A 57,671-nucleotide genomic window follows, 5' to 3' on the forward strand; every position below is an offset into this window, starting at 1 on the left:
TGGCTGAACCATCATCCGGGCTTGCCCCGGATGATCAATATGTATGGCATCACCGAGACGACGGTGCACGCGTCGTTCAGGGAGATCGTCGATGGAGACGTCGACAGCAACGTGAGCCCCATCGGGGTGCCGCTGGCGCATCTGGGGTTTTTTGTGCTGGACGGCTGGCTGCGGCAGGTGCCCGTCGGCGTGGTGGGTGAGCTGTACGTCGCCGGCGGTGGGTTGGCGACCGGTTATGTGGGTCGTCCGGGTCTGTCGGCTACGCGGTTCGTGGCCTGCCCGTACGGGGCTCCGGGTGCGCGGATGTACCGGACCGGCGACCTGGTCCGCTGGGGCGCCGACGGGCAGCTGCAATACCTCGGGCGTTCCGACGAGCAGGTCAAGGTGCGTGGGTATCGCATCGAGTTGGGCGAAATCCGCGCGGCGCTAAGCGATGTGGACGGCGTGGAGCACGCGGCGGTGATCGCCCGCGAAGATCGGGCCGGCGAGAAGCGTCTCGTCGGCTATGTGACTGGAGCCGCTGATCCGACCGACATTCGGGCCCGGTTGGGTCAGCGGCTCCCCACATATATGGTGCCCTCGGCGGTGGTGGTGCTTGACGCGCTGCCGCTGACGGTCAACGGCAAGCTGGACACTCGGGCGCTGCCCGCGCCGGAATACCAGGACGCCGACCGCTACCGGGCTCCGGTGAGCGCCATCGAGGAGATCCTGGCCGGCATCTACGCCCAGGTGCTGGGGGTGGAGCGCGTCGGTGTCGACGACTCCTTCTTCGACCTCGGCGGTGATTCGCTGTCGGCGATGCGCCTGATCGCGGCGGTGAACACCGCGCTGGATGCCGGGGTTTCGGTGCGGGCGCTGTTCGAGGCGCCCACGGTCGCCCAACTGGCGCCACGACTCGGCGATGGCGGTGTGCGCAGTCCCCGCGTGCTGGCGGGACCACGACCGGCGTTGGTGCCCTTGTCATTCGCGCAGTCCCGGTTGTGGTTCATCGACCAGTTGCAGGGACCCTCGCCGATGTACAACATGCCGGCGGCGCTGCGCATGCGCGGTCGATTGAACGTGGAGGCCCTGCATGCCGCGCTTGTCGATGTGGTGGCGCGCCATGAGAGCTTGCGCACGGTGTTTGCCGTCTCCGACGGGACACCGCGGCAGGTGGTGATACCCGCTGAGCGGGTGGACGTCGGGTGGGAAGTAGTTGATGCCGCCGGTTGGTCACCGGCACGAATGAAGGAGGCCGTTGATGTCGCAGCAACTTTCGCATTTGACCTCACAAGCGAAATACCCATACAAGCAAAGCTATTCCGTCGCGGCAATGACGAGCATGTGTTGGTGGCGGTGGTCCATCATATTGCTGCGGATGGTTGGTCGCTGAACCCACTCGTGCGCGATCTGGGGGTCGCGTACGCGGCTCGGTGCGAGGGCCGTGCGCCGGATTGGGCGCCGCTGCCGGTGCAGTATGTGGACTACACGCTGTGGCAGCGGGCCCAGTTCGGTGACCTGGACGACCCGGACAGCCCGATCGCCGGGCAGCTCGAATATTGGCATCGGGAGTTGGCCGGCTTGCCCGAACGCGGCGAGTTGCCGACCGATCGGCCGTATCCGGTGGTGGCCGATTACCGCGGGGCCAGCGTGGACATCGACTGGCCCGCGCAGCTACAGCAGCAGGTGCGTGCGGTGGCGCGGGCGCACAACGCCACCGAGTTCATGGTGATGCAGGCGGCTCTGGCGGTGCTCCTGGCCAAGCTCACCGCGAGTTCCGACGTGGCGGTGGGCTTTCCGATCGCCGGCCGGCGCGATACCGCTCTGGACGATCTGGTGGGCTTTTTCGTCAGCACCCTGGTGCTGCGCGTGGATGTGGGCGGCGATCCCAGCGTCGCCGACCTGTTGGCCCGGGTACGCCAGCGCAGCCTGGCCGCCTATGAAAACCAGGACGTGCCCTTCGAGTTACTCGTCGACCGTCTCAACCCCACCCGCTCCCTGGCGCATCACCCGCTGGTGCAGGTGATGCTGGCCTGGCAGAGCAACCACCCCACGGAGCTGAACTTGGGTGACCTGCAGGTCGTTGCCGAGCCAGTGCAGACCCGCACCGCCCGTATGGATTTGACGTTCTCGATGTTCGCCCGCTGGAGCGGCGACGGCCGGCCGGGCGGGATCGGCGGGACGGTCGAGTTTCGCACCGACGTGTTCGACGCGGACAGCATCCGCACCCTGACCGACCGGTTGCGGCGGGTGTTGGTCGCCATGACCGAGGACCCGCGCCGCCGACTCTCGTCAATCGATGTGCTCGAGAACAGCGAGTGCGAGCGACTGAGCGCGTGGGGTAATCAGTGCGCGTTGGGTCGGTCGGTGGCGCCGGTGTCGGTGGTGGGGTTGTTCGCCGCGCAGGTGTCCCGCACCCCGGACGCGGTGGCGCTGACGTTCGAGGACCGGTCGTGGACGTATCGCGAGCTTGACGAGGCGGCTAACCGGTTGGCGTGGGTGTTGGTTGAGCGTGGTGCCGGTCAGGGTGGGGTTGTGGCGCTGCTGTTTTCGCGTTCGGCGGAGGCGATCGTGTCGATCCTGGCGGTGTTGAAGTCCGGGGCGGCGTACCTGCCGATCGACCCCGCGCTGCCGGCCGCGCGCGTGGAGTTCATGCTCACCGATGCCGCGCCGGGAGTCGTGGTCACCACCGCGGATCTGGCCGGCAGGTTGGCCGGGTTCGACGGGGTGGTGATTGAGGTCGGCGATGCGGTGGTGGGGGGTCAGCCGAGCAGCGCGCCGCCGGGGCCTGCGCCGTCTGATGTGGCGCACATCATTTATACGTCGGGTACCACGGGTGCGCCCAAAGGTGTTGCGGTTAGCCATCATAACGTTGCGCAGTTGTTCGACGCGCTGGATCTCGGTATCGAGTTGTCGGCCGGGCAGGTGTGGACGCAGTTTCACTCTTATGCCTTTGACTTCTCGGTGTGGGAGATCTGGGGGGCGCTGTTGCACGGTGGGCGGTTGGTGGTGGTGCCCGATGCGGTGGCGCGTTCACCCGAGGAGTTGCATGCGTTGCTGGTGCGTGAGGGCGTCACGGTGTTGACCCAGACCCCGTCGGCGGCCTCGATGTTGTCCGCGGAGGGGCTGGACGGCATGGCGTTGGTGGTGGGTGCGGAGCCCTGCTCGCCCGAGCTGGTCGACCGCTGGGCGCCGGGGCGGGTGATGGTCAACGTCTACGGCCCCACCGAGACCACCATGTGGGTCTCCCACAGCGCGCCGCTGACCGCCGGGAGGGGCACACCGCCGATCGGTTCCCCGATATCGGGCGCCGCGCTGTGCGTCCTCGATGCATGGCTGCGCCCAGTGCCGGTCGGTGTGGTCGGGGAGCTCTACGTGGCCGGCGCCGGCGTGGGTGTCGGTTATCCGGGCCGGGCGGGGCTGTCGGCGTCGCGGTTCGTGGCCTGCCCCTTCGGGGTACCGGGCCAACGCATGTACCGGACCGGGGACCTGGTGCGGTGGGGGAAGGACGGTCAGCTGCGTTACCTTGGCCGGGCCGACGAGCAGGTCAAGATTCGTGGCTATCGCATCGAGCTGGGGGAAATCCGCACCGCACTAACCGAATTGGACGGCGTCGAGCAAGTCGCGGTCGTCGTCCGTGAAGACCGACCCGGCGACAGGCGCCTCGTCGGGTATGTGACTGGAGCCGCTGACCCCGCCGACATTCGGGCCCGGTTGGGTCAGCGGCTCCCCACCTACATGCTCCCGTCGACGGTGGTCGTGCTCGACGCGCTGCCGCGGACGGTCAACGGCAAGCTCGACACCCGCGCCCTGCCCGCCCCCGACTACCAGGGCGGCGACGGCTACCGCGCCCCGGAAACCGCCACCGAGGAGATCCTGGCCGCCATCTACGCCCGAGTGCTCGGCGTCGAACGCGTCGGGATCGACGACTCCTTCTTCCACCTCGGCGGCGACTCACTATCCGCGATGCGACTCATCACAGCAATCAACGCCGAACTGGATGCTGGCCTCACCGTCCGATCGCTGTTCGAGACGCCGACCGTCGCCCAGCTGGCGCCCCGAGTGGAGGCCGGCGTCGGTCGCCCGGACCGGTTGGTGCCCACCGACCGTCCGGCGTCGCTGCCGTTGTCGTTCGCCCAAACTCGGCTGTGGTTCATCGACCAATTCCAGGGGCCGTCGCCGGTGTACAACATGGCGGTCGCCCTGAAGCTCAACGGGCCGGTGGATACCGACGCGATGAGCGCCGCCCTGGGCGACGTGGTGACCCGCCACGAGAGCCTGCGTACGCTGTTCGTCGCGCCCGAAGGCACGCCCCAACAGGTGATCGTCCCGCCCGGGCGCAGCGACGTCGCCTGGCAGGTCATCGACGCCACACGCTGGCCGTCGTCGTGGCTGGCGGAGGCGACCCAGGACGCGGCGCGCTACACATTCGACCTCGCGAACGAAATCCCATTGCGGGCTTGGCTTTTCCAAACAGGCGACGACGAGCACGTCTTGGTCGCGGTGGTGCACCACATCGCCGCGGACGGATGGTCACTCACACCGCTGGTGCGCGATCTCGGGGTCGCTTATGCCAGCCGGTGCCAGGGTCGTGCGCCGGATTGGGCGCCGCTGGCGGTGCAATACGCGGACTACACGCTGTGGCAGCGGGCCCAATTCGGTGACCTGGATGACCCGGCCAGCCCCATCGCCGGGCAGCTCGCCCACTGGGAACATGCCCTCGCCGGCTTGCCTGAACGCGGCGAGTTGCCGACCGATCGGCCGTATCCGGTGGTGGCCGATTACCGCGGGGCCAGCGTGGACATCGACTGGCCGGCGCAGCTACAGCAACAAGTGCGTGCGGTGGCACGGGCGCACAACGCCACCGAGTTCATGGTCGTCCAGGCCGCCCTGGCTGTGCTGCTGGGCAAGCTCAGCGCGAGTTCCGATGTGGCGGTGGGCTTTCCGATCGCCGGCCGGAGTGATTCTGCGCTGGACGACGTGGTCGGGTTCTTCGTCAACACCCTGGTGCTGCGTGTGGACCTCGGCGGCGACCCCAGCATCGCTGAACTGTTGACCCGGGTACGGCAGCGCAGCCTGGCCGCCTACGAACACCAGGACGTGCCGTTCGAGGTACTGGTCGAACGACTCAACCCCACCCGCAACCTGGCGCACCACCCACTGGTCCAGGTGATGTTGGCCTGGCAGAACAACGATCCCGTCAACCTGACCCTCGGCGACGTGCAGGTCACGCCCCTGCCCCTGGAGACACAGGTTGCCCGGATGGATCTGGTCTGGTCGCTGGGCGAACGCTGGGACGACGACGGCCGGCCCGCCGGCATCGCGGGAACCGTGGAATTTCGCACCGACGTCTTCGATGCGGACGGCATCGAGACACTCGTCGCGCGATTGCGGCAGGTGCTGTCGGTCATGGCAGCCGACGCCGCCCGGCCGCTGTCGTCGATCGACATCCTCGACGAGGCGGAACACACCCGTCTCCATGAGATCGGCAACCGCGCGGTCTTGACCCGACCGTCGACCGGCTCGGTGTCGATCCCCGCGCTGTTCGCCGAACAGGTCGCTCGGACGCCGGGCGCCGTGGCGATCACCTACGGGCGGCAGTCGTGGAGCTACCGCGAGGTCGATGAATCGGCGAACCGGTTGGCGCACTTGCTGGTTGGTCGGCGCGCGGGCCCAGGCCAACGGGTGGCGGTGGTGATCCCGCGGTCGGCCGAAGCGATCGTGGCGATCCTGGCGACGCTCAAGACCGGCGCGGCGTACGTGCCGATCGACCCGGCCCTGCCGCCGGCCCGCATCGAACTCATGCTCACCGATGCCGCCCCGATCGCGACGATCAGCACCGCCGATTTCCACTCGGGCGCCGACATTTCGGGTCCGGTCATCAACATCGACGACCCCGAGGTGCGCACCCAGCCCGCCACCGGGCTGCCGGCGCCGACGGCGGACAATATCGCGTACATCATCTACACCTCGGGGACAACGGGCACTCCCAAGGGGGTCGCCGTCACCCACCACAACGTCACGCAACTGCTGCGGTCGGTGGATGCTCAGCTGGGCCTCGGGCAGGTCTGGAGCCAGTGCCATTCCCTGGCGTTCGACTTCTCTGTCTGGGAAGTCTTCGGTGCACTGCTGCGCGGCGGACGTCTCGTCGTCGTTCCCGACCAGGTCGTCCGATCGCCAGAAGATCTGCGCGCCTTACTGATTGCCGAACAAGTCAATGTCTTGAGCCAGACCCCGTCGGCGGTGGCGGCGCTGCCATCCGACGGCCTGGAATCCGTGGCACTGATCGTCGGCGGTGAGCCGTGCCCGCTGGAGGTGACGGATCGGTGGGCACCCGGACGCGTGATGGTCAACCAATACGGCCCGACCGAGACCACGATGTACGCGGCGATGACCGTGCCGCTGACCGCCGGTCTCGATTCGGTGCCGATCGGCTCGCCGGTGCCCGGCGCCGCGCTGTTCGTGCTGGATCACTGGCTGCGTCCGGTGCCGCCCGGCGTGGTGGGGGAGCTGTACATCGCGGGTCGCGGCGTCGCCGCCGGTTATCTGGGCCGGGCCGGCCTGACGGCGTCGCGGTTCGTCGCCTGCCCGTTCGGCGGGTCCGGTGCGCGCATGTACCGCACCGGGGACCTGGTGCGCTGGGGTGCGGACGCGCAGCTGGACTATCTCGGGCGCACCGACGAACAGGTCAAGATCCGCGGCTACCGCATCGAACTGGGCGAAATACACTCCGTGCTAACCGAATTGGAGGGCATCGAGCAGGCCGCGGTGATCGCCCGCGAAGATCACCCGGGCGCCGTGCGACTGGTGGGCTATGTCACCGGAACGGCCGACCCGTCCGAAGTGCGGTCGAAGGTCGCCGAACGGTTGCCGCCCTACATGGTGCCGGCCGCGGTCGTGACGCTCGATGCGCTGCCGCTGACGGTCAACGGCAAGCTCGACACCCGCGCCCTGCCGGCCCCGGACTACGGCATGAACGAGTACCGGGCGCCGGACGACGCGATCGAGGAGATCCTGGCCGGCATCTACGCCCAGGTGTTGGGGCTCGAACGGGTCGGCACCGACGATTCGTTCTTCGATCTGGGCGGGGACAGCATCTTGTCGATGCAGGTGGTGGCCCGCGCCCGCGCCGCCGGCGTAATGTGCCGACCGCGTGACGTTTTCGTCGAGCAGACGGTGGCCCGGCTGGCCCGCGCCGTCACGCTGGCCACCACCGAAGACGACGTGGCCGATGACGGGATCGGGCCGGTGGTGGCCACCCCCATCATGCGCTGGCTGCACGAGATGGACGGGCCGATCGAGCAGTTCAACCAGACCATGGTGCTGGCGACTCCGGCGGGGGTGGGCCAGGCCGACGCCCAGGTCGTGTTGCAGACGTTGCTGGATCGCCATCCCATGCTGCGCCTCCGCGTCGACGACGACGGTTCCGGCGGCTGGTCGCTGGAGGTTCCCGAGGCGGGCGCGGTGGACGCCCGCGCCTGCCTGCGGACCGTCGACGTGCTCTCCGATGCGGCGTTGAGGCAGGCTCGGTCGCGGCTGAACCCGGGTGCCGGGGTGATGGTGAGCGCGGTATGGGCCAGTGCGACAAATGAACTGGCTCTGGTCATTCACCACCTGGCCGTCGATGCCGTGTCGTGGCGGACCCTGATCGAGGACATCAACATCGTCTGGGCGCAGCACCACACCGGCCAGCCCATCGAGCTGCCCGCCGGTGGGACGTCGTTCGCACGCTGGTCGTCGCTGCTGGCGGACCATGCGCACAGCCCGGCGGTGCTCGACCAGGAAGACGCGTGGCGGCGGATCGCGCAGACGCCGGCGCTGCTGCCTACGGTCGAGCCCGAGGACACCTATGAGACGGCCGGACAGCTGTCGGCGTCGCTGGACGTCGAGACGACGCGGCAGCTGCTGGGGGAGGTGCCCGCGGCGTTTCACGCCGGGGTGCAAGACATCCTGCTGATCGCCTTCGGGATGGCATTCACCGAATTCCTGGGGACGGCGGCGCCCATCGGCATCGATATCGAGGGCCACGGGCGCGGCGAGGAGCTGGGCCCGCACGTCGATCTGTCGCGCACGGTCGGCTGGTTCACCGCCAAGCATCCGGTGGCCCTGAAGGTCGGGACGCTGGACTGGGGACGCGTGGTGGCCGGTGAGGCCGCACTGGGTGCGTTGATCAAGGACGCCAAGGAGCAACTGCGCGCCCTGCCGGACGGCGTGAGCTATGGCTTGCTGCGCTACCTGAATCCCCAACCCGGGCTCGATGTTTCGGATCCCGTCATCGGGTTCAACTATCTGGGCCGGCTCGGTGGCGGCGTCGCCGAGTTGTCCGACGACTTGTGGCGGCTGAGCCCGAACAGTCCGTCGTTGAGTTCCGCGGCCGCCGCGCTGGGACTGCCGTTGCCGCACACGGTGGAGCTCAACGCCGGCACCATGGACACCGAGGACGGCCCGCACCTGCAGGCGAATTGGACGTGGGCGGCCTCGGCCCTGACCCACGACCAGGTAATGCGGTTGAGCCAGTTGTGGTTTGAGGCGCTGGCCGGAATCTGCGCCCATGTCCGCCGCGGCGGCGGCGGCCTGACCCCGTCCGACATCACCCCCGCCCGCCTGACCCAGCAGCAGATCGACCAACTCGAGCGGCGATACGACGTCGCCGACATCTTGCCGCTCACCCCGCTGCAGCAGGGACTGCTGTTCCATGCGACGGCCACCCAGGGCAGCGCCGACGTGTACGCGGTCCAGCTGACCATCACACTGCGCGGCGCCCTCGATTCGCACCGACTGCATCGAGCGCTGCACACCGTCGTCACCCGCCACCCCAACCTGGCGGCCCGGTTTGAATCCGAATTCGGCGACCCCGTGCAGATATTCCCCGCCGCACCGGACCTCGCCTTCCAGTACGTCGAGATCCACGACGGCGACAGCGAGGAGGGGGTACAGCGGCTGTGCGCCGCCGAGCGCGTCGCGGCGCGAAACCTCGGTGACGAACCGCCGTTGCGGGCCGCGATGATCCGCACCGCGGGCGACGAATACCGGTTCGTCCTCACCGTCCACCACATCGTGATGGACGGCTGGTCGCTCCCGGTCCTGCTACAGGAAATCTTCGCCTGCTATTACGGGTCGCGGTTGCCCGCGGTGATGCCCTATCGAGGCTTCGTCACCTGGCTGGCCGACCGAGACGTGCCCGCCGCCCGCCTGGCGTGGCGCGACGCGCTCGACGGCTTCGACACCCCTACCCTGGTGGCACCCGCGGGACGCATAGAGCTCGGGCCGCGCGGCGTGGCCGCGCTGCAGCTGTCCGCGGAAACCACCCGGGCGCTAAGCGAACTCGCGCGTTCCCGCCGCACCACCGTGAACACGGTGCTGCAGGGCGCATGGGCGCAGCTGCTGATGTTGCTGACCGGACAGCGCGACGTCGCCTTCGGCACCGCCGTCTCGGGCCGGCCGGCCGATCTGCCCGGAGCCGAATCCATGGTGGGTCTGTTGATCAACACGGTCCCGGTGCGCGCACGCGTCACCGCGACCACCACCGTCGCCGAGTTGCTGGATCAGCTGCAACGCGCCCACAACGACACCATCGAGCACCAGCACTTGGCGCTCAACGAGATTCACCGCATGACCGGGCACGACCAGCTGTTCGACACCCTGCTGGTGTACGAGAACTATCCCGTCGACGCCGCCACGCTCTCGGCGGCCAGTGACCTGACCGCCACCGCATTCACCAGCCACGAATACAACCATTACCCGCTGTCGCTGCAGGCCGTGCCGGGCGACGAACTAAGCCTGCGTGTCGAATTCGAAACCGACGTGTTCGACCCGGCCGACATCGACAAGCTGACCGCACGGCTGCGACGGCTCCTGGTGGCCATGGCGGCCGACCCTTCCCGGCCCCTGGCGGCGCTGGACGTGCTCGACGCCCCGGAGCAGGCCGAGCTGGCGCGGTGGGGGAATCGGCCGGCGTTGGCCGAGCGGGCAAGCGCGGCGTCACTCCCGGAGCTGTTCGCCGCGCAGGTGACCCGCGTCCCCGGCACGGTCGCGGTGACCTGCGGGGAACGCTCGATGACGTATCGCGAACTCGATGAGGCGTCGAACCGCCTGGCGCACCTGCTGATCGAGTGCGGCGTCAGCGCGGGAGACGTTGTGGCGCTGCTGTTTTCCCGGTCAGTCGAGGCGATCGTAGCCATGCTGGCGGTCTTGAAGGCCGGGGCGGCGTATCTGCCGATCGACCCGGCGCTGCCGGCGTCGCGGATCGGGTTCATGATCGATGACGCCGTACCCTCCGCCGCGCTCAGCACGACAGATCTGCGGCCCCGGCTGGCCGGCTTCGGCCTGCCGGTCATCGAGGTCGACGGCACCGCCGCGCAGGACCACCCCGGCACCGCGTTGCCGGCGCCGGCACCCGAGAACGTCGCCTATGTCATCTACACCTCGGGCACCACCGGCGTCCCGAAAGGCGTTGCCGTCACCCACCGCAACGTCACCCCACTACTGGAATCACTGCGCGCGCCGCTGCCCGGGGCGGGCGTGTGGTCGCAGTGCCATTCGTACGGCTTCGACGTGTCGATCCAGGAGATCTGGGGCGCCCTGGCCGGCGGTGGCCGGCTGGTCATCGTGCCCGAGTCGGTGACCCGCTCACCGGATGAGCTGCACGCCTTGCTGATCGACGAGCACGTCAGCGTGCTCAGCCACACCCCGTCGGCGCTGGCGGCACTGTCACCGCACGACCTGGACACCGCGCTGATCATCGGTGGTGAGCCCTGTCCGCCTGTCCTCGCCGACCAGTGGGCCCCACGGCGGGTGATGATCAACGCCTACGGCCCCACCGAAACCACCGTGGACGCGGTCCTCAGCGCGCCGCTGGCCGCGGGCGCGGGAGCTCCGCCGCTCGGCTCGCCGGTATCCGGGGCGGCCTTGTTCGTGCTGGACGGGTGGCTGCGGCCGGTGCCCGCCGGCGTGGTCGGCGAGCTGTACGTGGCCGGTGCGGGCGTGGCCGTCGGTTACGCCCGCCGGGCCGGCCTGACCGCGTCGCGGTTCGTGGCCTGCCCGTTCGGCGACGGTGCGCGCATGTACCGGACCGGAGACCTGGTGCGTTGGGCCCGGGACGGGCAGCTGCACTACGTCGGGCGCGCCGACGATCAGATCAAGATCCGCGGCCATCGCATCGAGCTCGGTGAAATACGCGGTGCCCTAGCCAAATTGGATGGCGTCGGCCAGGCGGTGGTGATCGCCCGCGAGGACCGGCCCGGCCACAAACGGCTCGTCGCCTACGTCACCGGGACCGCCGACGCGGCCGAAGTCCGCAGCCGGCTCGCCGAGCGGCTGCCGGCGTACATGGTGCCGGCCGCGGTGGTGGCCATCGAGGCATTACCGTTGACGCCCAACGGCAAACTGGACGCCCGCGCGCTCCCGGCACCCGAATACACCGCCGGTGAGTATCGGACCCCGTCCACCCCAACCGAGGAAATCCTGGCCGGCATCTACGCCCAGGTGTTGGGACTCGAGCGGGTCGGCGCCGACGATTCGTTCTTCGATCTGGGCGGCGACTCGCTGTCGGCGATGCGGTTGATCGCCACGATCAACACCACGCTCGATGCCCATGTCGGCGTCCGGATGTTGTTCGAGGCACCCACGGTTGGCCAGTTGGCGTCGCGCGTCGGCGCGGCCGGCGACACGCTCGACGGTGTGGTGGCGCACGAGCGGCCCGCGGTGGTGCCGCTGTCGTTCGCCCAATCGCGGTTGTGGTTCATCGACCAGTTGCATGGCCCGTCCCCGGTGTACAACATGGCGGCGGCGTTGCGGCTGAGCGGACGCCTGGACGCCACCGCCCTCGGGGCGGCACTGCGAGACGTCGTCGCGCGCCACGAAAGTCTGCGCACGGTGTTCGCCGCCGTCGAGGGCGTACCCCAGCAGGTGGTGCTGGCCCCCGAGCGAGCCGACGTCACGTGGCGGCCCATCGAGGCCACCGGCTGGTCGCCGGCCCGGCTGGAGGACGCCATCCGCGACGCGGCGCGGCACACGTTCGACCTGGCAACCGAAACTCCCCTGCGCGCACAGCTTTTCCGCATCGACGACGAGGAGCACGTCCTGGTGGCCGTGGTCCATCACATCGCCGCAGACGGGGGATCGCTGGCGCCGCTGGTGCGCGATTTGACGGTGGCATATGCCAGTCGCGCGGTCGGCGACGCCCCGGACTGGGCGCCGTTGCCGGTGCAGTATGTCGACTACACGCTGTGGCAGCGCGCCCAATTCGGTGACCTGGAAGATCCGGAGAGCCCGATCGCCGCGCAGCTGGCGTACTGGGAACAGGAGCTGGCCGGGCTGCCCGAGCGCCTCGAGTTGCCCACCGATCGGCCGTATCCGTTGGTGGCGGACTACCGCGGGGCGAGTGTGGCGGTGGATTGGCCGGCCGAGTTGCAGCAGCGGGTGCGCGCGGTGGCCAATGCCCACAACGCGACGAGCTTCATGGTGGTGCAGGCCGCGCTGGCGGTACTGCTGGCCAAGATCGGCGCGAGTTCGGATGTGGCGGTTGGGTTCCCGATCGCCGGACGGCGTGATCCGGTGCTGGACGACGTGGTCGGCTTCTTCGTCAACACCCTGGTGTTGCGTGTCGAGGTGGGTGGAGATCCGACCATCGCCGAAATCCTGGCGCAGGTTCGCCGACGCAGCCTGGCCGCCTACGAACATCAGGATGTGCCCTTCGAGGCCCTGGTGGAGCGACTGAACCCCACCCGCAGCCTGGCGCATCATCCGCTGGTGCAGGTCATGTTGGCCTGGCAGAACAACGAGCCGACCGACCTGAGCCTCGGTGACGTGCGGGTGACCCCGGTGCCGGTCGATATCCGCACCGCCCGTACCGACTTGGCGTGGTCGCTGGCCGAGCGCTGGACCTTCGACGGGCAGCCCGGCGGGATCGGCGGAGCGGTGGAGTTCCGCACCGACGTCTTCGACACAGCCACCATCGAGGCGTTGATCGACCGTTTGCAGTGGGTGCTGGACGCGATGACCGCCGACCCCACCCGGCGACTGTCGTCGATCGTTGTGCTCGGCGCCGACGAGCGCGCCCGCCTCGACGCGATCGGCAACCGCGCGACCCTGTCCCGGCCCCGCGTGGAACCTCCGTCGATTCCGGCGTTGTTCGCCGACCAGGTGGCGCGCAGCCCGCACGCGGTGGCGCTGACGTGGCACGGCCGCTCAACGACCTATCAGGAGCTCGACGAGTCGGCAAACCGGCTGGCGCACCGGATCATTGACGAGGGCGCAGGGCCCGGGCAATGCGTGGCGGTGCTGATGGAGCGCTGCGCGCAGGCCGTCGCCGCGCTCCTTGCGGTGCTCAAGACGGGGGCGGCCTACCTGCCGATCGACCCCGCGACCCCACAGAACCGGGTCGGGTTCATGCTCACCGACGCCGGGCCGATCGCCGCGATCACCACCAGCGACCTGCGGTCGCGCCTGGACGGGTACGACGTGGCGGTCATCGACATCGACGACCCCGCCGTGCAGACCCGGGCCGGCAGCGCAGTGCCTGCGCCGGCGGCCGCGAACGTCGCCTACGTCATCTACACCTCCGGCACGACCGGGACCCCCAAGGGTGTCGCGGTCACCCACCGCAACGTCACCGAGCTGCTGGCGTCCCTGCACGGCCGGCTCGGATCGACGACCGGGGTGTGGAGCCAATGCCATTCGCTGGCGTTCGACTTCTCGGTGTGGGAGATCTTCGGCGCGCTGCTCGGGGGCGGAAGGCTGCTGGTCGTGCCCGACGATGTGGTGCGCTCGCCGGAAGACCTGCGCGCCGTGCTGATTGACGAAGACGTCAGCGTCCTCAGCCAGACCCCGTCGGCGTTCTTCGCGCTGCAGGGCGCCGACGCCCCGCGGTCGGGTCGCCGGCTCAACCCGCACACCGTGGTGTTCGGCGGCGAGGCGCTGGTTCCCCCGCGCCTGGGTAAATGGATGCACAACCACCCGCGACGCCCGCGACTGATCAACATGTACGGCATCACCGAGACGACGGTGCACGCCTCGTTCCGCGAGATCGTCGACGCCGACCTCGACGGCCATGTCAGCCCCATCGGAAAACCGTTGGCGCATCTCGGTTTCTTCGTGCTGGACGCGTGGTTGCGGCCGGTGCCCGCCGGCGTGGCGGGCGAGTTGTACGTGGCCGGCGCCGGCGTGGCCGCCGGCTATCTGGGCCGGGCCGGCTTGACGGCGTCGCGGTTTGTGGCCTGCCCGTTCGGCGGCGACGGGGTGCGCATGTATCGGACCGGCGATGTGGTGCGTTGGGGCCCCGATGGGCAGCTGCAATATGTCGGGCGCGCCGACGAGCAGGTCAAGGTCCGTGGCTATCGCATCGAGCTTGGTGAAATCCAGAGCGCGATAACCGGATTGGAAGGCGTGGCCCAGGCGGTGGTGATCGTCCGCGAGGACCGGCCGGGCGACAAGCGGCTGGTCGGGTATGTCACCGGGGCCGCCGATCCGGCCGAGGTACGTGCCCAGCTGGCCGAACGGTTACCGGCCTACCTGGTGCCGGCCGCGGTGGTGGCCATCGAGGCATTGCCGTTGACGCCCAACGGCAAACTCGACACCCGCGCCTTGCCCGCGCCGGACTACCACGGCATCGATGAGTACAGCGCCCCGGCCACCGCCGTCGAGCGGACCATGGCCGACATCTACGCCCACGTGCTGGGTGTCGACCGCGTCGGGATCGATGACTCCTTCTTCGACCTCGGTGGCGACTCGCTGTCGGCGATGCGGCTGGTCGCCGAGGTCAACACCAATCTCGATGCCCGCCTTGGTGTTCGGGCCCTGTTCGAAGCGCCCACCATCCGGCGGCTGGCGGCGCGCCTCGGCGCCGACGGGGGAGATCGCCTGCCGCTGGTGGCCGGTGCGCGGCCGGAGGTGGTGCCCCTGTCGTTCGCGCAGTCGCGGTTGTGGTTCATCGGCCAATTGCATGGACCGTCACCGGTGCACAACATGGCGATCGCCCTGCGGTTGCACGGGCGTCTGGATGGCGAGGCATTCGGCGCCGCGCTGGCCGACGTGGTGGCCCGGCACGAAAGTCTGCGCACCCTCTTCCCGGCGCACGAGGGCATACCTCGGCAGCTGGTGGTCGAGGTGGACGACGCCGACTTTGGTTGGCAGATCAGCGATGCGCGCGGGTGGTCCTCCGCCCGGCTGGGCAAGGCCATCGACACCGCGGTCGGGCACCGCTTCGACCTGGCCACCGAGCTTCCGTTGCGGGCACTGCTGTTCCGGCTCAGTGACCACGAGTACCTGTTGGTGGCTGTGCTGCACCACATCGCCGCCGACGGCTGGTCGCTGACGCCGCTGGTGCGGGATCTGGGCGAGGCCTATGCCAGCCGGGTGGTCGGGGACGCCCCGGACTGGGTGCCGCTGCCGGTGCAGTATGTCGACTACACGCTGTGGCAGCGCGCGCAATTCGGCGAATTGCAGGATCCACACAGCCTGATCGCCGGGCAGTTGCGGTACTGGGAGCACACCCTGGCCGGGATGCCCGAACGGCTGGAATTGCCGACCGATCGGCCGTATCCGTTGGTGGCCGATTTCGGCGGGGCGAGTGTGGCCGTGGATTGGCCGGCCGAGTTGCAGCAGCGGGTGCGCGCGGTGGCCAATGCCCACAATGCGACGAGCTTCATGGTGGTGCAGGCCGCGCTGGCGGTACTGCTGGCCAAGGTCAGTGCGACTTCGGATGTGGCGGTTGGGTTCCCGATCGCCGGACGGCGCGATCCGGCGCTGGACGACGTGGTCGGCTTCTTCGTCAACACCCTGGTGTTGCGCGTCGACCTGGCCGGTGATCCCACCATCGCCGAGGTGCTGGCGCAGGTTCGCGCGCGCAGCCTGGCCGCCTACGAACATCAGGACGTGCCCTTCGAGGTCCTCGTGGAACGGCTCAACCCCACCCGAAGCCTGGCGCATCATCCGCTGGTGCAGGTCATGCTGGCCTGGCAGAATACCGACTCGGTCGACCTGACCCTGGGCGATGTGCGGGTGACCCCGTTGCCGGTCGACACCCGCACCGCCCGAATGGATCTCGCGTGGTCGCTGGCCGAGCGCTGGACCTCCGACGGGCAGCCCGGCGGGATCGCCGGAGCGGTGGAGTTCCGCACCGACGTGTTCGACAGGGCCACCATCGAGGCGCTGATCACCCGGCTGCACCGGGTGCTGACGGCCATCGCCACCGACCCCGCCCTGCGGTTGTCGTCGATCGATGTGCTCGGCGCCGACGAGCACGCGCGCCTCGACGCCATCGGCAACCGTGCGGTGCTGACGCGCCCGCCGCACCGGCCCGCGTCGATCCCGGAGGTGTTCGCCGGACACGTCGCGCGCACCCCCGAGGCCGTGGCCATCCGCTACGGAGCGTGCTCGTGGACCTACCTCGAACTCGAGGAGCAGGCGAACCGGTTGGCGCACTTGCTCGTTGACCGCGGCGCGGCGCCAGGGCGGTGCGTGGCGCTGCTGCTCGAACGCTCGGCCAGGGCCGTCGCCGCGATCCTGGCCGTGCTCAAGACGGGCGCCGCGTATGTGCCGATCGACCCGGCCCTGCCGGCGGCCCGCGTCGAGTTCATGCTCACCGACGCCGCGCCGACGGCGGTGCTCACCACCGCCGAGTTGCGTTCGCGGATAGGCGATTCCGGACCGCTCGTCATCGACATCGACGATCCGGCAATCCAGGACCGGCCCACGACGGCGCTGCCGGCACCGGCACCGCATGACGTCGCCTACACGATCTACACCTCGGGCACCACCGGGGTTCCCAAGGGCGTGGCGGTCACCCACCACAACGCCACCCAACTGTTCGCCTCGCTGGGTGCCGCCGGTCTGCCTGCGGCACCGGGCAAGGTGTGGGGCCAGTGCCATTCGCTGGCGTTCGACTTCTCGGTGTGGGAGATCTTCGGCGCGCTGCTGCACGGCGGACGGGTGCTGGTGGTGTCCGACGAGGTGGTGCGCTCGCCGAAAGACTTGCACGCCTTGCTGGTTGCGGAGAACGTCGACATGCTGACCCAAACACCGTCCGAGGCGGGGATGCTGGCCACCGACGGCCTGGACTCGACGGTGTTGGCCGTCGCGGGTGAAGCCTGCCCGACCGAACTGGTGGACCGCTGTGCTCCCGGACGTGTGATGGTCAACGTCTATGGCCCCACCGAGATCACCATCGTGGCGGCAGTCAGCGCGCCGCTGATCCCGGGCCCCGAGGTGCCGCCGATCGGTTCGCCGCTGTCCGGCGCCGCCTTGTTCGCGCTCGACGGGTGCTTGCAACCGGTGCCCGTGGGGGTGGTCGGCGAGTTGTACGTGGCCGGCGCCGGCGTGTCCGTCGGCTACCTGGGCCGGCCCGATTTGACCTCGTCGCGGTTCGTGGCGTGCCCGTTCGGCGGGACGGGTGCGCGCATGTATCGCACCGGTGACCTGGCGTGGTGGGGCAGCGACGGGCAACTGCGCTACGTCGGGCGCGCCGACGAGCAGGTCAAAATCCGCGGGTACCGCATCGAACTCGGCGAGATCCAGGCCGCGCTGGCCGCGCTGGACGGCGTGGACCGGGCGCTGGTGATCGCCCGCGAGGACCGCCCCGGCGACAAGCGACTGGTGGGATACCTCACCGGAACGGCCAACCCGGCCGAGATCCGCACCCTGCTGGCCGAGCGGCTGCCCGCCTACATGGTGCCGGCTGCGGTGGTGGTGTTGCCGGCGCTGCCGTTGACGCCCGGCGGCAAACTCGACACCCGCTCGCTTCCGGCGCCCGATTACCAGGGCACCGACGACTACCTTGCTCCGGCCACCGCGGTCGAGGAGATCCTGGCCTGGCTCTACGCCCAGGTGCTGGGCCTGGAACGGGTCGGAGTCCAGGAGTCGTTCTTCGACCTGGGCGGGGATTCGCTGTCGGCGATGCGCCTGGTCGCCGCGATCTACAACGCCCTCGACATCCACCTGCCGGTACGCGCCGTCTTCGAGGCGCCGTCGGTGCGCGCTCTGAGCCAGCAGCTCAACGGCGATCACGGTGCGGCAGAAGGCCTTCGGGCCGACTTCGCATCCGTGCACGGTCGCGACGCGACCGAGGTGTACGCCAGTGATCTCACGCTGGACAAGTTCATCGACGCCCCGACGCTGTCCGGCGCGCCGGCGCTGCCGGGCCCGGGCACACAGGTGCGCACGGTCCTGCTGACCGGGGCCACCGGCTTCCTCGGCCGGTACCTGGTGTTGCAGTGGCTTGAACGGCTGGAACTGGCCGACGGAAAGTTGATCTGTCTGGTGCGGGCGACCTCGGATGAGAATGCGCGGCGCCGCCTCGAAAAGGCCTTCGACAGCGGCGATCCGGCGCTGCTGCGGTACTTCCACGAACTCGCCGACGACCATCTCGAGGTCATCGCCGGCGACAAGGGACGGGCCGATCTCGGTGTGGACGAACAAACCTGGCAGCGGCTGGCCGGCACCGTCGACCTGATCGTGGACTGTGCGGCCGTGGTCAACGGGGTGCTGCCCTACAGCGAGCTGTTCGCCCCCAACGTGGTGGGAACCGCCGAGCTGATCCGGTTGGCGCTGACCACCAAACTCAAGCCGTACACGTACGTCTCGACGGCCAGCGTCGGCGACCAGATCGACCCCTCGGCGTTCACCGAGGACGCCGACGTCCGGACGGCCGGGCCGATCCGCACCATCGACGGCAGCTACGGCAACGGCTACGGCAACAGCAAGTGGGCGGGCGAGGTGCTGCTCCGGGAGGCCAACGACCTGTGCGGGCTGCCGGTTTCGGTGTTCCGCTGCGACATGATCCTGGCCGACACCACTTACGCCGGCCAGCTGAACCTGTCGGACATGTTCACCCGGATGGTGCACAGCGTGGTCGCCAGCGGGGTCGCACCGCGCTCGTTCTACGAGCTCGACGCGCAGGGCAACCGGCAGCGCGCGCACTTCGACGCCCTGCCGGTCGAGTTCGTCGCCGAGGCGATCTGCACGCTGGGCGCCCAGGTGCTGGACGGGTTCGAGACCTATCACGTGATGAACCCGCACGACGACGGCATCGGGCTCGACGAGTACGTCGACTGGGTCATCGACGCGGGTTACCCGGTGCAGCGCATCGACGACTTCACCGAGTGGTTGCACCGGATGGAGGCCGCCCTGCACGCGTTACCGGAACGGCAACGCCACCAGTCGGTGCTGCAGCTGCTGCAGTTGCGCAACGCCCAGCACGTGCCGCCGGCGGACCCCACTCGCGGGTGCCTGGCGCCGACGGACGGTTTCCGCGCCGCGGTGCAAGAAGCCAAAATCGGCCCCGATAACGACATCCCGCAGATAAGTCCGGCGGTGATCGTCAAATACATCACCGACCTGCAACTGCTCGGTCTGCTGTGAAATACCCTGGGCAGTAACGTATTTCGGCGCGAAATCGCCACTTCGTCGTCGCTGGGCATTCCGCTGACTACCATGACCGTAGAACGCGACGGTCCCGCCAGCACGGAGGAGTGCTCATCCGATGACAACAGCGCGCCTGCCTCGACTGCCACTCGACGAAGCCAAGGCCGCCGCCGACGAAGCGGCCGTCCCCAACTACATGGCCGAGCTCAGCATCTTCCAGGTGCTGCTCAACCATCCGCCACTGGCGCGTGGCATCAACGACCTGCTCGCCACCATGCTCTGGCACGGGACCCTCGACTCGCGGCTACGCGAGCTGGCGATCATGCGGATCGGCTGGCTGACCTCCTGCGACTACGAATGGACGCAGCACTGGCGGGTCGCATCCCGGCTCGGCGTTCCGGCCGACGACCTGCTGGGCGTGCGGGATTGGCCGAACCACGCCGGGTTCGGGTCGGTCGAGCGGGCCGTGCTCGCGGCCACCGACGACGTGGTGCGCGACGGCGCGGTGAGCGCAGCGAGCTGGCTGGCATGCGAGCGCGAATTCAACGGGGACACAACGGTTCTCGTTGAACTGGTGACGGTGATCGGTGCCTGGCGGATGGTGGCGTCGATCCTGCAAAGCCTCGAGGTGCCGCTGGAAGAGGGCGTGTCGAGCTGGCCGCCGGACGGCCGGTCGCCCCGGTCTTAGGGCGATCGCGAGCGCGGCGCAGCCGGGCGAAGCGGGTCGCCCCCATCGGTCTTAGGGCGATCGCGAGCGCGGCGCAGCCGGGCGAAGCGGGTCGCCCCCATCAGTCGTAGCTCCGGCGTGCGCGCCTGAGTTGCCCACGCGCCGTGGCCGATTGACTTAGCAGTCGATAACTCTTAGCGTCGGGCAATGAGAACCAGGGTCGCCGAGATGCTCGGAGTCGAATTCCCGATCTGCGCCTTCAGCCACTGCCGCGACGTGGTCGCAGCGGTGACCAATGCGGGTGGCTTCGGGGTGTTGGGCGCCACCGCGCACAGCCCCCAACGCCTGCAGAGCGAGCTGACCTGGATCGAGGAACAGACCGGGGGCAAGCCCTACGGAGTCGACCTGCTGCTGCCGCCCAAATACGTCGGTGCCGAGCAAGGCGGCATCGACACCACACAGACCCGCACCCTGCTGCCCGACGAACATCGCGCGTTCGTCGACGACCTCCTGGCCCGCTACGGCGTCGCCGCGGCCACCGGGGAACCGCGTGCGTCGCTGGGCGGCCTGAACATCTCGCCCAAGACCTACGAGCCGCTGCTGGAGGTCGCCTTCTCCAACAACATCCGGCTGATCGCCAGCGCGCTCGGTCCGCCCCCGGCGGACCTCGTCGACCGCGCCCACGACCGGGACGTGCTGGTGGCTGCCTTGGCCGGCACCACCCGGCACGCGCAACGACACGCCGCCGCGGGCGTCGACCTGATCGTCGCGCAAGGCACCGAGGCGGGCGGGCACACCGGCGAGGTGGCGACCATGGTCCTGGTGCCCGAGGTCGTCGATGCCGTGGCGCCGGTGCCCGTGCTGGCCGCCGGCGGAATCGCCCGTGGGCGTCAGATCGCCGCGGCGCTGGCCCTGGGCGCCGAGGGCGTGTGGTGCGGCTCGGTGTGGCTGACCACCGAAGAGGCCGAGACCGTGCCCGTGGTCAAGGAGAAATTCTTGGCCGCCAGCTCGTCGGACACTGTGCGATCGCGCTCGATGACGGGCAAGCCGGCGCGGATGCTGCGCACGGCCTGGACCGACGAGTGGGAGCGGCCGGAAAACCCGGATCCGCTGGGCATGCCGTTGCAGACCGCGCTGATCACCGAGCCGCAGGTGCGCATCAACTCCGCCGCCGCCCACCAGGGCGCCAAGGCGCGTGAGCTAGCCACCTACTTCGTCGGGCAGGTGGTGGGTTCGCTCGACCGGGTCCGCCCGACGCGCTCGGTGGTGCTGGACATGGTCGAAGAGTTCATCGACACCATCGGCCGGCTCGACGGCCTGGTCGAGAAGTGATTCGGGGCGGCCGGGCAACCGCGCGGAATTGACGGATTCCTGACGGCCGGCGCGCGTACGCCCAGCTCAGCACCGTGAACCTGGCCGAATGCTGTGCGCGCCCCTAATGAATGCATACAGAATGTCCGACACGCTATCCAGGGATTTGACCGCGTCATACCCGTCGTGCATTATCGGTCGGGTAAGCACCTCGATAGGTGAGGCGTCTACACGAATACAGGCCACTGACCCCGAACGTCGAAAGACGCCCCGGGTCAGGACAGCTCCTCCCGGCTTAAGGGTTGAGCCCAGGTGGCTTCCGGCTTGGATTGTTTTTCAGGCCAGGACACGTCGTGTGGTGCCGAAGCTCTGACGAGTGGGGTGCGGATCTCCGACGGTTGTCGGGTTCTGCTCCTCTGCTGCGCATAGATTGCATGCGACCCGCGCATGCGTCGTGACCGCGAGGAGGTGAGGGACACATGAGTTCTGGCGATAGTCCGGACCGAAGTCCGAACTGTGTTTCGTCCCGATCCGGTCTCCGGCGCGACCTTCTCGGCTGAGTCGTCGCAACGCTAAGTGCTTATCGGCCAAGCGTTCTGAGATCGCGAGGGACGGGACACATCAGTCCAGTCAGTCCCGTTGGATCTCCCCTCTAGGAGGCGATGATGACCGCAGTTTTCTACGACGAAGTGCTCACCGTAGCTCCCGCCCCCACGCTGACCGTGGTGCGCGACACCGACACGATCCCGGCACCCGCCCCGGCTCCCGTGGCCAACGGCCGCCGCCGGGCCGGCACCCCGCTTTTGGGCGCCGGTGGCGACCCGTTGGTGGACGGCGCCGCTCGCCTGCTGAGCGTCCCGCTGCGTCACGTGTACGCCGCGCTGTGGCGGGTTGGCGTCCTCGAAGTCCGGGCCTGAAGCCGAACTCCGATGGACGTCGCGCAACTCGTGCTCCAAGGGGCCGCCTGGCCGCAGACCTAGTTCTGCGGCCAGGCGACCCCTCGGAGTGCGCCCGGATTTGCGGGTCTTCGTAGAATCGTCTTACTGGCGTCGATCCGGCCATCACCGGGGAGCCTTCGGAAGAACAGCCGTCCTGGCTCAGTAGAACCGAACGGGTAGGCCCGTCACAGCCGTCATCGAGTGGCCACGCGAAAGCGCGGCAAGCGGGGTGGTACCGCGGCGCTCGCGCAGCCAGCGCGTCGTCGTCCCCGCTTTGCACCGTGGCACAGGAGACAACGCGCATCGTGACCAACACAACCGGCCCCGAAGCTGGCCTCGAGGCTCAGCCGGTGGACTCCGTCCAGGCCTACCCCAAGCCGGCCGGCGGAGCGCCCGACTTCCCGGCGCTCGAGCTCGAGGTGCTGGACTACTGGGCCCGCGACGACACCTTCCGGGCCAGCATCGCCCGCCGCGACGGCGCACCGGAATACGTGTTCTACGACGGCCCGCCGTTCGCGAACGGGCTGCCGCACTACGGGCACCTGCTCACCGGCTACGTCAAGGACATCGTTCCGCGCTACCGCACCATGCGCGGCTACAAGGTGGAGCGCCGCTTCGGCTGGGACACCCACGGCCTGCCGGCCGAACTCGAGGTCGAGCGCCAGCTGGGCATCAACGACAAATCGCAGATCGACGACATGGGCATCGCCGCGTTCAACGACGCCTGCCGCGAATCCGTGCTGCGCTACACCGACGAGTGGCAGGCCTACGTCACCCGCCAGGCGCGCTGGGTCGACTTCGACAACGACTACAAGACGCTGGACCTGCCCTACATGGAGTCGGTGATCTGGGCGTTCAAACAGCTCTGGGACAAGGGCCTGGCCTACGAGGGCTACCGGGTGCTGCCGTACTGCTGGCGCGACGAAACGCCGCTGTCCAACCACGAATTGCGGATGGACGACGACGTGTACCAGAGCCGCCAGGACCCCGCCCTCACGGTCGGGTTCAGGGTGGTCGGCGGTCCGCTGGACGGCGCGCACCTGCTGGTGTGGACGACGACGCCGTGGACGCTGCCGTCCAACCTGGCGGTCGCCGTCAACCCCGACGTGACCTACGTCGAGGTCACGGCCGACGGCAAGCGTTTTGTTCTCGCGGAGCCGCGGCTGGCCGCCTACGCCCGCGAGTTGGGCGAGCAGCCCGAGATCCGGGCCACCCACCGCGGCGCCGACCTGCTGGGCACCCGCTACCTGCCGCCGTTCCCGTACTTCATGGATACGGATAACGCATTTCAGGTGCTGCCCGGTGAGTTCGTCACCACCGAGGACGGTACCGGCATCGTGCACATGGCCCCGGCCTACGGCGAGGACGACATGGCGACCACCGGCAAGGTCGGCATCACCCCGGTCACGCCCGTCGATTCCAAGGGGCGCTTCGATGCCACGGTTCCGGATTACCAGGGGCAGCACGTCTTTGACGCCAACCAGCACATCATCCGCGACCTGAAGAACGGCAGCGGTCCCGCCGCGGCCAACGGCGCGGTGCTGCTGCGCCACGAAACCTACGAGCACCCCTACCCGCACTGCTGGCGCTGCCGCAATCCGCTGATCTACCGGGCGGTGTCGTCGTGGTTCGTCGCGGTCACCGAATTCCGGGACCGCATGGTGGAACTCAACCAGCAGATCACCTGGTATCCCGAGCACGTCAAGGACGGCCAGTTCGGTAAGTGGCTGCAGGGCGCCCGCGACTGGTCGATCTCGCGAAACCGCTACTGGGGAACCCCGATTCCGGTGTGGAAGTCCGACGACCCCGCGTACCCGCGGGTGGATGCCTACGGCAGTCTCGACGAACTCGAACGCGACTTCGGGGTGCGGCCCACCAACCTGCACCGGCCCTTCATCGACGAGCTGACCCGGCCCAATCCCGACGACCCGACAGGGGCCAGCACGATGCGACGGATCCCCGACGTGCTCGACGTGTGGTTCGACTCGGGATCGATGCCGTATGCGCAGGTGCATTTCCCGTTCGAGAACTCCGAGTGGTTCGACACGCATTACCCCGGTGACTTCATCGTCGAGTACATCGGGCAGACCCGCGGCTGGTTCTACACGCTGCACGTGCTGGCCACCGCGCTGTTCGACCGTCCCGCCTTCAAAACCTGTGTGGCACATGGCATCGTGCTGGGATCCGACGGCCAGAAGATGAGCAAGTCGCTGCGCAACTATCCCGATGTCAGCGAGGTGTTCGACCGCGACGGCTCCGACGCCATGCGCTGGTTCCTGATGGCCTCGCCGATCCTGCGCGGGGGCAATCTCATCGTCACCGAACAGGGCATCCGCGAGGGGGTGCGCCAGGTGCTGCTGCCGTTCTGGAACGCCTACAGCTTCCTGGCCCTCTACGCGCCCAAAGTCGGTACCTGGCGCACCGATTCGACGCAGGTGCTGGACCGCTACATCCTGGCCAAGCTCGCTGAGCTGCGCGACGACCTGACCCACGAGATGGACACCTGTGACATCTCGCGGGCCTGCGAGCAGCTGCGCCAGTTCACCGATGCGTTGACGAACTGGTATGTGCGACGGTCGCGTTCGCGGTTCTGGGAAGAAGACGTCGACGCCATCGACACGTTGCATACCGTGCTGGAGGTGACGGCGCGGCTGGCCGCGCCGCTGCTTCCCTCGGTGACCGAGATCGTCTGGCGGGGCCTGACTGCGCAGCGGTCGGTGCATCTCACCGACTGGCCGCAGGCCGGCGACGTGCCCGCCGACCCCGACCTGGTCGCCGCGATGGATCAGGTCCGCGAGGTCTGCTCGGCCGCGTCCTCGTTGCGTAAGGCCAAGACGCTGCGGGTGCGGCTGCCGCTGCCGAAACTGACGGTGGCGGTTGATAATCCGCAGCGACTGGAGCCGTTCGTCGACCTCATCGCCGACGAACTCAACGTCAAGAGCGTCGAGCTGACCGATGCGATCGACACCTACGGTCGCTTCGAGCTCACCGTCAACGCGCGGGTGGCCGGGCCGCGGCTGGGCAAGGACGTGCAGGCCGCCATCAAGGCGGTCAAGGCGGGGGAGGGCGTCGTCAATCCGGACGGCACCCTGACCGCCGGCCCCGCGGTGCTGCAACCCGAGGAATACAGCTCACGCCTGGTCGCGGCCGACCCGGAATTCACCGCGGCGCTGCCCGACGGGGCGGGCCTGGTGGTGCTGGACGGCACGGTGACCCCGGAGCTGGAGGCCGAAGGCTGGGCCAAGGACCGCATCCGTGAGCTGCAGGAGCTGCGCAAGTCGACGGGTCTGGATGTGTCCGACCGGATTTCGGTGGTGATGGCAGTGCCCGGCGAGCGGGTCGACTGGGCGCGCACCCACCGCGACCTCATCGCGGGCGAAATCCTGGCCACCAGTTTCGAATTCGGCGATCCGGCCGATGGCACCGAGATCGGCGACGGCGTGCGGGTGAGCATCGCCAAGGCCTGAGCGCGCGTCGCGCGTGGTTCAAGAGCGAGACCGCAGCGCCCGATGGGCATGCGCCCAGAACGGCATGCCCACCGCCACCGTCGCCCCGGTGGCGATCAGGCCGACCGCGACGTCGACGCTCTTTCGGCCGTCGGATGCCCAGTAGACGTCCTTGAGGTCCAACAGCAACGCCAGCTCGTCGACGATCATGGCATTGGCGGCGCCGTACGCCACCGCCGCCGCGGGATGCCGCCGTTGCTCGTCGCTGCCGCGCAGCCCGACTCCGGCCACCGTCACCAGCATCCCAATGCCGATGTTGTAGTGGTGGAAGTGCTTGCCGCCCATGGACATACCGCCACCGGACGGTCCATGCCCGGCCCTGATCCAGTGGGTGAGCCCGCGCAGGCCGGCGAAGGTGAGGGTGAACGACGCCCACGCGAGCACCGTGGCCTGCTCGCCGGGCTGCAGGCGCTCGTTCCATTGATGACGCAGCCGCGCCCATCGCGTCGAGGGCGGTGCGCCCCCGTCCGGAGCGGCCGCATCGCCGGACCCGGCGTTCATCAGCCGTCCTCGACCGCTCTCGCCCAGCGCTGCGAGCTGCGGATCCGGCGGCGCGCCACGTTTATGGCCATGACAAAACGTTAGTCCGACTGGCCCGTCGTGTGGGCCCTAGCATCGAGCGTGTGGAGTCGCGGTGGGTGCTGCACCTGGACATGGACGCGTTCTTCGCCTCCGTCGAGCAACTCACCCGCCCGACGCTGCGCGGGCGCCCGGTACTGGTCGGCGGCGTGGGCGGGCGCGGCGTGGTGGCCGGCGCCAGCTACGAGGCGCGGGTGTTCGGCGCGCGCTCGGCCATGCCCATGCATCAGGCCCGCCGGCTGGTCGGTGTGGGCGCGGTGGTGCTGCCGCCGCGCGGCGTGGTGTACGGGCTGGCCAGCAGGCGCGTCTTCGACACCATCCGCGCCGTGGTGCCCGTTGTCGAGCAGTTGTCGTTCGACGAGGGATTCGGCGAACCCGCGCAGCTCGCCGGGGCGTCCGCCGTGGACGTCGAGGCATTCTGCGAGGACCTGCGGCGACGGGTCCGCGACGAGACCGGCCTGATCGCCTCGGTGGGCGCCGGCTCGGGCAAGCAGATTGCCAAGATCGCCTCCGGGCTGGCCAAGCCCGACGGGGTCCGGGTGGTGCGTCGCGCCGAAGAACGGGTGTTGCTCGGCGGCCTGCCGGTGCGCCGGCTGTGGGGGATCGGCCCGGTCGCCGAGGAGAGGCTGCATCGCCTGGGCATCGAGACCATCGGCGAGCTGGCCGCGCTGACCGAGGCCGAGGCGGCCAACATCCTGGGCGCCACGATCGGGCCCGCGCTGCATCGGCTGGCCCGCGGGATCGACGACCGCCCGGTCGCCGAGCGCGCCGAGGCCAAGCAGATCAGCTCCGAATCGACCTTCGCCGCCGACCTGACCAGCCTGGAGCAGTTGCGTGAGGCCATCGAGCCGATTGCCGAGCACGCCCATCACCGCCTGCTGCGCGACGGCCGCGGCGCGCGCACCGTCACCGTCAAGCTGAAGAAATCCGACATGAGCACGCTGACCCGGTCCGCGACGCTGCCCTATGCCACCACCGAGGTCGCCGCGCTGGTGGGCATGGCCCGCCGGTTACTGCTCGATCCGCGCGAGATCGGGCCCATTCGCCTTCTCGGCGTGGGCTTTTCGGGGCTGAGCGACGTGCGCCAGGAATCGCTGTTTCCGGATTTGGAACTGGCTGCGCCGCAATCGGATTCACCGTCCGTCGAGACCGCGACTGAGGCCATGTATGGGCCCGGCCCCCACACGGCAGAGGTTGCGGGGTGGCGGGTCGGCGACGACGTCGCCCACCTCGAGCTCGGGCACGGCTGGGTGCAGGGCGCGGGCCACGGCGTGGTCACCGCGCGGTTCGAGACCCGCAGCTCCGGGCCCGGCCCGGCCCGGACGTTTCCCGCCGACGGCGGTGATTTGGTGCGCGCCAACCCGATCGATTCCCTGGATTGGCCCGAGTACGCCGGCGGCCTGCAGGCCGATGTGCTGTCAGCCCCACCGGGCGACGACGTCGGCGAACGGTAGCTCCGCGGCCAGCGCGGCGATCAGCAGCACGCGCGCCTGAGGCGGTCGCAGCCGCGGCACCGGCACCGCCCCGGCCGCCGCCATGTCGTGGCCGGGGCCGTAGCTGGCGGCGACCCGCCCGCCGGGGACGCGGGTGGACACCGCGACGACGACCCCGTCGCCGCAGTGCCGGCGCACCGCGTCGACCACCGCGGGTCCGGCGTTTCCCGAACCCAGCGCCTCGAGGACCACGCCCCGCGCCCCGGCGGCCACGCACGCATCGAGGGCCACCGCGTCGCTGCCCAGGTACGCCGCGACGATGTCGACGCGCGGCGCGGTAGCGGCCCGCAGCTCGCCGACGTACGGGCGGGTCTTCGGGCTGGTAAGGGTCACGTCGCCGGCCGCGGCGCCGAGCGGCCGGCCGGTGAAGCCGCTCAGGTCCTCGGTGGCCACCTTGCTCATGCCCAGCGGTTGCAGCACCCGGCCCGCGAAACACAGCACCACGCCCAGATCACGGGCGGCCGGGCTGGCCGCCACCGCCAGGGCGTCGCGCACATTCGCCGGGCCGTCCGCGTCGGGGGCGTCGGCGCTGCGCATGGCGCCGGTCAACACGACCGGGGCCTGGCCCGCGTAGGTGAGATCGAGCCACAGTGCGCTTTCCTCCATGGTGTCGGTGCCGTGCAGCACCACCACGCCGTCGGCCCCGCCGTCGACCGCGGCCGTCACCGCGTCGCGGATCCGGTCCCAATCGGCCAGCGTCAGCTCCGAGCTGTCCACCGCCAGCAGGTCAACGACGTCGACGTCGTGTTCTTCGCGGAAGGGCGCCGTCAGATCCGACCCGCTGTAGGAGGGTCGGTGCACGCCGTCGGCGCCGGTGCCGGTCGATATCGTGCCTCCGGTGGCGATCACGGTGAGGCGGGCCATGGTGGCATCATTGCGCATCGCCGCTGCGCGAACATGGCTAGCCTGCGTGAGGCAGTAGGGGATGATGGGGAAGTGCCTGAAGAACCAACGAAATCGACTGAGCCGGTGACCTCAGCCGAACAGGCTGGTGAGGCCGCCCCCGTCGAGCGGAACACGGAGCCCGAAACCGCCGCCGCGCCCGAACCCGCTCCACGGCGGCTGCGGCTGCTGCTGTCGATCGCGGCGATAGTCCTGGCCCTCGACGTCGTCACCAAGGTCATCGCCGTCAAACTGCTGCCGCCCGGCCAGCCGGTGCCGATCATCGGCGACACGGTGACCTGGACCCTGGTGCGCAACTCGGGTGCGGCCTTCTCGATGGCGACCGGCTACACCTGGGTGCTGACCCTGATCGCGACCGGTGTGGTGGTCGGCATCTTCTGGATGGGGCGCCGGCTGGTGTCGCCCTGGTGGGCGGTGGGCCTGGGCATGATCCTCGGTGGCGCGATGGGCAACCTGGTCGATCGCTTCTTCCGCGCCCCCGGACCGTTGCGTGGGCATGTCGTGGACTTCTTATCGGTCGGCTGGTGGCCGGTGTTCAACGTCGCCGACCCCTCGGTGGTCGGCGGTGCCATCCTGCTGGTCGTGCTGTCGATCTTCGGGTTCGACTTCGACTCAGTTGGTCGGCGCCACGCCGACGGCGACTCTCCGGGCCGGCGCACGGCCGACGACCGGAGCAAGGACGAGGACGGCTCCCAGGACAGCGCGGGTGAGTGACCGCTCGATGCCCGTCCCGGAGGGACTGGCGGGCATGCGCGTCGATGCCGGGCTGGCGCGCCTGCTCGGGCTGTCGCGCAGCGCGGCGGCCGCGCTCGCCGAAGACGGCGGCGTCGAACTCGACGGCGTCCAGGCCGGTAAGTCCGACCGGCTGACCGGCGGCGCCTGGCTGCAGGTGCGGCTGCCCGAGGCGCCCGCGCCGCCGCAGAACACGCCGGTCGACATCGAGGGCATGACGATCCTGTACTCCGACGACGACATCGTCGCGGTCGACAAACCGGCGGCGGTGGCCGCGCACGCGTCGGTCGGCTGGACGGGGCCCACGGTGCTCGGCGGCCTGGCCGCCGCCGGCTACCGGATCACCACCTCGGGGGTGCCCGAGCGGCAGGGCATCGTGCACCGCCTCGACGTCGGCACGTCCGGGGTGATGGTGGTGGCCCTGTCCGAGCGCGCCTACACCCTGCTCAAGCGGGCGTTCAAACAGCGCACCGTCGACAAGCGCTATCACGCGCTGGTGCAAGGACATCCGGACCCGTCCAGCGGGACCATCGACGCGCCGATCGGGCGTCACCGCGGCGGCGAGTGGAAGTTCGCGGTCACCAAGGACGGCCGGCACAGCCTCACCCACTACGACACCGTGGAGGCCTTCGTCGCCGCCAGCCTGCTCGACGTGCACCTGGAAACCGGCCGCACCCACCAGATCCGGGTGCATTTCTCGGCGCTGCATCACCCGTGCTGCGGTGACCTCGTCTACGGCGCCGACCCCAAGCTCGCGAAAAAGCTTGGGCTGGAACGCCAATGGCTGCATGCCCGCTCGCTGTCGTTTGCCCATCCGGCCGACGGCAGGCGCATCGAAATCGTCAGCCCCTACCCGCCCGACCTGCAACACGCGCTGGACGTGTTGCGCGCCGAGGGCTGACTCAGGCGGGCTTGCGGGCCTCGACGAGCAGCCGCACGGAGTGCGTGACGAAGGGCCCGTCGGATTCGATGCGCTCGTGCAGTTCGGCCAGCCGCTCGCGGTAGCGCTGCACGCTGAAGTCGGGCACCGTCCAGATCACCTTGCGCAGGAAGTACACGACGGCGCCGATGTCGAAGAACTCGGCGCGCATCCGCTCCATCCGCACATCGACGATCTCCAGCCCGGCTGCCTCGGCCTGTGCGCGCACGGCGTCCGGGTGGAACTCGGCCCACTTCTCCGGCTGCGGCCCGATGAAGTACTCGACCAGCTCGCCCATGGTGGCCGGGCCGATGTGCTGTGCGAAGTAGGTGCCGCCCGGCCGGAGCACCCGGAGGATCTCGGTCCACCAAACGGAGATCGGGTGACGCGTGGTCACCAGGTCGAACGCGTCGTCGGCGAACGGGAGCGGCGGCTCGTCACGGGTCGCGACGACCACCACACCGAGCGCGTGCAGGCGCCGGGTGGCCAGCGCCGCGTTCGGCGGCCATGTCTCGATGGCCGCCATGGTCGGCGGGAACGGCGCCGCGCCGGACAGCACCTCCCCGCCGCCGGTGTGAATGTCCAGTGCGGCCGACACCGTCGCCAACCGGCCCCGCAGTAGCCGCTGGTAGCCCCACGACGGGCGTTCCTCGGTGGCCCGGCCGTCCAGCCACGAAAAGTCCCAGCCCTCGACCGGGGCGGCCTCCGCCTCGGCGATCAGGTCGTCAAATGTGCGCCGCATGTCAGGCATGCTAGGCGGCGAACCTGGCCCGCGACATGCCCAGATTGCCACCGTGGTCGTGCCAGGAGCCGCAACCGCAGTCCTCACGGCAAGCTCGGCGCGCGACCGGCCTGAAACCGTCAGACCCTGACCTTGCCGGCGTCGCCCGTCGCGATCTCGGGGGCCAGCGGGGCGATGGCGCCGAGTATCTCGGTGACCGTCTCCGACGGCACCCCGGCGGCGGCCAGCGCGTCGGCCAAATGCCCGGCCACCAACCCGAAGTGGTGCATGGTGATCCCGCGACCCTGGTGCACCTGCTTCATCGGGGCGCCGGTGTAGGGCTCGGGGCCGCCCAGGGCCGCGGCGAAGAACTCGACCTGTTTGCCCTTGAGGCGGTTCATGTTCGTGCCGGTGAAAAAGCCCGACAGCTGATCGTCGGCAAGCACGCGAACGTAGAAGTCCTCCACCACGACTTCGATCGCCTCGTGCCCACCGATCCGGTCGTAGATGGCTCCCGGTGCGGACCTGCGGAAGCGCGCCAGAATTTTCATGGGTTCGATTGGAACATTTCGGCGTTGCTCGTCAGTTAGTGCGCGATCACGCCCGGATTGCTCTGTGTAACAAGCGGATTGCCCGCGTCTGGCGGCCGTTGCCGGCGAACCGTGAGACCCGGCGCCGCGTTACATGACGGCAATCTGCATCGAGGTGATGGACTGATGTCCTAGGTTGGCTTAATGATGCACGTCACATCACTCGCGCAGCCCCGCAAGGCGGTCGTGGTCAACGGGCAGGCCAGTTGCGGTCGGGGGGCTCACATCATCAGGAGCGAAGGCCGATGAATCTTGGTGACTTAACGAACTTGGTGGAGAACTCGATCGGGAACCTGGTGGAAAAGCCACTGGCCGCGGTGTCCCACATCGTCAACACCCCGAACTCGGCAGGACGGTATCGGCCGTTCTATCTGAGGAATCTGCTGGACGCCGTGCAGGGCCGCACGCTCGAGGAGGCCGTCGAGGGCAGGACCGCACTGATCACCGGGGGATCCTCGGGCATCGGTGAGGCCGCCGCGAAGAAGATCGCGGAGGCCGGCGGTGCGGTGGCGCTGGTGGCGCGCACCCGGGAGAACCTGGAGAAGGTCGCCTCTGACATCCGAGCGATCCGCGGTGGGACCGCCCACGTCTACCCGTGCGACCTGACCGACATGGATGCCATCGCCGCGATGGCCGATCAGGTGCTCGACGATCTCGGCGGCGTCGACATCCTGATCAACAACGCGGGACGCTCGATTCGGCGCTCGCTCGAGTTGTCCTACGACCGGATCCACGACTACCAGCGCACGATGCAGCTGAACTATCTCGGCGCCGTCCAGCTGATCCTCAAGTTCATCCCCGGGATGCGCGAGCGGGGATACGGGCACGTGCTCAACGTCTCCTCGGTTGGCGTGCAGACCCGCGCGCCGCGCTTCGGCGCCTATATCGCCAGCAAGGCCGCGCTGGACAGCTTGTGCGACGCGCTGCAGGCCGAAACGGTGAACGACGACGTGCGGTTCACCACGGTGCACATGGCGCTGGTGCGCACGCCGATGATCAGCCCGACCACGCTCTACGACAAGTTCCCGGCGCTGACGCCCGACCAGGCGGCCGGGGTGATCACCGACGCGATCGTGCACCGGCCGCGGCGGGCCAGCTCGCCGTTCGGGCAGTTCGCCGCCGTCGCCGACGCCGTCAACCCGGCGGTGATGGACCGGGTACGCAACCGGGCGTTCGTCATGTTCGGCGACTCCAGCGCCGCGAAGGGTGATGATTCATCAACCGAGGCAACGAAATTCGACAAACGCAGCGAGAACTTCGTGCGGGCGACCCGAGGGATACATTGGTGACACATGAGCCTTCCAAAACCTGACATTCAGACCACCGTTGTCATCACCGGCGCCTCGTCCGGCATCGGGGCCGAACTGGCCCGCGGGTTGGCCCGCCGCGGCTTCCCGCTGTTGCTGGTCGCGCGGCGCCGCGAGCGCCTCGACGAGTTGGCCAACGAGGTGGGCCAGGAGTACTCGGTCGCCGTCGAGGTGCTGCCGCTGGATCTCAGCGACGGCAAGTCCCGCGTCAAGCTGGCGAACCGGCTGCGCAGCGAGCCGATCGCCGGCTTGTGCAACAGCGCCGGTTTCGGCACCAGCGGCGTGTTCCACGAGCTGCCGGTGGACCGCGAGAGCGAAGAGGTCACCCTCAACGCGCTGGCGCTGATGGAACTCACCCACGCGACGTTGCCGGGCATGGTCGAGCGCGGCGCCGGCGCGGTGATGAACATCGCGTCGATCGCGGGATTCCAGCCGGTTCCCTTCATGGCGGTCTATTCGGCCACCAAGGCCTTCGTGCAGACGTTCTCCGAAGCGGTGCACGAGGAGCTGCACGGGACGGGGGTGTCGGTCACCTGCCTGTGCCCGGGACCGGTGCCGACGGAGTGGGCCGAGATCGCCAACGCCGAGCGGTTCAGCATTCCCATCGCGCAGGTGTCGCCGCGCGACGTGGCCGAGGCGGCCATCGGCGGCATGCTGACCGGCCGGCGCACGGTGGTGCCCGGCGTGGTGCCCAAGGTGGTCAGCACCGGCGGCCGGTTCGCGCCGCGCAGCCTGCTGTTGCCCGGTATCCGGATCGGCAACCGATTCCGCGGCGGGCCCAAGAGCTGACGCGGGGCGCATCGACTTCGACCATGTGCCCGTCGTGCCCGGGTCCGGAAAGTAGACTCACTCGCCTGCCCGCAAGGTAGGGGGAGCACCAGGTGCTACGGGGAGCCGCTCGACTCGCAATACTTGCGCCGCGCAGCATCGTCGCCACGGCTTTCCTGGTGATGGTCGCGGCCGGATTATTCGGCTTTTCCGCCCTCGACGTGCTCTCAGCGGGCGGCTATCAAGATCCGTCATCGCAGTCTTGGCTGGCTCAGCGGGTGCTCGCGGAGAAGTTCGACTACGGCGACCAACAGATGGTTTTCGAGTTGACCTCCGAGGCGGGCGCCCAAAGCGAGTCCGCCCGAAAGGTGGCCGCCGACATCGTCGCGCGGCTGAAAGTGTCGCCCGACGTTGCCCAAGTCAGCTCGGCGTGGACCGTTCCGCCTCCGGCCGCGGCAGGACTGATCAGCAAGGACGGTAAGACCGGATTGATCGTCGCCGGCATTCGCGGTGGCGAAACCAATGCCCAGAAGAACGCCGCGGCATTGGCGAAGCAACTCGCGCACGATCGCGACGGCGTCACCGTGAAGGCGGGTGGCGAGGCCCTGACGTACGCGCAGATCAACAAGCAAAGCGAAAAGGACCTGTTGGTCATGGAATCCATCGCGTTTCCATTGAGTTTCGTTGTGCTGGTGTGGGTGTTCGGCGGCATGCTGGCCGCGGCGATTCCGATGGCGGTGGGCGGCTTTGCCATCGTTTCCACCTTGGCGACGCTGCGAACGATCACACTCTTCGCAGACGTCTCGATATTCGCGCTCAACCTGACGGTGGCCATGGGTCTGGCGCTGGCCATCGACTACACCCTGTTGATCATCAGCCGATACCGCGACGAGCTCGCCAACGGCATGCAGCGTGAGGATGCACTGGTTCGCACCATGTGCACGGCCGGGCGAACCGTGCTGTTCTCGGCGACGACCGTCGCATTGTCCATGGCCACGATGGTGCTGTTTCCGATGTACTTCCTGAAGTCGTTCGCCTACGCGGGCGTCGCGGTGGTCGCATTGGCGGCCGTTGCCGCGGTGGTGATCACCCCTGCCCTGATCGTGCTCCTCGGCGACCGGCTGGACACGCTGAACGTGCGGCGGCTGATTCGTCGGGTGGGCGGGCGTCCAGAGCCGGTGTCAGTCCCGATCCAAGAGAGCTTCTTGTACCGCTCGACGAAAGCCGTGATGCGACGGCCGATTTCGATCGGCGTAGCGGTCATCGCGTTCGTGCTGGTGCTGGGGGCGCCTTTTCTCGGCGCGAATTGGGGCTTCTCCGACGACCGAGTGCTGCCGACCTCGGCATCGGCGCGGCAGGTCGGCGACGACACGCGCTCGGATTTCGTGGTCAGCACGGATAGGGACGTGACCGTCGTAGTCCCTGATACGACCGGGTCGGCGCCCGGCGAGATCGAGCGCTATGCCGTCCAACTCTCGCAGGTCGCCGACGTCGTGTCGGTGTCAACGCCTGGCGGAACCTTCCAGAACGGCGCGCCGGTCGGGCCGCCTTCCGCACCTACCGGCGCGAAGGACGGCAGTGTCTTCCTCACAGTGCGCAGTACGGCCCCGTTGTTCTCCATGGCATCGGAAAGACAGCTGGATCGTCTTCAGGCCATCGCCGGACCTGGCGGCCGCGACGTGCAATTCACCGGCAGGGCGGCGATAAACCGCGACAGTGCGGGAGCGGTGACGTCGCGGCTGCCGCTTGTCCTGTCGATCATCGCGGTGATCACCTTCGCGCTGTTGTTCTTGTTGACCGGCAGCGTGGTGATGCCGCTGAAAGCCTTGGTGCTCAACGTTTTGTCGCTGACCGCTGCATTCGGCGCGCTGGTATGGATCTTCCAGGAAGGCCACCTGGGTGCCCTGGGCACCACGGCCAATGGCACCCTGATGGTCCACATGCCGGTGCTGCTGTTCTGCATCGCGTTCGGTCTCTCCATGGATTACGAGGTCTTCTTGGTGTCTCGGATCCGCGAGCACTGGTTGGCCTCCGACCGAACGCCAGAGGACAACGACGAGGCCGTCGCTCAAGGCGTGGCCCGCTCCGGTCGGGTTGTCACTGCAGCGGCGCTATTGATGGCGATCTCGTTCGCCGCGTTGATAGCCGCGCGGGTGTCGTTCATGAGGATGTTCGGTCTGGGACTCACTCTGGCGGTGGTGGTCGACGCGACGCTCGTTCGTATGCTCCTACTTCCGGCGTTCATGCGCCTGATGGGCCGCGCCAACTGGTGGGCGCCTAAACCGCTGGTCAAGCTGCACGAGCGCATTGGCATCAACGAGGAAGAAAGCGACGTCGGGCTTCGCGCCCTCAGTCCCGAACAGTGATTTCCGCAATTGCCGACGGGCGTGATCCGAGTATCCGGATCACATCCGTCACGTCCGTCGCTCCGGGGGTGAGACCGCAGTGGCGGATGTGACGAGGCGCTAGGCTCAGGCGGTGGCTGCCGTGGACCTGACCGCCGATGTCCCGATGACCCCGCAGGACATGTGGGATCGCGTCTCCGACCTGTCTGACCTGGGCGACTGGCTGACCGTGCACGAGGGCTGGCGCAGCGACCTGCCCGACGAGATCGCCGAGGGCACCCAGATCGTCGGCGTGGCACGGGCCAAGGGTTTCCGCAACCGGGTGACCTGGACGGTGACCACGTGGGACCCGCCGCACGAGGTGGCGATGTCGGGATCCGGCAAGGGCGGCGCCAAATACGCCGTGACGCTCACCGTGCGGCCCACCGGCGAGGGCTCGACGCTGGGTCTGCGTCTCGAACTGGGCGGACGGGCGCTGTTCGGTCCGGTGGGCTCGGCGGCGGCGCGCGCCGTCAAAGGCGACGTCCAGAAGTCGCTGAAGAATTTCGTCGAGTTGTACGGATAGAAACCCGAGAAACACTTACGCGACACGCCGAGGATACGTCGGTGGTCGGTCATAGACTGGCGTCCCTATGACCGGTTCGATTCCTCCTCACGCGAGCGCTCGTCGCGAGCCATCCTTCGTGCACCTGCATAACCACACCGAGTATTCGATGTTGGACGGTGCCGCGAAGATCGCGCCGATGCTGGCCGAGGTGGACCGGCTGCAAATGCCCGCGGTCGGGATGACCGACCACGGAAACATGTTCGGCGCCAGCGAGTTCTACAACGCGGCCACCAAGGCCGGGATCAAGCCGATCATCGGCGTCGAGGCCTACATCGCGCCGGCCTCGCGCTTCGACACCCGGCGGATCCTGTGGGGTGACCCCGGCCAGAAGTCCGACGACGTGTCGGGCAGCGGCTCCTACACGCACATGACGATGGTGGCCGAGAACGCCACCGGCCTGCGCAACCTGTTCAAGCTGTCCTCGCTGGCCTCCTTCGAGGGCCAGCTCGGCAAATGGTCGCGGATGGACGCCGAGATCATCGCCGAACACGCCGAGGGCATCATCGCCACCACCGGGTGCCCGTCGGGGGAGGTGCAGACCCGGCTGCGGCTGGGACACGAGCGCGAGGCGCTGGAGTCGGCCGCCAAGTGGCGCGAGATCTTCGGCGCCGACAACTACTTCCTGGAGCTGATGGATCACGGGTTGTCCATCGAGACGCGGGTCCGCGAAGGCCTGCTGGAGATCGGCCGCAAGCTGGGCATCCCGCCGCTGGCCACCAACGACTGCCACTACGTCACCCGCGACGCCGCCCACAACCACGAGGCGCTGCTGTGCGTGCAGACCGGCAAGACCCTCTCGGACCCCAACCGGTTCAAATTCGACGGCGACGGCTACTACCTGAAGTCGGCCGCCGACATGCGCCAGATCTGGGACGACGAGGTTCCCGGCGCCTGCGACTCCACCCTGCTGATCGCCGAGCGGGTGCAGTCCTACGACGAGGTGTGGGCGCCGCGCGACCGGATGCCGATCTTCCCGGTGCCCGAGGGACACGACCAGGCCACCTGGCTGCACCACGAGGTGCTGGCCGGGCTGCAGCGCCGGTTCCCGTCCGGCGTCGGGCAGGACTACATCGACCGGGCCGAGTACGAGATCAAGGTCATCTGCGACAAGGGCTTCCCGTCGTACTTCCTGATCGTCGCCGACCTGATCAACTACGCGCGATCGGTCGACATCCGGGTGGGGCCGGGGCGTGGCTCGGCGGCGGGCTCGCTGGTGGCCTACGCGCTTGGCATCACCAACATCGATCCGATCCCGCACGGTCTGCTGTTCGAGCGCTTCCTCAACCCGGAACGGCCGTCGGCGCCCGACATCGATATCGACTTCGACGACCGTCGTCGCGGCGAGATGGTGCGCTACGCCGCCGAGAAGTGGGGCTCCGACCGCGTCGCCCAGGTCATCACCTTCGGCACCATTAAAACCAAAGCGGCGCTGAAGGATTCGGCGCGCATCCACTACGGGCAGCCCGGGTTCGCGATCGCCGACCGGATCACCAAGGCGCTGCCGCCGCCGATCATGGCCAAAGACATTCCGCTGTCTGGCATCACCGACCCGGGCCATGAGCGGTACAAGGAGGCCGCCGAGGTCCGCGGCCTGATCGAAACCGACCCGGACGTTCGCACCATCTACCAGACCGCGCGCGGCCTGGAAGGCCTGATCCGCAACGCCGGCGTGCACGCGTGTGCGGTGATCATGAGCAGCGAGCCGCTGACCGAGGCCATCCCGCTGTGGAAGCGGCCCCAGGACGGGGCCATCATCACCGGCTGGGACTACCCGTCGTGTGAGGCCATCGGCCTGCTGAAGATGGACTTCCTGGGCCTGCGGAACCTGACGATCATCGGCGACGCCCTGGAAAACATCAAGAGCAACAGGGGAATTGACCTCGACCTGGAGTCGGTGCCGCTGGACGACAAGCCCACCTACGAGCTGCTCGGCCGGGGTGACACCCTGGGGGTGTTCCAGCTCGACGGCGGCCCGATGCGCGACCTGTTGCGCCGCATGCAGCCCACCGAGTTCAACGACATCGTCGCGGTGCTGGCGCTGTACCGGCCCGGCCCGATGGGGATGAACGCCCACAACGACTACGCCGACCGCAAGAACGGTCGTCAGGCGGTCAAGCCGATCCACCCGGAACTCGAGGAGCCGCTGCGCGAGATCCTGGCCGAGACGCACGGCCTGATCGTCTACCAAGAGCAGATCATGTTCATCGCCCAGAAGGTCGCCTCCTACACGATGGGCAAAGCCGACGCGCTGCGTAAGGCGATGGGTAAGAAGAAGCTCGAGGTGCTCGAGGCCGAGTACAAGGGCTTCTACGAAGGCATGACCGCCAACGGCTTCTCCGAGAAGGCCGTGAAAGCGTTGTGGGACACCATTCTTCCGTTCGCCGGGTACGCGTTCAACAAGTCGCACGCGGCCGGCTACGGCCTGGTGTCGTATTGGACGGCCTACCTGAAGGCCAACTATCCGGCCGAGTACATGGCCGGCCTGCTGACCTCGGTGGGCGACGACAAGGACAAGGCCGCGGTCTACCTGGCCGACTGCCGCAAGCTGGGCATCACGGTGCTGCCGCCGGACGTCAACGAGTCCCTGGTGAACTTCGCCTCGGTGGGCCAAGACATCCGGTTCGGGCTGGGCGCGGTGCGCAACGTCGGCGCCAACGTGGTCGGATCGCTGATCGGCACCCGCAACGGCAAGGGCAAGTTCACCGACTTCTCGGATTACCTCAACAAGATCGACGTCGCGGCCTGCAACAAGAAGGTCACCGAATCGTTGATCAAGGCGGGCGCCTTCGACTCGCTGGGTCACGCTCGCAAGGGTCTGTTCCTGGTGCACACGGACGCGGTCGACTCGGTGCTGGGCACCAAGAAGGCCGAGGCGATGGGTCAGTTCGACCTGTTCGGCGGCGGCCCAGATGGCAGCGGCATCGACTCTGTGTTCAACATCAAGGTGCCCGACGACGAGTGGGAGGACAAGCACAAGCTGGCCCTGGAGCGAGAAATGCTGGGCCTGTACGTGTCCGGGCACCCGCTCAACCAGGTGGCGCACCTGCTGACCGCGCAGGTCGACACCCAGATCCCGGCCATCCTCGACGGCGATGTGCCCAACGACACCCAGGTGCGGGTCGGCGGCATCCTCGCCTCGGTCAACCGGCGGGTCAACAAGAACGGGATGCCTTGGGCGTCGGCCCAATTGGAGGACCTCACCGGTGGCATCGAGGTGATGTTCTTCCCACAGGCGTATTCCGTGTACGGCGCCGACATCGCCGACGACGTCGTGGTGCTGATCAAGGCCAAGGTGTCGCTGCGCGACGACCGGGTCGCGTTGATCGCCAATGAGCTTGTGGTGCCGGACTTCTCCAACGCGCAACCTAACCGGCCGCTGGCGGTCAGCCTGCCGACGCGGCAGTGCACCATCGACAAGGTCACCGCGCTCAAACAGGTGCTGGCCCGCCACCCCGGCACGTCGCAGGTGCATCTGCGGCTGATCAGCGGGGACCGGATCACCACGCTGGAACTGGATGCCTCCCTTCGGGTTACGCCGTCGCCGGCGCTGATGGGGGATCTCAAGGCGCTGCTCGGCCCCGGCTGCCTGGGCGGGTAGGCGAACGGCTACCCGGCCAATCGCAACGCCGCCTGATGGTCGTGGGTCGGGATGATCGTCACCGCGTGCCGTGCCAGGTGCAGGCGTTGCAGGGTCTTGAAGGTCTCCGCACGGTTTTCGTCCACCAAAACACCCGGATAGCCCGACTTCTGCCGGACCTTCTCGATCTGCAAATGGTGCCAGGCGGCGTCCCCGGCGATCAGGATCCAGCCCCGCGCGGTGTGGGCGAGCACCCCGACGCTGCCCGGGGTGTGCCCGGCCAGGTCTACCAGGATGACCGAGCTGTCGCCGAAGAGGTCGTGGCCGGCGGTGAAGGTCAGCACCGGCGGCCCGTCCAGGTCGTATTCGCTGACGGGCCGGCCCCGCAGCGCATCGCGCACGCCGCCGACGGGAGCGACACGACCCGAGCCGATCCAGTCGTGTTCGCGACGGTGCAGGTGCACGGGGAGATCCGGCAGGTCCAACAGGCCCGACACATGATCCCAGTGCGCGTGGGTGGGGAGCGCGAAATCCAGGCGTGGCGGGTCGGGCAACCGGTTCAGCGCCGTGCGGGTGGGGATGGTGCCGGCCGGCGGGCGAACGGCGACCCGCAGCACGGCGGGCAGCTGGGAGATCGCGCGTCGCTCGACGTCGACGCAGACGGCGGGGTCGACGATGAACGTCGCCTCCGGGTGAGTGACGACGAACGAGGTCAGCGAGTTCTCGACGCGCGCCGGGATGAACGTGCCCTCGACGATGGCGGCGGTCGGCACCGGGCGTGGCACTTGGGGCAGCACGGTCACCGTCACGGTGCGGCCGGGAGCCGGCAGACCCGCATCGACGACGCTGCGCAGAAACCGTTCGTCGGGCCGCTTCGGGCGCACCATGCCGAGCACCAATCCCGCTGCGGCGCTGCAGCATTGGCCGAAGCCGGGGGAGCGGACGGGGTCGGGCACCGTTGCGCGCGTCATGGCAGGTCCACCCGCACGATGACGCTGTCCGGCCACACGCGGCGGTCGCGGGCGCGCCGCAACTTCTCTCGTGCGCACAGGTCTTGGTGCACGTTGGTCACGCCGGGCACCTTGATCAGCGGGACGATGTTCCACTGCCAGCCGTAGCGGCGGTGCAGCACGCGGTTGGCGCGGGCGGCCTCGGCGCCGGACAGCACCGTGGCGCGGCCCGTCACCGTCGTCGCGCCGGGACGCACCCGGCCCCGGTGGTCGCAGGCCGCGAGTTCGACGTCACGGCGGGCGGCCAGCCGCCTGGTCTTCGGGCCGACCCTGGTCCGGAACAGCAGGCCGTCGTCGTCGAACGCGAACCAGATCGGGGTGTCGACGGGCGTGCCGTCGCGGCGAAACGATCGCAGCAGGGCGTAGCGAGAACGGCTGAGTTCCGCGGGTTGGGGGATGGTCATAACCCCAGTCAAGGACTTAGAGTTGGCTCGAAGTCAAGCATCGAATTTCTGGGAGGTGCGATGCCGCCAAGCCTGACGATCGGCGAGGTGGCGCGCCAGGCCGGGGTGGCGGCGACGGCGTTGCGCTACTACGAGCAGATCGGCCTGGTGCCGGAGCCGGCACGGCTGGGCGGCCAACGCCGCTACGACGACTCGATTTTGGCCCGCCTCGAGGTGATCGCGCTCTGCAAGGCCGCCGGGTTCTCGCTGGAAGAGATCCAGCTGCTGTTCGCCGACGACGCCCCCGGGCGGCCGGCCAGCCGCGCTCTGGCCGAGTCCAAACTCGCCGAGATCGACGCCCAAATGGACTCGCTGGCCCGCGCCCGCGCGGTGATCGAGTGGGGGATGCGCTGCACGTGCCCCTCGATTGACGCCTGTACCTGTGGCATTCACCCACCCCACGCCGGCAAGGAGCCCTCATGACCCAGCAGCACCCCATCGCGGTGCAGAACTTCTCGCACGTCTGCATCGGCGTCTCCGACATCGAGGCGTCGCTGGCCTTCTACACCGCTGTGTTGGGCATGGACGTGGTGTTCGACGTCGAACTCGCAGGCGCCGGACTGGATTCGGTCACCGGCGGCGCCGCCCAGCGGGGCCGCATGATCGGCGGGCTGATCGGGGCGGCGATGGTGGAGCTGTTGTCGTTGGGAGCGGTGCCCGAGTGCCCGAGCGGCCCGCACCTGGGCTACACCAACATGTCGTTTCGCGTCGACGATCTCGACGCCGCCTACGACACCGTGACGCGCCACCACCCCGCTATCCGGGCCGACCCGCCCGTCGACATCGGGGGCGTGCGGATGTTCTTCATCCACGACCCCGACGGCACGCCGATCGAGCTGGTGGAATTGCCCGGCGGGGCGACGAGCACGGTGCAGCTGTGGCGCCCGGGGGCGTGAACCGGTGAAGTCACCCGATATGTTCCGTGCCCCTGTGCTCGGAAGTAGGCTCACGAGGGCAGTGCTGATGCGGCGCCGAGGAGGACGGAAATGACGACACCCCAGGAGCCGGCCACCTTGTGCGAGGCGTTTCAGCGCAACGCCGCGGTCGACCCCGACGCCGTCGTGCTGCGCACACCCGGTGCAACCCAGACAATGACGTGGCGCGAGTGCGCCGAACAGGTGCGCAAGGTCGCCGCCGGCCTGGCGGGCTTGGGGATCCGGCGCGGCGACGCCGTCTCGCTGATGATGGCCAACCGGATCGCGTTCTATCCGCTCGAAATCGGCACGCAACACCTTGGGGCGACATCGTTTTCGGTGTACAACACGCTGCCTGCCGAGCAGCTGACGTATCTGTTCGGCAACGCGGGCACCAAGGTCGCGATCTGCGAGGAGCAGTACGTGGACCGTATTCGCGCCAGCGGGGTGCCGATCGAGCACATCGTCTGTATCGACGGCGCGCCGCCGGGCACCCTGTCGGTCGAGCAGCTGTACGAGGCGGGCGAAGACGACTTCGACTTCGAATCGACCTGGCGCGCGGTACAACCCGACGACATCGTCACGCTCGTCTACACCTCGGGAACCACCGGAAACCCCAAGGGTGTGGAGATGACGCACGCCAACCTGCTGTTCGAGTCCCGCGCCCTCAACAGCGTGCTTCCTTCGGAGTTCGGTGACCGGGTCACCTCGTATCTGCCGACGGCGCACATGGCCGACCGAGTGATGGGGCTCTATGCCCTGGAGGTGTTCGGCGCCCAGGTCACCGTCGTCGACGATCCGCGGGCCATCGCCGCGGCGCTGCCCGACGTGCGGCCCACGGTGTGGGCCGCGGTGCCGCGGGTCTGGGAAAAGCTTAAGGCGGGAATCGAATTCACCGTCGCCAACGAGGCCGACGAGGTCAAGCGTCAGGCGTTGCAGTGGGCGATGGCGGTGGCCGCCAAGCGGGCCGACGCCCTGGTGGCCGGCGGCAGGATGTCCGACGAGCTGGCCGCCGAATGGGCCCGGGCCGACGAGCTGGTGTTGTCCAAGCTGCGCGAGCGGCTCGGGTTCGGCGAACTGCGCTGGGCGGTGTCCGGTGCGGCGCCCATTCCCAAGGAGACATTGGCCTTCTTCGCCGGCATCGGCATTCCGATCGCCGAAGTGTGGGGCATGTCAGAGCTGAGTTGCGTTGCGGCCGTGAGTCATCCGCGCGAGGCCCGGCTGGGTACGGTCGGCAGGCTGCTGCCCGGGCTGGAGGGCAGGATCGCCGACGACGGCGAGTTCCTGGTGCGCGGTCCGCTGGTGATGAGGGGCTACCGCAAGGAGCCGGCGAAGACCGCCGAGGCGATCGACGCCGAGGGCTGGCTACACACCGGCGACATCCTGGAAGCGGACGCCCAAGGCTATCTGCGCGTGGTGGATCGCAAGAAGGAGCTGATCATCAATGCGGCCGGAAAGAACATGTCGCCGGCCAACATTGAGAACGCCATCCTGGCCGCGTGTCCCATGGTCGGGGTGATGATCACCATCGGCGACGGCCGGCCGTACAACACCGCACTGATGGTCTTCGACGCGGACTCGGTCGGCCCGTACGCGGCCCAGCGCGGTTTGGCCGATGCCTCGCCCGCCGCCCTGGCGGCCGACCCGGAGGTCATCGCGCAGATCGCCGCCGGGGTGGCTGCGGGCAACGAAAAACTCTCCCGGGTGGAACAGATCAAACGGTTCCGTATCCTGCCCACCTTGTGGGAACCCGGCGGTGACGAGATCACGCTGACGATGAAGCTCAAGCGCAAGCCGATCATGGCGAAATACGGCGAAGAGATCGAGCAGCTCTATGCGCCCGAATCACATCCGGACGTGCACGAGCCGTCCGGAGCCGTCTCGGTGCAGCCGGCATGAGCGGGGGACCGGCGGGCAGCGCCCGTGAAATCGGCCGCGCGGGAGTTCGAAAGCTGTTGCAGCGCAGCGGCATGATCACCGAATCGACTTCACCGCTGTCGACGGACCCGGCCGAGGTGGCTGAATTGCTGGGCGCGCCATGGTATGACGAGCGGCTGGGCAAGCTGGCCCACGAGCTTGGGCGCGATCTGGACGGCGTGCGCGCCGAGGCCGCCAGCTACCTGCGGGAGATGGCGCCCTCGCTCGACGAGGGGGCGGTAAGGGCCTGGCGTAGCTTCAGCTGCTGGCTGATGCGCGCCTACGACGTGCTGACCGACGAGGATCAGATCGCCCAGCTGCGTAAGCTGGACCGCAAAGCCACACTGGCGTTTGCCTTTTCGCATCGGTCTTATCTTGATGGGCTGCTGCTGCCTGAGGTGATCCAGGCCAACCGGCTCTCACCCGCACTTACCTTCGGCGGCGCCAACCTGAACTTCTTCCCGATGGGTGCCTGGGCAAAGCGAACGGGAACGATCTTCATCCGGCGCCAGACGAAAGACATTCCCGTCTACCGATTCGTGTTGCGCGCCTACGCCGCGCAACTGGTGCAAAGCCACGCCAACCTGACCTGGTCGATCGAAGGCGGCCGGACCAGGACGGGCAAGCTTCGGCCGCCGGTGTTCGGGATTCTGCGCTACATCAGCGACGCTGTCGACGAAATCGACGGCCCCGAGGTGTATTTGGTGCCGACCTCCATCGTGTACGACCAGCTGCACGAGGTGGAAGCGATGACTACCGAGGCCTACGGTGCACCGAAGCGGCCCGAGGACTTTCGCTTCCTGATCCGGTTGGCGCGACAGCAGGGTGAGCGGCTCGGCCGCGCCTACCTGGACTTCGGCGAACCGCTGCCGCTGCGCAAGCGCCTCGAGGAGCTGCGCGCCGAGGAGTCCGGCACCAGCACCGAGATCGAACGCATCGCGTTAGACGTCGAACACCGGATCAACCGCGCCACGCCCGTCACCCCGACCGCGGTGGTGAGCCTCGCGCTGCTGGGCGCCGACCGCTCACTGTCCATCAGCGAGGTTCTGGCCACCGTGCGCCCGCTGGCGAGCTACATCGCGGCGCGCAACTGGAAGGTGGCCGGCGCCGCCGACCTGACGAATCGCTCGACCATCCGCTGGACCCTGCACCAGTTGGTCGCCTCGGGCGTCGTCAGCGTGTACGACGCCGGCACCGAACCGGTCTGGGGCATCGGGGCGGAACAGCACCTGGTGGCCGCGTTCTACCGCAACGCCGCCATTCACATCGTGGTCGACCGCGCGATCGCCGAGACGGCATTGCTGGCAGCCGTAGAGGACGCCGAGGGGTCAGTGGATGGGCTGGTGCAACCGACTGCCGTGCGCGATGAGGCGCTACGCCTGCGCGAGTTGCTGAAATTCGAGTTCCTGTTCTCGGCGCGCGCGCAATTCGAAAAGGAACTCGCCGACGAGGTGCGCCTGATCGGGCGGGTGGATGACACCAGCAAGGCGGCCGGCGCCGCCGACGTGCGCGGCCTCCTGGAAAAGGCCGACGTCCTGCTGGCGCACCTCGTGCTGCGCCCATTCCTCGACGCTTACCACATCGTCGCCGACCGGCTCGCCGACCACGACGACGAATCGTTCGACGAGGACGCGTTTCTCGCCGAGTGCCTCGAGGTAGGCAAGCAGTGGGAGTTGCAACGCCGTATCGCCAGCGCCGAGTCGAGGTCGATGGAGCTGTTCAAGACGGCGCTGCGGTTGGCGAGGCATCGCGAACTTGTGGACGCCCGCGAGGACCTGGACATCGCCCGGCGCCGCCGCGAGTTCGCCGACGAGACGGCGGCGGCTGTCCGGCGGGTCAACACCATCGCGGAGCTGGCCAGGACGCGGTGATACGCGGTTAGCCCGAAAGCACCCTACAACCCTGCCGCGCAACGTGATCGGACGGCGCGAAGGTCACTGGCGAATCACATCCTCACCGATGCGATTCGAAAGGCACCGTCGTGGGAAGTTCGGCCCCTTTCGGTAGGACGAGCTTGCCGTCGGTGTTGTTGTACCCGGAACGTTTCGTAGGCATGGGCAAGACAGGGTTGGGGCACGGCTGGTCGGTGCCGTCACCGCAGATGCCACCGTTGAGGTAGGAACGCTTTTGAACATCTTCGGGCCAGGGGTCGGCGTGCATGCCGATCCATTGCGCCGGAAGGTTGTAAAAGAAGAAGAAGCAGGCGCTCACCGCGGCGAAGATCGCCAGGAAGCGGGTCAGTTGAGCTTTGGCGAAACCGCCTCGGACATGGTCGAGTCCGCGCTCCGCGACAGTGCGGCCACGGTCGTCGGTGAAGAAGCGCAGACAACACAGCGCGGTCAGGACACCGCCCCACATCAGGCCTTCGTAGATGGGCCATTGGTAATACGTGCCGGCGTTGATTGACACCGTCCGAATCGCACCGGGATACACAAAGAACCCGATCGGCAAGAAGATCAGGCCCTCCATGACGAAGTCGAGCAGGATATTGAACGCGAAGGCAAGGGCTATCAACGGCGCGTTGCCGACGGCGGGCCAGCGCGCCTTGATCCTGCGCATCACCCAGCACCCGAGCATCACGATCAGCAGATTTCCGAATGAGTAGCCGGGCACGTTGGTCAGAAGCGGTTCCACGACCTGGTGTCCGGGTACCTCCGGCGACACCCAGCCCGGGATGTTGGACGACCATGAGCCTCGGTTGGGCATCCAGGTGTTGTAGGTACACCAGGTATTCAAGTAGTTGAGCAGTGGATCCTGGAAGAACATCAGGCCCATCGAAACCATGAGCATGCCGTCCAGGGTGATCCGCCGCTCGCGGCGCCACGGCCGAATGATGAACCACCACACCGCGAATGGCAGCCCGATCCACGCAAAGACCGCATTCGCCACGAGAGGCACTTTCATATACATCGGCGGGTTATCCGGACCGGAAGCCACCCGTTCGAAATACGGGCCCGTGATCCAGCGGATCCAGACGTACAACTGAAGTGCGAGAAGTGCGCCACCAATGGCAGCCCAGACCTTGACCGGCTTGACCGCGGACTCGGCCTGCCCGCTACGTTCGGCCACCCTGCCGACAGCGGCCTCGGGGAGGGGTGGCGCCTTGGTCTTGTTCGACAGATCACTCATCGCGCTGTCTCCTGGGTCGCAGAGAGGCTCGTCGTGCCTCGACCCGACCCGCAGCGGGGCCGGCGATTGAGGGCGGGAGCCAAGGTTCGTCAGGTCGCCCGTAAATATACTCATGGGTATCCAAGAATCGGAAGAGGTTCCAAGAATGCCGGCGGAACCTACACGCGGGGTTGCGCGCGGGTGTCGTCCCGAGCACGCGCGCTCAGTGCCGGGCGAGCCCGCTCAGGCGTTCAGCGAGATGACTTGCCCGCGGGCGCGGCTTGACGACCGAGGCTCAGATGGTTCGGAAACTCTCGGCTGCGACTGCTCAGCGAGACTTGGGTGGTGAAATGCGTTGTCCTCAAGGTAATTTGATGACTGACACATACATTTCGAGGATGGGCCGGTAAAGATCGATGTCGTCGAGCTGGCTGCTGAGCATGACCGAGTCGGTGGTGGCGACGAGTATGTGGGCGAATGTCAACGGGGGGATCAGCAGCGCTCCGCCCAGCCGGTCCATGCCTTCGACGATGAACTTGGCCAGTGCCTCGACGACTGCTGATCGCTTCGCGGCCACGCGTTGCCGGGCGTCGGGGTTGCGCAGTAGATACAGGGTGAATTCGTGTCCCAACGCGGCGTGCTCGGCGCCACGGTCATGGCTTAGTTTTCGCCAACGGTCGGCGATCTGGTCGAGTTCGCGAGCCCCGATCTGGGTGGAGGTCGACATCACCTCGGAGAAGTTGTCGAAATACCGGCGCCAATACCGGTCGCTGACGGCCAGGAACAGGTCCTCCTTCGCGGCGAAGTGCTTGTAGATGGCACCTTTCGTATAGCCCGCGGCGTGTGCGATGTCGTCGAGAGACGCTGCCATGAAACCTTTTTCGGCAAACACCTCTTCCGCGGCATCCAGCAGCAGCAAACGAGTGTGCTCAAGGCGCCGCTCTCGCGTCCAGCGCTCAACCATGTTGCGATTCTGTCATAGAATCTCAGAATATCCTTGGTTATTGAGATACCGATTGGTATGTTACCTCCAGGCCAGGCTGTCGGTGCCCGGCGACCGATCACCTCGTTGTGGGAGTGGGCGTGCCTACAGCGGGCGCGCCATGGCCGGTTCGCGCCTGGGGCGCAGTCGGGTTCGCGGACGCTGTATGTCAACGATTCAGGAGGGGCAGTGTCATGACAGAGCTGTCGAGCAGCAAGAGCGCACCATCCGTGACCGAGTCGCTCGGGGACGTGGCTTCACTCGGGACCAAGGCTCCTCCCAGGGCCAAGCCCGTGCTGATCTGGGCCGTCGTCGGGGGCGCCATTCTGGCTTTCCAGCTGTACGTGTGGATCCGCTGGATCGCCGGGCCCAATTTCGAGCGGGTTCCTCCGGGGCCGAGCGATCCACCGACGTTCATGAAGGCGATCCTGTTCACCTGGACTGCCGTGATCGTCGTCGGACTTCCAATTGCCTTCTGGTGGTTCATCATTCGGCCGTGGCGCCGGGAGCGGCGAATCACGCTGGACGGCATGCTGCTGATCTCGTGCGGCCTGCTGTTCTTTCAGGATCCGCTGCTGAACTACTTCAACACGTGGAGCACGTACAACACCTGGATGTGGAACCGGGGTTCGTGGGTCCAGGACATTCCGGGTTGGGTGTCGTTCGGAAAACCGGGCGCGATGATGGCCGAGCCGTTCCTGATGAACGCTCCCGGCTACTTCTTCGTCCTGCTATGCACAATGCTCGGCTGCTGGGTGATGCGCAAAGCCAAGCAGCGGTGGCCCAACATCAACACCTTCGGCCTGATCGGCGTGGTGATCGCCTGGACCTTCGTCTTCGATTTCGTCATCGAGGGCCTGTTCCTCATGCCGATGGGGCTTTTCACCTACCCGGGCGCGATTCGGGCCCTGTCGGTCAATCCCGGCACGTACTACCAGTGGCCGCTCTACGAAGGGCTCATGTGGGGCGGTGTACAGGCCGGCCTGTGCTGCATGCGCTACTTCACCGACGACCGAGGACGGACCTTCGTCGAGCGCGGACTCGACCGCGTCCGAGGCGGTTTGGTCAAACAGCAGCTCACCCGCTTCCTGGCGATCTTCGCCGCGTGCAGCGCCTTCTTCTTCGTCTTCTACAACCTCCCCGCGCAGTGGTTCGCCATGCACCAAGATCCCTGGCCCGAGGACATCCTGAAGCGCTCGTACTTCCTGATGGGCATCTGCGGTGCAGACACCGATCGGCCGTGCCCCGATCCTTCGCTACCGGTGCCCCTGACGAATTCCGGCTACATCAATCACGACGGTGAGCTCGTGCTGCCCGGGGGCGCAAAGCTACCGAAAAACATTCCGCTGGACCGGGGGAAGTAATTGTTGAACAGTCAAGCCGCAGCCGTTCGCTCCGTTTCGAACGCACCGTTCTACCGTGCCATCGGCGACGAGGTTGAGGTCTTCCGCGCGGCGGCCCGCCGAGGCCTGCCGGTGTTGTTGAAAGGCCCGACGGGATGCGGGAAAACACGTTTCGTGGAGGCGATGGCCCACCAGTTGGGCCGGGACCTGATTACCGTTGCCGGCCACGAGGACATGACGTCGGCCGATCTGGTGGGTCGTTTCTTGCTCAAGGGCGGTGAAACGGTCTGGGTGGACGGGCCTTTGACTCGCGCCGTGCGCGAGGGCGCCATCTTCTATCTGGACGAGGTGGTGGAGGCGCGCCAGGACACCACCGTGGTCATCCACCCGCTCGCCGATCACCGCCGTGAGCTGCCCGTCGACCGGCTCGGCACGACGTTGCGGGCGGCGCCGGGATTCCAGTTGGTGATCTCCTACAACCCCGGATATCAGAGCGTCCTGAAGAACCTCAAGGAGTCGACACGTCAGCGCTTCGTCGCCATCGAGCTCGGCTATCCATCCCCCGAGGTCGAGACCGAGGTGGTGGCCTACGAAGCCGGAATCGACACCGAGACAGCACGTTCGTTGGTCAAGCTTGCGTACGCCATCCGCAACCTCGACGGCTCACCGTTGCGCGAAGTGTCCTCCACTCGCATGTTGATTCTCGCCGGTGGCCTCGCCGCTGAAGGGTTGAACCTGCGCAGCGCGGTCCATGCCGCCGTCGTCCAGGTGCTATCCGACGACGACGATGTCATCCGAGCCCTCGATGAACTCGTCAACACCGTCCTGCCCCAGACGTGACGGCCACTTCCAATCCCAACAATCCTGATCGGTTCCGGTTTCTCGCCACTTACATCGCCGGCAGGTCCGTCGAAGTCACCGAGGCGCCGGCCGGGCAGCCCGCGCACACGAACGGCAAGTTCATCTTCGTCTCGCCCGGCGGCTCTGTCGACGAGCAGCGCCGCGAGATGGTGGTCCAGGCCGCACTTCTCGGCGCGGGCAGCCTTGATCCGCGACTGGTGAAGGGATTGCGGGCGCGCTCCACCTTGGCGCGCCGCTACCTTGCGATCGAAGGTCAGCGCGTTCTCGCCGAACTCGCCCAACGGATTCCACTCGATGCGGTGCTCCCTCAGGGCGGACGGCCGAGAACCGCGACCGCCGAAGAGTCGCTCGAGGTGGCCAAGAGCCGAACCAACGTTGCCGACCCACCGGGATGGTTCGGTGTCATCAAACCCTCCCGGTTGATGGGGGCACCCGTGGGACCCGGCGGGCACACCACCGACAAAGACCTCCAGTTGCGGTTCGATCCCGTCGACACGCCCGAATCGGAGGACGACGAGGACGAAGACGACGACGGCGGCAAGTCCTCAGAGAGCAAGATCCTCAAACTGTTTGAGAGTCCGCTGCTCAACAACCGGGCGCTGTCGGATTACTTCCGCAAGATGTTCGGAGGTTCGCGTTCCCCCGGAGACGGCGCCGCCGGCTCGGAGATGACAGTTCGCTCCATCCGCCGGGCGCAAGAGATCGGTCCGAATGCCCGTCCCGTGCCCACCCGGGTCCAGTTCACCGACGACGGCAAGCCCGGTGCTGCGATCGGTGTGGGGGGCGCGCTCTATCCGGAGTGGGACGTCTTCAACGACCGGTACAAGCCGGACTGGTGCCGTGTCATCGACTTCCCGCTGACCGTCGCCGCCGACGTCTCCGATGCCGGTGTGGCCCGCGACGACGTATTGCGGCGCCGCCTGGCTCGCGTCGGGCTCGGCCCGAAGGTCCTGCGCGGCCGTGCCGACGGGGACGACCTGGACATCGAGGCGCTGATCGACCTGTTCGTCGATCTGCAATCCGGCTTCTCCCCGCCTGAACACGTCTACCTGGAGCGCCGCAAGCTTGCCCGCAATCTCGGTGTGCTCATTCTGATCGACGCCTCCGGCTCCGCCGTCGATGCCGACGCGCACGGCCTCGCGGTGCACGACCACCAGCGACGGGCGGCCGCCACCCTGGCCGTCACACTCGAAGAACTCGGTGATCGGGTCGCGGTCTACGCCTTTCGCTCGCAGGGCCGCCACGCCGTCCACCTACCGGTCATCAAGACGTTCGACCAAGGCTTCGGCGCTGTCGGGCGTGCGCGGCTCAACCAACTCGAACCGTCGGGTTACACCCGACTCGGTGCCGGCATCCGAGGTGCGGGCGAAATACTCAAAACCGAGGCGGGCACACCGAATCGGCTGCTGGTAGTCCTCTCCGATGGATTTCCCTACGACGACGGCTATGAAGGCCGTTACGCCGAAGCCGACTCCTACAAGGCCCTCGAAGAACTCCGTGCGGAAGGCGTTGCCTGCCTTTGCCTTTCCATCGGGGCCACGACTGGCACCGATGCGCTCGAACACGTCTTTGGCTCCGCCGGCTACGCCAGCGCCGCAACGCTGGGCGAATTGAGCCCACGGATGGATGAGCTGTTCCTGTCTTCCCTGCTGGAACTTGCCGCGCCGAGACCTTCGCGAGCTCACTGACCGCGCCGAGCGGCCGCACACCGCGCACGTCGAGGGCCTGGCCACTCCCGCTCATGACGCAACCGGCCGCACCCGAGCCGTGATGATTCTGGCATCCGTCGGCGCGCATGACATGGGCTATGCCTCTATGGTGGACGTGATTCCCACGGCGGGACGACGGGCGCCAGCTAGTCGACATTTCGACCAGCCGTCTCGATCGAGATACTCGCTACCCCGGGTAACCAGCGAATCGAGGAGCCGATGAGTGACAACTCCGACAGGCGGCACCGCCCCCTGATCGGGTACATCACCCATGACATCGCACCGCCGATCAGCCCCGCGCCGATCGGCCGGGAGTGGATGTCGGAGATACGGCAAGGGTGGCCGCACCGGTGTCTGCCGATGCTGATCGCCAACCAGAGCGGCTGGGAGGTGCGCAACCGCAGCGCGTTCACCGCGACATGGATGGGCGGCAACGACCGCACGAACCTGATGATCGCCCCCGACACCCGCGAAAGCGGCCAGTTCCTGCCCTCCAGCCACTTCGGCTACGGCATCTTGACCTGGCATCTGCCGATCCTGTTTCGCACCCCGCCGGGCTACAACCTGCTGGTCCGGGGGCCGGCCAACTATCCGAAGGACGCCATCTCCCCACTGGAAGGCATCGTCGAAACCGATTGGTCCAGCTCGAGTTTCAGCATGAACTGGAAGTTCACCCGCGAGTACATGCCGGTGCGATTCGAGGTCGGCGAGCCGATCTGCATGATCGTGCCGCAACGCCGGGCCGAGTTAGAGGAATTCGCCCCCGAGGTTCGGCCCATCGAATCCGACGAGGAACTGCACCGCAAGCACGAGCACTTCCTCGGTTCACGCGGCGCACTGGGCCGCGAGCAGGAAGCCGCGGGCGGCGCCGGGAACGAGAAGGTGCCGTGGCAGGGCGATTACACGCGGGGCCGGCACAGCGACGGCGAGCCCGGCGCGCAAGACCACCAGACCCGCCGCCATCTCCAATCGTTCGTCCAGTACCAACCCGAGAACACGGACTAGAACGAAATCACCGCGCGTGCACGGTAGTTGCCGCGGCCGCCGCCATGTTCGTGATCCGCTCCGGCGCCTGCGCCGACGCACCGGCCCACGCGATGTAGCCGTCGGGGCGGACCAGCACGGCCGGCCCGTGATCGGCCCGCTGGGCCTGCAGCATCCCGGGTGTCTCGATCGGGGCGGCGCCGTATTCGCGAATGAAGACGAAGCCGCCGCCGCGCTGCAGATGCGTCAACTGTCCCTCGACGAGGGGGATCGTGGCGGCACGGGTGCCGACCAGCCCGCGCCGGCCGTACCGTAACGTCGTGCCCGCGAAGCTGCCGCCCACGAAGTCCTGCACCGCAGGTATCCGAAGTAGGTTGGGAACCAACAGGTTACGCATCCAGATCGCCGGCCGCCGGTGTAGGGTCGCGCCCCGGGCGACCATCCCGGACTGCAACAGCACCCGCTTGCCGATCGGGTGGCGTTCCTCCTGGTAGGTGTCCAGCAGGGTGTCGTCGGCGCCGCCGAGCACCGCGTCGAGTTTCCAGGCCAGGTTCGCGGCATCCTGGATGCCGGTGTTCATCCCCTGGCCGCCCATCGGTGAGTGCACGTGCGCGGCGTCGCCGGCCAGGAACACCCGTCCGTGCCGGTACTGCGCGACTTGCCTTTCGTCGCAATGGAATCGCGACTTCCAGCCGATCTCGATCACGCCGAAGTCGGTTCGCATGGCACGGGCCAGGACGTCGATGATCTCGGCGTCCTCGACGGGAGCGCTGTCGGGCAGCTGGTGGTCGCGGTCCCAGACCAGGGCCCGGTACCACGAGCCGTCCTCGTCGTGGCGGTTGTACGGGGCCAGAAACCCCAGCACGTCACCGGTGGTGCCCACCACCAGGCCACCGCGCGACGGGCCATGGGCCAGCTTGACGTCGGCCAGCATCAGAGAGGTCAGCACCGGCTTGCCGGGGAAGTCGACGCCCAGCAGCGTCCTGACGGTGCTGTGCGCACCGTCGGCGCCGATCACGTACCGCGCCCGCCACGTCTGCCGGTGTGCGGGATCGCCGTCGCCCTTGGGGCGGGCGATGACGGTGACGCCCGCGGCGTCCTGCTCGAGCGCGACCACCTCGACGCCGCGCCGGATGTCGGCCCCTTCGGCCACCGCGTAGCGGCGCAGCGCCGCGTCGACGTTGGTCTGCGGGGTGATCAGGACGAACGGGTAGGCCGAATCGAGGCGGGTCAGGTCGAGGCGGGCCTTGGCGAACAGGGTCACGTCCGGTCCGCGCTGCCCGACCGCGAGCAACTCGTCGGCCGCGTCCCGCGCGTCGAGGACCTCCAGCGTCCGGGGCATGACGGCGAACGCGCGGCTGGTCGGGTTTTCGGCGGGCCAGCGCTCCAGCACCGTCACCGACCGTCCGGCGCGGGCCAGGTCACCCGCGGCGGTCAGGCCCGTGGGGCCGGCTCCCACCACCAGGACGTCGACGTCGCGAACAGTGGTTGTACTCATCGGACCGCTCCTTCCGGTTGCGGGTACCAGCGACGGATGTCGCCGGGGGTGGCTTGCGCCGCCTGGTTGAAGACGAAGCGGCAGCCGGGCTGGGTGATGTGCGCGCTGTTGACGATCGACTCGAACAACAGGGTGTTGCCGGCGACCAGGCGAATCCCGGCGCCGATCAGCACGGCGTCGTAGCGCTTGGCGCGCAGCCGCTCGCCGGCCTTCGCGGCGCCGGCGGCGCCGAATTCGATCAGGCAGTTGTCGACCTGGTAGCCGGCGGCGCGCAGACCCGCGACGTTGTCGTCGTTGGCGGCCCGCAGCACCTCCCTCGACAGACCCCCGAACTGGGCGAACTCCGGTGACGAGTAGTCGATCACGTCGGGATCGAGCCCGATCTGGATGACGGTCACGGTCATGCCTGTGCCTCCTCGACCAACCGATTCAACAACTGTTGAAATCAAAGTAAGCCCGGTTGCTAGCGATGTCAACAGTTGTTGAACTACAATTTCGGCATGCCCACCCGCGACGGCAAAGTCACCCGCGCGACGATCCTCAGCGCGGCGCGGACCCTGTTCTCCACCCACGGCTTCGAGCGGACCACCATCCGCTCGATCGCCGCCGAGGCCGGCGTCGATCCGGCACTCGTCATGCACTATTTCGGCAACAAGGCCGACCTGTTCGCCGCGGTCTCACGGCTCGAAATCACCTTCCCGGACCTCACCGGCGTGGCCCCGGAACGCATCGCCGACGTCCTGGTGCCGTTCCTCATCCGGGTGTGGGATCCGGCCGGGTCGTTCCTGCCGCTGCTGCGCGCGGCCGCCACCAACCGGACCGCCGCCGACGCGCTCCTGGAGGTGTTCGTCGAAAAGGTGGCGCCGGCCCTGACCACCGTCACCCCCGACCGCGCCGCCGAGCGGACCGCGATGGTGGGATCGCAGGTGTTGGGAATCGCCATGGCGCGCAACGTCGTCGGGGTGCCCGCGTTGGCCGCGATGGACGACGCGACGCTGACCGAGTGGTTGCGCCCTGTGCTCGCCCACTACCTCACCGGGGCGGCACCGTGATGGCGCCGGTCCGCGGAAGAGTGTGACTTTTGCCGCCCCGTAGCGACAACGGTTGTCGCTGAGAGGCGGGCATTTGTGCATGTGCCTGTCTTCTCGTGACCGCTACGACAGGTGCGGCCAGTGCGATGAGCCGCCGGGACCGGGAAACACGCGCCTAAAGTGAATGGCATGCCGCTTACCGGAGAATATGAACCGTCGCCATTGGATTGGTCTCGCGAGCAAGCTGACAAGTACGCCGAGTCAGGGGGAGCCGAGGCCGCCGACATGAAGGGCAAGCCGATCATTCTGCTGACCACGGTCGGCGCCAAGACCGGCAAACTCCGCAAGACGCCGCTGATGCGGGTCGAACACGACGGCCAGTACGCCGTCGTCGCCTCACTGGGCGGGGCGCCGAAACACCCGGTCTGGTACCACAACATCAAGAAGAACCCCCGCGTCGAGCTGCAGGACGGCTCGGTGACTCGCGATTACGACGCCCGCGAGGTCTTCGGCGACGAGAAGGCGACCTGGTGGGAGCGCGCCGTGGAGGCGTGGCCCGACTACGCCGAATACCAGACCAAGACCGACCGCCAGATCCCGGTATTCGTGCTGACCCCGGTCGACTGAATTCCGGAGTTGGTCGGCTGTCGTGGCACCATTGATCAGTGTCCGCCGAATTGAGCCATCACCCGAGCGTGTCGCCGTTATCCGCGGCTGACATCGACAGCGCGGCCAAGCGGATCGCCACGGTGGTCACGCCGACCCCGCTGCAGTTCAGCGACCGGTTGTCGGCGATCACCGGCGCGCAGGTGTATCTCAAGCGCGAGGACCTGCAGATCGTGCGCTCCTACAAGCTGCGCGGCGCGTACAACCTGCTGGTCCAGCTGTCCGAGGCGGAGCTGGCCGCGGGCGTGGTGTGCTCGTCGGCGGGCAACCACGCGCAGGGCTTCGCCTACGCGTGCCGGATGTTGGAGGTGCACGGCCGCGTCTATGTGCCGGCCAAGACGCCCATGCAGAAGCGCGACCGGATCCGCTACCACGGCGGCGATTTCATCGACCTGATCGTGGGCGGCACCACCTACGACCTCGCCGCCGAGGCGGCGCTGGCCGACGTGCAAAGCACCGGCGCCACCCTGGTGCCGCCCTATGACGATCCGCGCACCATGGCGGGCCAGGGCACCATCGCCGTCGAGGTGCTCGATCAGCTCGGCCAGTCCGTTGGCGAGCCGGATCTGGTGGTGGTCCCGGTGGGCGGCGGCGGCTGCATCGCCGGCATCACCACCTATCTCGCCGAACGCACCGACAACACCTCCGTGCTGGGCGTCGAGCCCGCGGGCGCAGCGGCGATGATGGCCGCGCTGTCCGCCGGTGAGCCGGTGACGCTGGACCACGTCGACCAGTTCGTCGACGGCGCCGCGGTGCGCCGGGCCGGCGACCTGACCTATGCCGCGCTGGCGGCCGCCGGCGACATGGTGTCGATCACCGCGGTCGACGAGGGCGCCGTGTGCACCGCGATGCTCGACCTCTACCAGAACGAGGGCATCATCGCCGAGCCCGCGGGTGCGCTGTC

The 57,671-nt window shown here is 68.1% G+C and carries 34 protein-coding genes and 1 riboswitch (1 of these 35 running past the window's edge); of the genes, 24 read left to right on the forward strand and 10 right to left on the reverse strand.

The window, feature by feature from the left end:
- From ACZYVJ_RS00005 to ileS, 5 genes are all read left to right on the forward strand, one after another.
- Positions 1-19,335, forward strand: a 19,335-nt coding sequence (locus ACZYVJ_RS00005) for a non-ribosomal peptide synthase/polyketide synthase (RefSeq protein WP_463829119.1), incomplete at its 5' end; no start/stop codon positions are given.
- A 121-nt stretch (positions 19,336-19,456) separates the two neighbouring features.
- Complete coding sequence (locus tag ACZYVJ_RS00010; RefSeq protein WP_463829120.1) at positions 19,457-20,026, forward strand: carboxymuconolactone decarboxylase family protein; 570 nt, start codon at positions 19,457-19,459, stop codon at positions 20,024-20,026.
- A gap of 186 nt (positions 20,027-20,212) precedes the next feature.
- Positions 20,213-21,337 carry an NAD(P)H-dependent flavin oxidoreductase gene (locus ACZYVJ_RS00015; protein WP_463829121.1) on the forward strand — a complete coding sequence of 375 codons (1,125 nt, stop codon included), beginning with the start codon at positions 20,213-20,215 and terminating at the stop codon, positions 21,335-21,337.
- Between the two features lie 182 nt (positions 21,338-21,519).
- Positions 21,520-21,704: riboswitch (M-box (ykoK) riboswitch) on the forward strand.
- 277 nt (positions 21,705-21,981) lie between these two features.
- Positions 21,982-22,233, forward strand: a complete 252-nt coding sequence (locus tag ACZYVJ_RS00020; protein ID WP_463829122.1) for an Rv1535 family protein — start codon at positions 21,982-21,984, stop codon at positions 22,231-22,233.
- A 371-nt stretch (positions 22,234-22,604) separates the two neighbouring features.
- Positions 22,605-25,721, forward strand: a complete 3,117-nt coding sequence (gene ileS / locus ACZYVJ_RS00025) for an isoleucine--tRNA ligase (RefSeq protein ID WP_463832771.1) — start codon at positions 22,605-22,607, stop codon at positions 25,719-25,721.
- Between the two features lie 18 nt (positions 25,722-25,739).
- On the opposite strand, the gene ACZYVJ_RS00030 is transcribed toward ileS, so the two are convergent.
- Entirely contained in the window at positions 25,740-26,261 is a 522-nt protein-coding gene (locus ACZYVJ_RS00030) for a hypothetical protein (protein WP_463829123.1), read from the reverse strand.
- A 122-nt stretch (positions 26,262-26,383) separates the two neighbouring features.
- Here ACZYVJ_RS00030 and ACZYVJ_RS00035 point away from each other — a divergent pair, with 122 nt between their 5' ends.
- Positions 26,384-27,793 (forward strand): DNA polymerase IV, encoded by a 1,410-nt coding sequence (locus tag ACZYVJ_RS00035; RefSeq protein ID WP_463829124.1) that lies wholly within the window; start codon positions 26,384-26,386, stop codon positions 27,791-27,793.
- Here ACZYVJ_RS00035 and ACZYVJ_RS00040 read toward each other — a convergent pair.
- Entirely contained in the window at positions 27,758-28,714 is a 957-nt protein-coding gene (locus ACZYVJ_RS00040; RefSeq protein WP_463829125.1) for an asparaginase, read from the reverse strand. The genes ACZYVJ_RS00035 and ACZYVJ_RS00040 overlap by 36 nt on opposite strands.
- A gap of 54 nt (positions 28,715-28,768) precedes the next feature.
- On the opposite strand from ACZYVJ_RS00040, the gene lspA reads away from it, so the two are divergent.
- Both lspA and ACZYVJ_RS00050 read left to right on the forward strand, forming a co-directional pair.
- Positions 28,769-29,449 carry a signal peptidase II gene (lspA, locus tag ACZYVJ_RS00045; protein ID WP_463829126.1) on the forward strand — a complete coding sequence of 227 codons (681 nt, stop codon included), beginning with the start codon at positions 28,769-28,771 and terminating at the stop codon, positions 29,447-29,449.
- Positions 29,442-30,368, forward strand: coding sequence for an RluA family pseudouridine synthase (locus ACZYVJ_RS00050; RefSeq protein ID WP_463829127.1), 927 nt, complete (start codon positions 29,442-29,444; stop codon positions 30,366-30,368). The genes lspA and ACZYVJ_RS00050 overlap by 8 nt, the downstream gene beginning before the upstream one ends.
- Position 30,369: 1 nt before the next feature.
- Here the strand turns inward: ACZYVJ_RS00050 and ACZYVJ_RS00055 are convergent, their stop codons facing one another.
- Both ACZYVJ_RS00055 and ACZYVJ_RS00060 read right to left on the reverse strand, forming a co-directional pair.
- On the reverse strand, positions 30,370-31,128 hold the full coding sequence (locus tag ACZYVJ_RS00055; RefSeq protein WP_463829128.1) for a methyltransferase domain-containing protein: 759 nt from the start codon (positions 31,126-31,128) through the stop codon (positions 30,370-30,372).
- A gap of 119 nt (positions 31,129-31,247) precedes the next feature.
- A complete protein-coding gene (locus tag ACZYVJ_RS00060; RefSeq protein WP_463829129.1) occupies positions 31,248-31,658 on the reverse strand; it encodes a group I truncated hemoglobin in 411 nt (136 codons plus the stop codon).
- Between the two features lie 284 nt (positions 31,659-31,942).
- Between ACZYVJ_RS00060 and ACZYVJ_RS00065 the strand changes: the two genes are divergently transcribed.
- The 5 genes from ACZYVJ_RS00065 (at position 31,943) to dnaE (ending at position 40,322) form a co-directional block, all read left to right on the forward strand.
- Positions 31,943-32,986, forward strand: coding sequence for an SDR family NAD(P)-dependent oxidoreductase (locus ACZYVJ_RS00065; RefSeq protein ID WP_463829130.1), 1,044 nt, complete (start codon positions 31,943-31,945; stop codon positions 32,984-32,986).
- A gap of 3 nt (positions 32,987-32,989) precedes the next feature.
- Positions 32,990-33,793, forward strand: a complete 804-nt coding sequence (locus ACZYVJ_RS00070; protein WP_463829131.1) for an SDR family NAD(P)-dependent oxidoreductase — start codon at positions 32,990-32,992, stop codon at positions 33,791-33,793.
- A gap of 92 nt (positions 33,794-33,885) precedes the next feature.
- Positions 33,886-36,138: an MMPL family transporter gene (locus ACZYVJ_RS00075; RefSeq protein ID WP_463829132.1), complete on the forward strand. Its 2,253-nt coding sequence runs from the start codon at positions 33,886-33,888 to the stop codon at positions 36,136-36,138.
- A gap of 112 nt (positions 36,139-36,250) precedes the next feature.
- Positions 36,251-36,682: a type II toxin-antitoxin system Rv0910 family toxin gene (locus ACZYVJ_RS00080; RefSeq protein ID WP_463829133.1), complete on the forward strand. Its 432-nt coding sequence runs from the start codon at positions 36,251-36,253 to the stop codon at positions 36,680-36,682.
- A 67-nt stretch (positions 36,683-36,749) separates the two neighbouring features.
- Positions 36,750-40,322, forward strand: a complete 3,573-nt coding sequence (gene dnaE / locus ACZYVJ_RS00085; RefSeq protein ID WP_463829134.1) for a DNA polymerase III subunit alpha — start codon at positions 36,750-36,752, stop codon at positions 40,320-40,322.
- 8 nt (positions 40,323-40,330) lie between these two features.
- Here dnaE and ACZYVJ_RS00090 read toward each other — a convergent pair whose 3' ends face one another.
- Together ACZYVJ_RS00090 and ACZYVJ_RS00095 are read right to left on the reverse strand one after the other, a co-directional pair.
- Positions 40,331-41,272: an MBL fold metallo-hydrolase gene (locus ACZYVJ_RS00090; protein ID WP_463829135.1), complete on the reverse strand. Its 942-nt coding sequence runs from the start codon at positions 41,270-41,272 to the stop codon at positions 40,331-40,333.
- On the reverse strand, positions 41,269-41,715 hold the full coding sequence (locus ACZYVJ_RS00095) for a PPOX class F420-dependent oxidoreductase (protein ID WP_463829136.1): 447 nt from the start codon (positions 41,713-41,715) through the stop codon (positions 41,269-41,271). Before ACZYVJ_RS00095 ends, ACZYVJ_RS00090 begins: the two co-directional genes overlap by 4 nt.
- Before the next feature lie 60 nt (positions 41,716-41,775).
- Between ACZYVJ_RS00095 and ACZYVJ_RS00100 the strand changes: the two genes are divergently transcribed.
- The 4 genes from ACZYVJ_RS00100 (at position 41,776) to ACZYVJ_RS00115 (ending at position 46,456) form a co-directional block, all read left to right on the forward strand.
- Positions 41,776-42,177, forward strand: a complete 402-nt coding sequence (locus ACZYVJ_RS00100) for a helix-turn-helix domain-containing protein (protein WP_463829137.1) — start codon at positions 41,776-41,778, stop codon at positions 42,175-42,177.
- Positions 42,174-42,650 carry a VOC family protein gene (locus ACZYVJ_RS00105; protein WP_463829138.1) on the forward strand — a complete coding sequence of 159 codons (477 nt, stop codon included), beginning with the start codon at positions 42,174-42,176 and terminating at the stop codon, positions 42,648-42,650. Before ACZYVJ_RS00100 ends, ACZYVJ_RS00105 begins: the two co-directional genes overlap by 4 nt.
- A 90-nt stretch (positions 42,651-42,740) precedes the next feature.
- Entirely contained in the window at positions 42,741-44,567 is a 1,827-nt protein-coding gene (fadD11, locus tag ACZYVJ_RS00110; RefSeq protein WP_463829139.1) for a fatty acid--CoA ligase FadD11, read from the forward strand.
- Entirely contained in the window at positions 44,564-46,456 is a 1,893-nt protein-coding gene (locus ACZYVJ_RS00115) for a lysophospholipid acyltransferase (RefSeq protein WP_463829140.1), read from the forward strand. Before fadD11 ends, ACZYVJ_RS00115 begins: the two co-directional genes overlap by 4 nt.
- A gap of 82 nt (positions 46,457-46,538) precedes the next feature.
- Here ACZYVJ_RS00115 and ACZYVJ_RS00120 read toward each other — a convergent pair whose 3' ends face one another.
- Together ACZYVJ_RS00120 and ACZYVJ_RS00125 are read right to left on the reverse strand one after the other, a co-directional pair.
- The gene (locus ACZYVJ_RS00120; protein WP_463829141.1) at positions 46,539-47,714 is read right to left on the reverse strand and encodes a spirocyclase AveC family protein; all 1,176 of its coding nucleotides are present in this window, start codon (positions 47,712-47,714) and stop codon (positions 46,539-46,541) included.
- Between the two features lie 340 nt (positions 47,715-48,054).
- Entirely contained in the window at positions 48,055-48,657 is a 603-nt protein-coding gene (locus ACZYVJ_RS00125) for a TetR/AcrR family transcriptional regulator (RefSeq protein ID WP_463829142.1), read from the reverse strand.
- Between the two features lie 212 nt (positions 48,658-48,869).
- Between ACZYVJ_RS00125 and ACZYVJ_RS00130 the strand changes: the two genes are divergently transcribed.
- From ACZYVJ_RS00130 to ACZYVJ_RS00145, 4 genes are all read left to right on the forward strand, one after another.
- Entirely contained in the window at positions 48,870-50,039 is a 1,170-nt protein-coding gene (locus ACZYVJ_RS00130; protein ID WP_463829143.1) for a spirocyclase AveC family protein, read from the forward strand.
- Positions 50,040-50,858: an AAA family ATPase gene (locus ACZYVJ_RS00135; RefSeq protein ID WP_463829144.1), complete on the forward strand. Its 819-nt coding sequence runs from the start codon at positions 50,040-50,042 to the stop codon at positions 50,856-50,858.
- Positions 50,855-52,567 carry a nitric oxide reductase activation protein NorD gene (locus tag ACZYVJ_RS00140; protein ID WP_463829145.1) on the forward strand — a complete coding sequence of 571 codons (1,713 nt, stop codon included), beginning with the start codon at positions 50,855-50,857 and terminating at the stop codon, positions 52,565-52,567. Before ACZYVJ_RS00135 ends, ACZYVJ_RS00140 begins: the two co-directional genes overlap by 4 nt.
- Before the next feature lie 240 nt (positions 52,568-52,807).
- Entirely contained in the window at positions 52,808-53,593 is a 786-nt protein-coding gene (locus ACZYVJ_RS00145) for a DUF6065 family protein (RefSeq protein WP_463829146.1), read from the forward strand.
- Positions 53,594-53,600: 7 nt separating this feature from the next.
- Here ACZYVJ_RS00145 and ACZYVJ_RS00150 read toward each other — a convergent pair whose 3' ends face one another.
- The gene (locus ACZYVJ_RS00150) at positions 53,601-55,070 is read right to left on the reverse strand and encodes an FAD-dependent oxidoreductase (protein ID WP_463829147.1); all 1,470 of its coding nucleotides are present in this window, start codon (positions 55,068-55,070) and stop codon (positions 53,601-53,603) included.
- Positions 55,067-55,474, reverse strand: a complete 408-nt coding sequence (locus ACZYVJ_RS00155) for a hypothetical protein (RefSeq protein WP_463829148.1) — start codon at positions 55,472-55,474, stop codon at positions 55,067-55,069. The genes ACZYVJ_RS00150 and ACZYVJ_RS00155 overlap by 4 nt, the downstream gene beginning before the upstream one ends.
- Before the next feature lie 96 nt (positions 55,475-55,570).
- Here ACZYVJ_RS00155 and ACZYVJ_RS00160 point away from each other — a divergent pair, with 96 nt between their 5' ends.
- The 3 genes from ACZYVJ_RS00160 to ilvA all read left to right on the forward strand — a co-directional run.
- Positions 55,571-56,122: a TetR/AcrR family transcriptional regulator gene (locus ACZYVJ_RS00160; protein ID WP_463829149.1), complete on the forward strand. Its 552-nt coding sequence runs from the start codon at positions 55,571-55,573 to the stop codon at positions 56,120-56,122.
- A 168-nt stretch (positions 56,123-56,290) separates the two neighbouring features.
- Positions 56,291-56,728: a nitroreductase family deazaflavin-dependent oxidoreductase gene (locus ACZYVJ_RS00165; RefSeq protein WP_463829150.1), complete on the forward strand. Its 438-nt coding sequence runs from the start codon at positions 56,291-56,293 to the stop codon at positions 56,726-56,728.
- A 38-nt stretch (positions 56,729-56,766) separates the two neighbouring features.
- Positions 56,767-57,671: the 5' portion of a threonine ammonia-lyase gene (gene ilvA / locus ACZYVJ_RS00170; RefSeq protein WP_463829151.1), read on the forward strand. It continues 388 nt past the right edge of the window; only the first 905 of its 1,293 coding nucleotides appear in the window; the start codon lies at positions 56,767-56,769; the stop codon falls past the right edge of the window.

The sequence above is a fragment of the Mycobacterium sp. IDUB_3 genome (assembly GCF_055419585.1).

Excerpts from the sequence above, each read along its gene's own strand:
- ACZYVJ_RS00010 (WP_463829120.1), top strand. The coding sequence starts at position 19,457 with ATGACAACAGCGCGCCTGCCTCGACTGCCACTCGACGAAGCCAAGGCC.
- ACZYVJ_RS00015 (WP_463829121.1), top strand. The coding sequence starts at position 20,213 with ATGAGAACCAGGGTCGCCGAGATGCTCGGAGTCGAATTCCCGATCTGC.
- ACZYVJ_RS00020 (WP_463829122.1), top strand. The coding sequence starts at position 21,982 with ATGACCGCAGTTTTCTACGACGAAGTGCTCACCGTAGCTCCCGCCCCC.
- ACZYVJ_RS00030 (WP_463829123.1), bottom strand. The coding sequence starts at position 26,261 with ATGAACGCCGGGTCCGGCGATGCGGCCGCTCCGGACGGGGGCGCACCG.
- ACZYVJ_RS00040 (WP_463829125.1), bottom strand. The coding sequence starts at position 28,714 with ATGCGCAATGATGCCACCATGGCCCGCCTCACCGTGATCGCCACCGGA.
- ACZYVJ_RS00055 (WP_463829128.1), bottom strand. The coding sequence starts at position 31,128 with ATGCGGCGCACATTTGACGACCTGATCGCCGAGGCGGAGGCCGCCCCG.
- ACZYVJ_RS00060 (WP_463829129.1), bottom strand. The coding sequence starts at position 31,658 with ATGAAAATTCTGGCGCGCTTCCGCAGGTCCGCACCGGGAGCCATCTAC.
- ACZYVJ_RS00065 (WP_463829130.1), top strand. The coding sequence starts at position 31,943 with ATGAATCTTGGTGACTTAACGAACTTGGTGGAGAACTCGATCGGGAAC.
- ACZYVJ_RS00070 (WP_463829131.1), top strand. The coding sequence starts at position 32,990 with ATGAGCCTTCCAAAACCTGACATTCAGACCACCGTTGTCATCACCGGC.
- dnaE (WP_463829134.1), top strand. The coding sequence starts at position 36,750 with ATGACCGGTTCGATTCCTCCTCACGCGAGCGCTCGTCGCGAGCCATCC.
- ACZYVJ_RS00090 (WP_463829135.1), bottom strand. The coding sequence starts at position 41,272 with ATGACGCGCGCAACGGTGCCCGACCCCGTCCGCTCCCCCGGCTTCGGC.
- ACZYVJ_RS00095 (WP_463829136.1), bottom strand. The coding sequence starts at position 41,715 with ATGACCATCCCCCAACCCGCGGAACTCAGCCGTTCTCGCTACGCCCTG.
- ACZYVJ_RS00100 (WP_463829137.1), top strand. The coding sequence starts at position 41,776 with ATGCCGCCAAGCCTGACGATCGGCGAGGTGGCGCGCCAGGCCGGGGTG.
- ACZYVJ_RS00105 (WP_463829138.1), top strand. The coding sequence starts at position 42,174 with ATGACCCAGCAGCACCCCATCGCGGTGCAGAACTTCTCGCACGTCTGC.
- fadD11 (WP_463829139.1), top strand. The coding sequence starts at position 42,741 with ATGACGACACCCCAGGAGCCGGCCACCTTGTGCGAGGCGTTTCAGCGC.
- ACZYVJ_RS00115 (WP_463829140.1), top strand. The coding sequence starts at position 44,564 with ATGAGCGGGGGACCGGCGGGCAGCGCCCGTGAAATCGGCCGCGCGGGA.
- ACZYVJ_RS00120 (WP_463829141.1), bottom strand. The coding sequence starts at position 47,714 with ATGAGTGATCTGTCGAACAAGACCAAGGCGCCACCCCTCCCCGAGGCC.
- ACZYVJ_RS00125 (WP_463829142.1), bottom strand. The coding sequence starts at position 48,657 with ATGGTTGAGCGCTGGACGCGAGAGCGGCGCCTTGAGCACACTCGTTTG.
- ACZYVJ_RS00130 (WP_463829143.1), top strand. The coding sequence starts at position 48,870 with ATGACAGAGCTGTCGAGCAGCAAGAGCGCACCATCCGTGACCGAGTCG.
- ACZYVJ_RS00145 (WP_463829146.1), top strand. The coding sequence starts at position 52,808 with ATGAGTGACAACTCCGACAGGCGGCACCGCCCCCTGATCGGGTACATC.
- ACZYVJ_RS00150 (WP_463829147.1), bottom strand. The coding sequence starts at position 55,070 with ATGAGTACAACCACTGTTCGCGACGTCGACGTCCTGGTGGTGGGAGCC.
- ACZYVJ_RS00155 (WP_463829148.1), bottom strand. The coding sequence starts at position 55,474 with ATGACCGTGACCGTCATCCAGATCGGGCTCGATCCCGACGTGATCGAC.
- ACZYVJ_RS00160 (WP_463829149.1), top strand. The coding sequence starts at position 55,571 with ATGCCCACCCGCGACGGCAAAGTCACCCGCGCGACGATCCTCAGCGCG.
- ACZYVJ_RS00165 (WP_463829150.1), top strand. The coding sequence starts at position 56,291 with ATGCCGCTTACCGGAGAATATGAACCGTCGCCATTGGATTGGTCTCGC.